At 59.0% G+C, this 56,819-nt stretch carries 54 protein-coding genes (1 of these 54 running past the window's edge); 33 read left to right on the top strand and 21 right to left on the bottom strand.

The window, feature by feature from the left end; translation table 11 throughout:
• From ABRP87_RS04685 to ABRP87_RS04655, 7 genes are all read right to left on the bottom strand, one after another.
• On the bottom strand, positions 1-782 hold the 5' portion of the coding sequence (locus tag ABRP87_RS04685; RefSeq protein WP_349862940.1) for an ABC transporter permease. The gene continues 40 nt to the left of window position 1, outside the view; only the first 782 of its 822 coding nucleotides appear in the window; it begins with the start codon at positions 780-782; its stop codon lies beyond the left edge, outside the window.
• Positions 779-1,744, bottom strand: a complete 966-nt coding sequence (locus ABRP87_RS04680) for an ABC transporter permease (protein WP_349867906.1) — start codon at positions 1,742-1,744, stop codon at positions 779-781. The genes ABRP87_RS04685 and ABRP87_RS04680 overlap by 4 nt, the downstream gene beginning before the upstream one ends.
• On the bottom strand, positions 1,741-3,261 hold the full coding sequence (locus ABRP87_RS04675) for an ABC transporter substrate-binding protein (protein WP_349867905.1): 1,521 nt from the start codon (positions 3,259-3,261) through the stop codon (positions 1,741-1,743). The genes ABRP87_RS04680 and ABRP87_RS04675 overlap by 4 nt, the downstream gene beginning before the upstream one ends.
• A 188-nt stretch (positions 3,262-3,449) precedes the next feature.
• Positions 3,450-4,469 (bottom strand): LLM class flavin-dependent oxidoreductase, encoded by a 1,020-nt coding sequence (locus ABRP87_RS04670; RefSeq protein WP_005278049.1) that lies wholly within the window; start codon positions 4,467-4,469, stop codon positions 3,450-3,452.
• A 191-nt stretch (positions 4,470-4,660) separates the two neighbouring features.
• The gene (gene brnQ, locus ABRP87_RS04665) at positions 4,661-6,088 is read right to left on the bottom strand and encodes a branched-chain amino acid transport system II carrier protein (protein WP_349867904.1); all 1,428 of its coding nucleotides are present in this window, start codon (positions 6,086-6,088) and stop codon (positions 4,661-4,663) included.
• A gap of 213 nt (positions 6,089-6,301) precedes the next feature.
• On the bottom strand, positions 6,302-7,432 hold the full coding sequence (locus ABRP87_RS04660) for a MalY/PatB family protein (protein ID WP_349867903.1): 1,131 nt from the start codon (positions 7,430-7,432) through the stop codon (positions 6,302-6,304).
• A gap of 42 nt (positions 7,433-7,474) precedes the next feature.
• Positions 7,475-9,361, bottom strand: a complete 1,887-nt coding sequence (locus ABRP87_RS04655; RefSeq protein WP_349867902.1) for an ABC transporter ATP-binding protein — start codon at positions 9,359-9,361, stop codon at positions 7,475-7,477.
• A 169-nt stretch (positions 9,362-9,530) separates the two neighbouring features.
• Between ABRP87_RS04655 and ABRP87_RS04650 the strand changes: the two genes are divergently transcribed.
• Together ABRP87_RS04650 and idi are read left to right on the top strand one after the other, a co-directional pair.
• Entirely contained in the window at positions 9,531-10,079 is a 549-nt protein-coding gene (locus ABRP87_RS04650; RefSeq protein ID WP_349867901.1) for a hypothetical protein, read from the top strand.
• The gene (gene idi / locus ABRP87_RS04645) at positions 10,076-10,618 is read left to right on the top strand and encodes an isopentenyl-diphosphate Delta-isomerase (protein ID WP_349862931.1); all 543 of its coding nucleotides are present in this window, start codon (positions 10,076-10,078) and stop codon (positions 10,616-10,618) included. The genes ABRP87_RS04650 and idi overlap by 4 nt, the downstream gene beginning before the upstream one ends.
• A gap of 12 nt (positions 10,619-10,630) precedes the next feature.
• Here idi and ABRP87_RS04640 read toward each other — a convergent pair whose 3' ends face one another.
• Entirely contained in the window at positions 10,631-11,893 is a 1,263-nt protein-coding gene (locus ABRP87_RS04640) for a carboxylesterase family protein (RefSeq protein ID WP_349867900.1), read from the bottom strand.
• Between the two features lie 38 nt (positions 11,894-11,931).
• On the opposite strand from ABRP87_RS04640, the gene ABRP87_RS04635 reads away from it, so the two are divergent.
• The 4 genes from ABRP87_RS04635 (at position 11,932) to ABRP87_RS04620 (ending at position 15,293) form a co-directional block, all read left to right on the top strand.
• On the top strand, positions 11,932-12,135 hold the full coding sequence (locus ABRP87_RS04635) for a hypothetical protein (RefSeq protein ID WP_284796402.1): 204 nt from the start codon (positions 11,932-11,934) through the stop codon (positions 12,133-12,135).
• Complete coding sequence (locus ABRP87_RS04630; protein WP_005284233.1) at positions 12,128-12,403, top strand: hypothetical protein; 276 nt, start codon at positions 12,128-12,130, stop codon at positions 12,401-12,403. Before ABRP87_RS04635 ends, ABRP87_RS04630 begins: the two co-directional genes overlap by 8 nt.
• 151 nt (positions 12,404-12,554) lie before the next feature.
• Positions 12,555-14,387, top strand: coding sequence for an AMP-dependent synthetase/ligase (locus ABRP87_RS04625; protein ID WP_349867899.1), 1,833 nt, complete (start codon positions 12,555-12,557; stop codon positions 14,385-14,387).
• A gap of 225 nt (positions 14,388-14,612) precedes the next feature.
• Positions 14,613-15,293 carry a hypothetical protein gene (locus ABRP87_RS04620; protein WP_349867898.1) on the top strand — a complete coding sequence of 227 codons (681 nt, stop codon included), beginning with the start codon at positions 14,613-14,615 and terminating at the stop codon, positions 15,291-15,293.
• 139 nt (positions 15,294-15,432) lie between these two features.
• Here the strand turns inward: ABRP87_RS04620 and ABRP87_RS04615 are convergent, their stop codons facing one another.
• The 3 genes from ABRP87_RS04615 to ABRP87_RS04605 form a co-directional block, all read right to left on the bottom strand.
• Positions 15,433-16,395: a hypothetical protein gene (locus ABRP87_RS04615; RefSeq protein ID WP_349862927.1), complete on the bottom strand. Its 963-nt coding sequence runs from the start codon at positions 16,393-16,395 to the stop codon at positions 15,433-15,435.
• Between the two features lie 386 nt (positions 16,396-16,781).
• A complete protein-coding gene (locus ABRP87_RS04610; protein ID WP_284869556.1) occupies positions 16,782-17,840 on the bottom strand; it encodes a CNNM domain-containing protein in 1,059 nt (352 codons plus the stop codon).
• Positions 17,840-19,228 carry a hemolysin family protein gene (locus ABRP87_RS04605; RefSeq protein ID WP_349867897.1) on the bottom strand — a complete coding sequence of 463 codons (1,389 nt, stop codon included), beginning with the start codon at positions 19,226-19,228 and terminating at the stop codon, positions 17,840-17,842. The genes ABRP87_RS04610 and ABRP87_RS04605 overlap by 1 nt, the downstream gene beginning before the upstream one ends.
• A gap of 149 nt (positions 19,229-19,377) precedes the next feature.
• Here ABRP87_RS04605 and hemW point away from each other — a divergent pair, with 149 nt between their 5' ends.
• The 11 genes from hemW to ABRP87_RS04550 all read left to right on the top strand — a co-directional run bounded on the left by hemW (position 19,378) and on the right by ABRP87_RS04550 (position 30,799).
• Positions 19,378-20,517, top strand: a complete 1,140-nt coding sequence (gene hemW / locus ABRP87_RS04600; RefSeq protein ID WP_349867896.1) for a radical SAM family heme chaperone HemW — start codon at positions 19,378-19,380, stop codon at positions 20,515-20,517.
• A 164-nt stretch (positions 20,518-20,681) separates the two neighbouring features.
• Positions 20,682-21,722, top strand: coding sequence for a heat-inducible transcriptional repressor HrcA (hrcA, locus tag ABRP87_RS04595; RefSeq protein ID WP_023023433.1), 1,041 nt, complete (start codon positions 20,682-20,684; stop codon positions 21,720-21,722).
• Positions 21,723-21,802: 80 nt separating this feature from the next.
• Entirely contained in the window at positions 21,803-22,963 is a 1,161-nt protein-coding gene (gene dnaJ / locus ABRP87_RS04590) for a molecular chaperone DnaJ (protein ID WP_349867895.1), read from the top strand.
• Complete coding sequence (locus ABRP87_RS04585; RefSeq protein ID WP_349867894.1) at positions 22,963-23,706, top strand: 16S rRNA (uracil(1498)-N(3))-methyltransferase; 744 nt, start codon at positions 22,963-22,965, stop codon at positions 23,704-23,706. Before dnaJ ends, ABRP87_RS04585 begins: the two co-directional genes overlap by 1 nt.
• Positions 23,707-23,716: 10 nt before the next feature.
• A complete protein-coding gene (locus ABRP87_RS04580; RefSeq protein ID WP_005284200.1) occupies positions 23,717-24,694 on the top strand; it encodes a PhoH family protein in 978 nt (325 codons plus the stop codon).
• Entirely contained in the window at positions 24,695-25,315 is a 621-nt protein-coding gene (gene ybeY, locus ABRP87_RS04575; protein WP_349867893.1) for an rRNA maturation RNase YbeY, read from the top strand.
• A 51-nt stretch (positions 25,316-25,366) separates the two neighbouring features.
• Positions 25,367-26,215: a pyridoxal kinase PdxY gene (gene pdxY / locus ABRP87_RS04570; RefSeq protein ID WP_349867892.1), complete on the top strand. Its 849-nt coding sequence runs from the start codon at positions 25,367-25,369 to the stop codon at positions 26,213-26,215.
• A 127-nt stretch (positions 26,216-26,342) separates the two neighbouring features.
• A complete protein-coding gene (locus ABRP87_RS04565) occupies positions 26,343-27,362 on the top strand; it encodes a formamidase (protein WP_349867891.1) in 1,020 nt (339 codons plus the stop codon).
• A gap of 913 nt (positions 27,363-28,275) precedes the next feature.
• A complete protein-coding gene (gene era / locus ABRP87_RS04560) occupies positions 28,276-29,313 on the top strand; it encodes a GTPase Era (protein WP_349867890.1) in 1,038 nt (345 codons plus the stop codon).
• A 6-nt stretch (positions 29,314-29,319) separates the two neighbouring features.
• The gene (recO, locus tag ABRP87_RS04555) at positions 29,320-30,036 is read left to right on the top strand and encodes a DNA repair protein RecO (protein ID WP_349867889.1); all 717 of its coding nucleotides are present in this window, start codon (positions 29,320-29,322) and stop codon (positions 30,034-30,036) included.
• Positions 30,037-30,046: 10 nt separating this feature from the next.
• On the top strand, positions 30,047-30,799 hold the full coding sequence (locus ABRP87_RS04550) for an isoprenyl transferase (protein WP_284869545.1): 753 nt from the start codon (positions 30,047-30,049) through the stop codon (positions 30,797-30,799).
• Between the two features lie 44 nt (positions 30,800-30,843).
• On the opposite strand, the gene ABRP87_RS04545 is transcribed toward ABRP87_RS04550, so the two are convergent.
• Together ABRP87_RS04545 and ABRP87_RS04540 are read right to left on the bottom strand one after the other, a co-directional pair.
• Entirely contained in the window at positions 30,844-31,263 is a 420-nt protein-coding gene (locus tag ABRP87_RS04545; protein ID WP_370657781.1) for a Fur family transcriptional regulator, read from the bottom strand.
• 68 nt (positions 31,264-31,331) lie between these two features.
• Positions 31,332-31,622 carry an ArsR/SmtB family transcription factor gene (locus tag ABRP87_RS04540; RefSeq protein WP_005278104.1) on the bottom strand — a complete coding sequence of 97 codons (291 nt, stop codon included), beginning with the start codon at positions 31,620-31,622 and terminating at the stop codon, positions 31,332-31,334.
• 188 nt (positions 31,623-31,810) lie between these two features.
• On the opposite strand from ABRP87_RS04540, the gene ABRP87_RS04535 reads away from it, so the two are divergent.
• The 3 genes from ABRP87_RS04535 to ABRP87_RS04525 are packed head-to-tail and all read left to right on the top strand — an operon-like array spanning position 31,811 to position 34,231.
• On the top strand, positions 31,811-33,190 hold the full coding sequence (locus tag ABRP87_RS04535) for a glycine--tRNA ligase (protein ID WP_284853558.1): 1,380 nt from the start codon (positions 31,811-31,813) through the stop codon (positions 33,188-33,190).
• A 4-nt stretch (positions 33,191-33,194) separates the two neighbouring features.
• Positions 33,195-33,704, top strand: a complete 510-nt coding sequence (locus tag ABRP87_RS04530; RefSeq protein ID WP_349867888.1) for a hypothetical protein — start codon at positions 33,195-33,197, stop codon at positions 33,702-33,704.
• Between the two features lie 11 nt (positions 33,705-33,715).
• Entirely contained in the window at positions 33,716-34,231 is a 516-nt protein-coding gene (locus ABRP87_RS04525; protein ID WP_349867887.1) for a hypothetical protein, read from the top strand.
• A gap of 18 nt (positions 34,232-34,249) precedes the next feature.
• Here the strand turns inward: ABRP87_RS04525 and ABRP87_RS04520 are convergent, their stop codons facing one another.
• Positions 34,250-36,268 carry a TPM domain-containing protein gene (locus ABRP87_RS04520; protein ID WP_349867886.1) on the bottom strand — a complete coding sequence of 673 codons (2,019 nt, stop codon included), beginning with the start codon at positions 36,266-36,268 and terminating at the stop codon, positions 34,250-34,252.
• A gap of 71 nt (positions 36,269-36,339) precedes the next feature.
• On the opposite strand from ABRP87_RS04520, the gene ABRP87_RS04515 reads away from it, so the two are divergent.
• The 4 genes from ABRP87_RS04515 (at position 36,340) to ABRP87_RS04500 (ending at position 40,805) form a co-directional block, all read left to right on the top strand.
• Complete coding sequence (locus ABRP87_RS04515) at positions 36,340-36,915, top strand: YdcF family protein (RefSeq protein ID WP_349867885.1); 576 nt, start codon at positions 36,340-36,342, stop codon at positions 36,913-36,915.
• A 144-nt stretch (positions 36,916-37,059) separates the two neighbouring features.
• Positions 37,060-37,695 carry an ABC transporter ATP-binding protein gene (locus ABRP87_RS04510; protein ID WP_023023396.1) on the top strand — a complete coding sequence of 212 codons (636 nt, stop codon included), beginning with the start codon at positions 37,060-37,062 and terminating at the stop codon, positions 37,693-37,695.
• A 3-nt stretch (positions 37,696-37,698) separates the two neighbouring features.
• A complete protein-coding gene (locus ABRP87_RS04505; RefSeq protein WP_349867884.1) occupies positions 37,699-39,462 on the top strand; it encodes an ABC transporter permease in 1,764 nt (587 codons plus the stop codon).
• 50 nt (positions 39,463-39,512) lie between these two features.
• The gene (locus ABRP87_RS04500) at positions 39,513-40,805 is read left to right on the top strand and encodes a deoxyguanosinetriphosphate triphosphohydrolase (RefSeq protein ID WP_349867883.1); all 1,293 of its coding nucleotides are present in this window, start codon (positions 39,513-39,515) and stop codon (positions 40,803-40,805) included.
• A gap of 172 nt (positions 40,806-40,977) precedes the next feature.
• Here the strand turns inward: ABRP87_RS04500 and ABRP87_RS04495 are convergent, their stop codons facing one another.
• Complete coding sequence (locus ABRP87_RS04495) at positions 40,978-41,211, bottom strand: hypothetical protein (protein WP_023023390.1); 234 nt, start codon at positions 41,209-41,211, stop codon at positions 40,978-40,980.
• 2 nt (positions 41,212-41,213) lie between these two features.
• Entirely contained in the window at positions 41,214-41,636 is a 423-nt protein-coding gene (locus ABRP87_RS04490; RefSeq protein ID WP_034659067.1) for a guanyl-specific ribonuclease, read from the bottom strand.
• Between the two features lie 225 nt (positions 41,637-41,861).
• On the opposite strand from ABRP87_RS04490, the gene dnaG reads away from it, so the two are divergent.
• On the top strand, positions 41,862-43,781 hold the full coding sequence (gene dnaG, locus ABRP87_RS04485; protein ID WP_349867882.1) for a DNA primase: 1,920 nt from the start codon (positions 41,862-41,864) through the stop codon (positions 43,779-43,781).
• A 67-nt stretch (positions 43,782-43,848) separates the two neighbouring features.
• Here the strand turns inward: dnaG and ABRP87_RS04480 are convergent, their stop codons facing one another.
• Entirely contained in the window at positions 43,849-44,130 is a 282-nt protein-coding gene (locus tag ABRP87_RS04480) for a hypothetical protein (RefSeq protein WP_023023385.1), read from the bottom strand.
• Between the two features lie 138 nt (positions 44,131-44,268).
• Between ABRP87_RS04480 and ABRP87_RS04475 the strand changes: the two genes are divergently transcribed.
• Together ABRP87_RS04475 and ABRP87_RS04470 are read left to right on the top strand one after the other, a co-directional pair.
• Positions 44,269-44,394 carry a hypothetical protein gene (locus ABRP87_RS04475; RefSeq protein WP_255342553.1) on the top strand — a complete coding sequence of 42 codons (126 nt, stop codon included), beginning with the start codon at positions 44,269-44,271 and terminating at the stop codon, positions 44,392-44,394.
• A gap of 144 nt (positions 44,395-44,538) precedes the next feature.
• Complete coding sequence (locus ABRP87_RS04470; RefSeq protein ID WP_502879280.1) at positions 44,539-45,825, top strand: acid phosphatase; 1,287 nt, start codon at positions 44,539-44,541, stop codon at positions 45,823-45,825.
• 47 nt (positions 45,826-45,872) lie between these two features.
• Here ABRP87_RS04470 and ABRP87_RS04465 read toward each other — a convergent pair whose 3' ends face one another.
• On the bottom strand, positions 45,873-47,090 hold the full coding sequence (locus ABRP87_RS04465) for an acetyl-CoA C-acetyltransferase (protein ID WP_349867880.1): 1,218 nt from the start codon (positions 47,088-47,090) through the stop codon (positions 45,873-45,875).
• Between the two features lie 9 nt (positions 47,091-47,099).
• Positions 47,100-47,873, bottom strand: coding sequence for an IclR family transcriptional regulator domain-containing protein (locus tag ABRP87_RS04460; protein WP_349867879.1), 774 nt, complete (start codon positions 47,871-47,873; stop codon positions 47,100-47,102).
• A gap of 115 nt (positions 47,874-47,988) precedes the next feature.
• Between ABRP87_RS04460 and ABRP87_RS04455 the strand changes: the two genes are divergently transcribed.
• Together ABRP87_RS04455 and ABRP87_RS04450 are read left to right on the top strand one after the other, a co-directional pair.
• Positions 47,989-48,732 (top strand): CoA transferase subunit A, encoded by a 744-nt coding sequence (locus ABRP87_RS04455; RefSeq protein WP_005278125.1) that lies wholly within the window; start codon positions 47,989-47,991, stop codon positions 48,730-48,732.
• Positions 48,732-49,373, top strand: a complete 642-nt coding sequence (locus ABRP87_RS04450) for a 3-oxoacid CoA-transferase subunit B (RefSeq protein ID WP_005278126.1) — start codon at positions 48,732-48,734, stop codon at positions 49,371-49,373. The genes ABRP87_RS04455 and ABRP87_RS04450 overlap by 1 nt, the downstream gene beginning before the upstream one ends.
• A gap of 73 nt (positions 49,374-49,446) precedes the next feature.
• On the opposite strand, the gene ABRP87_RS04445 is transcribed toward ABRP87_RS04450, so the two are convergent.
• Positions 49,447-50,793, bottom strand: coding sequence for an MFS transporter (locus ABRP87_RS04445; RefSeq protein ID WP_349867878.1), 1,347 nt, complete (start codon positions 50,791-50,793; stop codon positions 49,447-49,449).
• 425 nt (positions 50,794-51,218) lie between these two features.
• Here ABRP87_RS04445 and ABRP87_RS04440 point away from each other — a divergent pair, with 425 nt between their 5' ends.
• From ABRP87_RS04440 to ABRP87_RS04425, 4 genes are all read left to right on the top strand, one after another.
• Entirely contained in the window at positions 51,219-52,775 is a 1,557-nt protein-coding gene (locus ABRP87_RS04440) for a hydroxymethylglutaryl-CoA lyase-like TIM-barrel protein (protein ID WP_005278129.1), read from the top strand.
• A 2-nt stretch (positions 52,776-52,777) separates the two neighbouring features.
• Positions 52,778-53,329 carry an acetyl-CoA carboxylase biotin carboxyl carrier protein gene (accB, locus tag ABRP87_RS04435; protein ID WP_349857563.1) on the top strand — a complete coding sequence of 184 codons (552 nt, stop codon included), beginning with the start codon at positions 52,778-52,780 and terminating at the stop codon, positions 53,327-53,329.
• A 17-nt stretch (positions 53,330-53,346) separates the two neighbouring features.
• Positions 53,347-54,723: an acetyl-CoA carboxylase biotin carboxylase subunit gene (accC, locus tag ABRP87_RS04430; protein WP_005284133.1), complete on the top strand. Its 1,377-nt coding sequence runs from the start codon at positions 53,347-53,349 to the stop codon at positions 54,721-54,723.
• A 144-nt stretch (positions 54,724-54,867) separates the two neighbouring features.
• A complete protein-coding gene (locus tag ABRP87_RS04425) occupies positions 54,868-55,791 on the top strand; it encodes a DMT family transporter (RefSeq protein WP_284869527.1) in 924 nt (307 codons plus the stop codon).
• A 77-nt stretch (positions 55,792-55,868) separates the two neighbouring features.
• Here ABRP87_RS04425 and ABRP87_RS04420 read toward each other — a convergent pair whose 3' ends face one another.
• Positions 55,869-56,729, bottom strand: a complete 861-nt coding sequence (locus tag ABRP87_RS04420; protein ID WP_349867877.1) for a PDR/VanB family oxidoreductase — start codon at positions 56,727-56,729, stop codon at positions 55,869-55,871.
• Positions 56,730-56,819 lie beyond the last annotated feature (90 nt).

Below are 56,819 nucleotides of genomic sequence, written 5' to 3'. Positions count from 1 at the left end.
CGGAGGGCATCGCCAAGCAGGTTAAAGCCCAAGACCGTGGCGGCGATGGCGAGTCCTGGCCACAGGGCCTGGAGGGGATCGGTGCTCAGCAGCGATTGGGCATCCTGCAGCATGCGGCCCCACGAGGCGGCCGGGGGTGGGGTGCCCAAACCGAGGTAAGACAGGCCCGCCTCCGCGAGGATGGCGAGGGCAAAATACACCGAGGCCTGGACGATGATAAGGCCCGCGATATTCGGCAGCACGTGGCGCACCGCAACCTTCCAGCCCGGCACGCCGGAGATGTGGGCGGAGGCGATATAGTCCTGCGTGACCACCTGCAGCGTGCCAGAGCGTGCCACGCGGGCAAAGGAGGGGATGCCGGAAATACCGATGGCAATCATGGCAGTCAGCGTCGATGGGCCCCAGACCGCGCCGGCGATGATGGCGAGCAAGAGCGCCGGGAAGGCGAGCACCACGTCGGCGCCGCGCATGACCAGCGCTTCTACCCAGGTATCGCGGCGCATGCCCGCCAGAATCCCCAGCGGGATGCCGATAAGACCTGCGATGCCGACGGCGATAAGACCCACGAAGACGGTGATTTTCGCGCCCGCCATGATGCGCGAGGCGGTATCGCGCCCGAAGCGGTCCGTGCCCAGGATGTGATCCGCGGTGGGGCCGGATAGCCGGCTACCCGGCTGGGCGAGGGTGGGATCGTACGGCGTCCACACCAGCGATACGAGGGCGATTACGACGACCGCGCCGACGAGCACGGCGCCTAGCCAACCAGAAAAACGCATTTTCATCGCGCGTCACCTGCCTTGATTCGGGGGTCGATGAGGCGGTAGGCGACATCGGTAAGCATGTTTACTGCCAGCGCGAAGGTGACCAGCAGCATGACGAGGGTCTGCACCGTGGTCAGATCGCGCACGGAGACCGCATCGAGCAGCATGGAACCCACGCCGGGGATGACGAAGACGGATTCAATGACCACGGCGCCTACCACCAACGAGGTCAATTGCAGGCCAGAGACCGTAAGCACCGGCAGGGCGGCATTGCGCAGCCCGTGGCGGTGCAGGGCCTCCCGCGGGGAATCGCCCAGGGCGCGGGCGGTGCGGATATAGTCCTGGTCCATAACGTCGAGCACCGAGGAGCGCATATAGCGCGTGAGCATGGCACCCTGGACTAGGGCCAAGGCGATGACCGGCAGAATCAGGTGGCGCAGGAAATCGCCCACGCCGCGATTCGGCGGAACCCAACCATTGGCCGGCAGCCAGCCCAGGTGGACCGCAAAGATGGCCACCAAGATGATGCCGACCAAGAAGCTTGGCACGGCGATGCCCAACTGCGTTCCCGCGGAGACCAGGCCGGCAACCCGCGAATTGCGGTTATGCGCCAGCCACATGCCGATGGGAATCGCGCAGGCCAGTGCCAAGGCCATGGCCAGGCCGATGAGGATGAGCGTGACCTGCAGGCGGTCCACAACCAGCGGGGTGATGTCCTGCTGTGAGGACAGCGACTTGCCAAAATCGCCGGTGGCAAGGCCCTTTACCCACTCGCCGTATTGCGCGATGAGCGGCCGGTCGAGGCCGAGTTCCGCGCTGAGCTCGGCGATGGCGTCCTCAGTGGCATTAACGCCCAACGCGACGCGCGCCGGGTTGCCGGGCACGGCGCGCATGAGCGCGAAGATGATGAGGGAGGCGATAAAAAGCGTGAGAACGAAGCGTAGCAGCGGCCGGATTATGGCCTGTGCCCGAGAGGTACTCATTGGTCCTCCTTGTCGTCGGTGAGATCGCGCAACACGATGGCGTCGGTGACCTGATCGGTGTGCAAGCCGCTAATGCCGTGGCGCGTTAGAACGACATTCGGCATATTCATCACGGTCAGTGCGCCGGCATCGGCCATGATTTGGTCTACAACCTGCGTCATGCGGCGGGGATAGTCTTCAAGTGCCGCGGTATCGGCCTTTTCGAGCAGCTCGCGCGTGCGGGCGGAATCGTAATTCAGGTAGTAATCCGGGTTACCAAAAAGCGCCGGAATATCGCGGGCCTCCACGTGGGAGATAATCGACATCTGGTAGTCCTTGGCGCCGTGGACCTGGCCCAGCCACACTGCGGGGAACTCGGCGGTTTCGAGGGTGACGTCGAATCCGACATCGGAAAGCTGCGAGTACAGCAGCTCGGAGATGGCCTGGGCATAGTAGAGCGTAGGCACGGTGATGGTGAGCGGGGTGCCTTCGGCGCCGGCATCGGCAAGCAGCGAGCGGGCCTTATCCGGGTTGAAGTCGTAATAGTTCTTGCCTTCGAACCAAGGATCAGTGGGCGGCATGGGCGCGCCGCCGGTATCGGTGGCCATGCCGGACCACACGATGTCATTGGCCGCCTTGCGGTCGACGGCGTAGGCCACGGCCTGCCGCACGCGTGGATCGTCGAAGGGGGCGCGGTCATTATTCATCGATAGCAGGACCTCACCATTGGTGGTGCCTACGTTGGTATCGATGGAATCATCCAGGGAATCGAGGATTTCAGGGTTGCCCACGCCCCAGACGACGTCCACGCCGCCCGAGCGCAGCGCGGTGACTGAGGAAATGGCATCGGGGAAGTAGCGCACCGTGACATCGTGCGCAGATGGTGTGCCCCAGTAATCCTCGCGCTTGTGCAAGGAGACGAATTCCGAGGGCGAGAATCCCGCCACCTCGTAGGGGCCGGTGCCAATAGGCTGGGCCGCGAGATCGTCCATGCCCTTAGGTGACATCATCGCGCCGATGGTGGTGCCCATGGACCACAGCCAGCGATTGGAGGGCTTTTCTAGGCGCACCTTGAGGGTGTGGTCATCTACCGCGGTGGCGCTTTCGACTGGGTCCATGGCGGAGGAAATGCCGTTGGCCCAGTCATTTTTGACGTAATTAATGGAAAAGGCGGCGGTCTGCGCGGTAAAGGCATCGCCGTTGGAAAAAGTCACGTCATCGCGCAGGTGGAAGGTGTAGGTCTTCGCATCCTCGCTGATGTCCCAGTCCTTGGCTAAGCCTGGGGTGATGGATCCGTCTTCATCGATGCGCACCAAGGTCTCATAGACGTTATCCATCAGTACCGAGGGCGCGGCGGCCCCACTCGTGGTGGTGAAGTCGAGCGAGGTGGCCCCCGAACTAGATGCCACCGTTAGGGCGGCGTTGTCGCCGGAGGTATCTACCACCGCCGTATGGCCCGCTGAACAAGCTGTTATCGTGCCCAGGGCTGTCACCATCGCGAGACAGCCCAGCGCTGAGCGCGCGCGCAAAATTTTCATAAATGAAGAATAACGTGTGTGTTACTCAACACATAAACGCTCTAAAACCATTCGGGGGGAGGCATATATTGCCATTAATTAGGGCAATCTCAGCGGCTGTTGTGTGGCGAGCCTCGGTGGCACCGAGCGGCCAGCGTTGAGGCCGAGGGCGGCCCAACGCGGCGCTTTGTAGCGCAGTGAGGCGGGGTTTAGCGCGGGGTACCCGCTACGTTGGCTGGATCGAGCTGCCAGCCTTCGGCAAGCACGTGCATGTTCTTAATGACGTTCTCGTGCGAGCTGGACTGCAGGGAAATCATGAGCTCATCGGCCTTGGCGTGCTCTTGGAACTTCTCCAAATATTCGGTGACTTCCTTGGTGGTGCCGACCGCGGAGTAGCGCAGCATGTCCAGGATTTGCTGGCCTTGGTAAGACTCGATGATTTGCTCTACCTGCTGGTCGGTCAGGTACTTGCCGCGGCCGGCGAAGGATTTCACGCGGTTGAAGCACACGCGCTCGTATTCGGCCTCTGCCTCTTGCATAGTATCGGCGGCGGTGACGTTGACACCGGCGATGACGTAGGGCTTGCTAAAGCGCTCGGAAGGCTGGAAGTTCTCCCGGTAGTAGGTGGTTGCTTCCTCGAGGTGCTGCGGGGCGAAGTGGGAGGCAAAGGCGTAGGGCAGGCCGAGCTTTGCCGCGAGCGAAGCGCCGAACATGGACGAGCCCAGAATATAGATAGGAACGTTCGTATTGGCACCGGGAACCGCGCTGACCCCAGGAATATAGGCCTTGCCCTCTAGGTAGGCATTGAGCTCCTTGACGTCTTCTGGAAAACGCTCGGCGGATTGACCGTCGCGGCGCAGCGCACGGCCCAAGGTATTCATGTCCGTGCCGGGGGCGCGGCCGACGCCCAGGTCGATGCGCTCCGGGTACATTTCCTCCAAGGTGCCGAACTGCTCGGCGATGACGTACGGCGAGTGGTTGGGCAGCATCACGCCGCCAGAGCCCAACCGGATGCGCTCCGTCTTCGCGCCGATGTGCGCGATGAGGACGGCGGGCGCGGAGGACATAATGGACTTCATATTGTGGTGTTCGGTGTACCACATGCGGGAATACCCCAGCTTTTCGGCTTCTTGGGCCAATTCCACTGACCGGTTAATGGATTGGGCAGGGGTTTCACCGTCATAGATGGTGCAAAAGTCCAATACGGAAAGTGGCGCGTGATCAGTCATGGGAAAATAATCCTTTTTCTCGCGGGGATAGTACCTATAGTGCAACGGTACGCGGGGCGGCGCTATTCCGTACTTTTTCCGCGACCATGCCCATCCCGGCGACCCAAACAGAGTTGAACCGCAGACAGAAACCCCGCCGTGGAACCCGGGGAATGCGGGCCTACGGCGGGGCAGAGAAGGAGAGAGGGAGCTTAGCTCTTTGGCGATGCCGCTGCATCGAGCGGGGAATCGACGACGGCGTCGCCGTCGGCATCGGCAGCCGCGGTCACGGAGTTGGAGTGCTTCTCGCCGGCCTTGGTGGAGATATCCACAATCAGGCCAATGACGGCCGCGATGACGGTCGGCGCAATCCAGCCCAGATCCACCGCTTGGCCAGGCGTCAAAGACAAGATGGGATCCAAGGCGGCAGTGCCCCAACCCTGCGCGGAAATGACAGTCAGGGCGGACCAGATGACCGATACCCACAGGGCAAGGCGGTAGGTCCAGTAGAACACGACGGACTTCTTTACCGCCGGTTGGATAAGCGTGAGCAGGATAAGGGAGATAGCCGGTGGGTACAGGAAGGTGATAAACGGCACCGCAATGGACAACACGGTGTCGAGGCCCTGGAAGGCGAAGAGGATAGACATCGCGGTGAAGATGCAGGCCCACAGGTGGTAGGTCGTCTTCGGTACCAGCATCTCGAAGAACGCGGAGGTCGCGGTGATAAGGCCCACCGCGGTGGTCAGGCAGGCGAGGACGACGATGGCGGAGAAGAGGGCCTGGCCGAAGGTGCCCATGGTGAGATTGGCGGCCTCGGCAAGCAGCGGCGCACCTGAATCATAAGACTGGCCATTGGGCAAAGTCTGGCCCACCCAAGCGAGGCCCAAATAGATGGCAGCAAGCAGGGCGCCGGCGACAAGTGCTGCGGTGATGGTGCCCTTCACCAGGGATTTTTGGGTTTTAAAGCCCTTAGAGCGCAGGGAACCCACGATGACGATGGAAAAGGCCAAGCCAGCGATGGCGTCCATGGTGTTATAGCCCTCGAAAAGGCCGGTGACCATGGGGGAAGAGACGTAATCTTCGGTGGGCATCTGGGGATCGCGCGGGTGATTCAGCGCCGCCAAAGTAATGAGGACGACCAGCAGCGCAACCAGGGCCGGGGTGAGGAATTTGCCCAGGGTATCGATGATGGAATTGGGTTTCCACGCCAGGCCCAGTGCGATAAGGAAGAAGACGGTATTGAATGCACCACTGGCCATGGTGCCTTCCCAGCCCAACAGGGGAGTAATCGCCGTTTCCATGGATACCGCGCCGGTACGCGGGAGCGCGTAGAAAGCACCGATAGAAAGATAGGACAGGGCGGAAAAGACGACGCCGAAGATCGCGCCGCCATTTGCGCCTAAGTCACGGACGGAACGGCCGGAAATCGCGACCGCGATAATGGCCAGGACGGGCAAGAGCACGCCGGCGGCGAGGAAGCCCAGCACGGCGGGCCAGAAGTTGGTGCCGGCGGAAACGCCCACCATCGGTGGGAAAATGAGGTTGCCGGCGCCGAAGAACATCGAAAAGAGCATGAGCGAGGCAATGACAACGGTGGCCTTGCTCTTGGGGGTGCCTGAGGCAGTGGTGGTAGCCATCCTGGCTCCTTAACATTGCGTACTAAAACCATCAGCCGCGCCGAGAGCCGAGGTGGCGAGGGCGCGACCAGGAATGTGAATTCTGTAGCCCTATAGGGGCTATTCATGTAATGAGATATTACTGCCCACCTGTTGAGAAATCAAAGCATGGTGAAAATACAATAAATGCCCCATCGCGTGTGCGATGGGGCGAGGAGAAAGGGTGGCTGCGAACTAGTCGAGCTCGGCGAAGGCCTTTTCCATGCGGTCGAGTGCCTCGCTCAAGATTTCGCGGGAAGTGGCAAAGTTCAACCGCGCATGACCTGGGCCGCCGGTGCCGAAGGTATCGCCCTCGTTGAGGGCCACGCGGGCGTTTTCGCGCAGCCACTTGGCAGGTTGCGGATTGCCGGCGATGGCGGTGTCGGAAAAGTCCAGCCACAACAGGTAGGTGGCTTGGGGCTGCGTAGTCTTCAGTCCAGGGATGCGCTGCGGCAATTCTTCAACCAACCAGTCTCGAGTCTCGCGCAGGTACTCAATTTCCTCATCCAAGAAGCCCCCGCCGTGGCGGTAGGCGGCCTCGGCGGCAAGCACGCCCAAGGTGCCGGTGCCGTCTTTGGCCACGCCGGTAAGCCCGTTCCACTTCTGGGCATCGGCGGCATTGGAAAAGATAATCTGCGCGCACTTAAGTCCCGCGGTATTAAAGGCCTTGGAGGTGGCGGTGACCGTAATGGTGCGCTGCGCTGCTTCCTCGCTTAGCGATGCCACCGGAATATGCTTTCCTTCATAAACCAGCGGGGCATGGATCTCATCGGCCAAGATGCGGGCATCGTATTTCTCCGCCAACTCCACCAACCCGCGGAGGTAGTCCTCCGACAAGACGTGGCCGTGCGGATTATAGGGGTTGGCCAAGAGAATCGAACCGGCGCCGTCTTTGAAGGCTTGCTCGATTTCATCTAGCTCGAGGCTGGTTTCGATCTTCTCGCGCCCCGCCGTGCGGGGGAGTTCGAGCAGCGGTGGGTAGGAGGGTACGGGCACGATGACGGGGGAATCATCGCGGGTAAAGTACTGCACGCCGAGCAAGAGGCCGCGGACGACATCGCCTATCCAGAAGATGTGATCGGCATTGGGGCGCCAGTCGTAGCGCTCCGCATAGAAATCGGCGACTGCCTCGCGCAGCCCCGAGGCCTTGGGGGAGGGGGTATAGCCGAAGGTTTCATTATCCACCATCTCCTGCAGCGCCTTTTTAACGGCGGGGGCGGTGGGGAAATCGGACTCCGCGATCCACAGCGGGAGGATGTCCTCATCAAAGACGGTCCACTTGCGGGTACCGCGGGCTTGCAACTCTTCTAGGCTAGGAAACTGCATGCACACAAGCTTAACGCTTTAAGCGCAGCAGTCCCAGTGGATTTATTCACTTTCTTCGCCGTGCTCGCTGTGGGAATTAGTACCGGTGACAAAGCCGTACTTTTTCAGCCGGCGGCGGTCCGCCGCGGAGCTAGATTGGGTGAGTTTGAGCAGCTCGGCATAAATGCCGCCGGATTGCGCGAGTTCGGCAGGCGAGCCCATTTCATCGATCCGCCCTGCCTCGAGGGTGATGATGGTATCGACATCCGCGATGGTGGATAGGCGGTGCGCAATAATCAGCGTGGTCCGGTCCTTCATCAGCTCATCCAGGCCGGCTTGGACGGCGCGTTCGGCCTTGGTATCAAGCGCGGAGGTAGCCTCATCGAGCACTAAGATAGGGGCATCTTTCAGCATGGCGCGCGCAACGGATACGCGCTGTTTCTGCCCGCCGGAAAGCTTCAGCCCGCGCTCACCGATTACCGTGTCATAACCATCCGGGAAGGCCTCAATGAAGTCATGGGCATTGGCGCGCTTGGCCACATCCACGATTTCTTCCTCCGTGGCCCCAGGCTTGCCATAGGCAATATTGTCGCGGATGGTGCCCGAAAAGAGGTAAGACTCCTGGAAGACCACGCCAACAGAGGCGCGCAAGCGAGACGCAGTGAGGTCATCGACGCGGTGCCCCAGCACATCGAGGTGGCCAGCCGAGGGGTGATAAAGGCCCAGCAGCAGGTTGACCAGGGTGGATTTACCGCCGCCCGATTCGCCCACGAGCGCGACCTTCTGGCCCTCGTGGGCGGTAAAGGAGATGTTGTTGACGACGGGCTTTCCTTCTTCATAAGCAAAGGAGACATCATCAAAGGCAAAGACCGGCGCGCCGGGCGTGGGCTCCAATGGAGTAATAGGGGTGAGGTTCAGATCGGGGGTGCCGGAGTCCGTGATGGCGGCGACCAGCTCGCGCGAGGCGGTGGGCTCTAGGTCTTCTTCCATGACCCTGAAGTAGTCGCGCGAGCCGGCGATAGCGCGCTGGGCCGTATCGATCATCCAGCTCATCATGAATACGGGCTGCTTAGCCATGGTGACCATCTGCAAGAGCATGACCATATCGCCGATGGAGAAGTGGCCTTCAAGGGTGCGCCAGAAGATGACCGCATAGATGCCTAAAAAGATCACGGCCATGGCGATGCCGCGGAAGGTATCCATCATGTGCCACCAGCGGGACTGCGGCCGCGTGGTATCGACCACGGTGCCATAGCGCTGGGCAAAGTGGTTCAGCTCGCGGGATTCGGCGACGAAGGATTTGGTGACCTTGACCTGGCCTATGACCTCGGCGAAGCGGCCATTTGCTTGGTCGATGTTTTCGTTTTTAATGGCCTCAAATTTTTGCCAGCGCTTCGAGGTCAGCGCGGTCAGCCACATATAAATGGGGAAAAGCAGCGCCAATAAGATGGTCAGCGGCCAGTAGTACCAGGCGGTAATGGCCAATACCGCGATGGTCTGGATGATCATCGTGAAGAAGTTATTGGCAAAGGACTGAATAAACTGCGTGATATTCGCAATGGAGCGATCCAGCCGGGCGATGATGGTGCCGGTGACCTGATTATCGTAATAGCCCTGCGGCAGCGCCAAGAGCTTGGCAAAGTAGCGGTTGGATAAAATCTGGCGCAAGCGCGAGACCATGACATCGCCGATGTAGCTGCCGACATTGCGGAATAGGGCATTGGCGGCATCAGCCAGGAAGAGGGCGAGGGCGAGCAAAAGGACGGAACGAAGGGCATCGCCAAGCGGCTCGCTTGTTTGGAGGGCCTCAACGATGATGTCGGTGGCTTCCCTGGTGAGGAAGGGTGAAATCAACGCAAGGACGGCGGTGACTGTCGCTGCGAGCAACACGCCGAGATAATAGGGCCACAGAGCAGATGCGCTGCGGGTAATGCGTACGAGGGATTTCATGGAGGGATGCTCAATTCAAAGACGCGTAGGGAAGTAGAGTACCTAAAAGAGACAGTCCAGTATGCCACACGCCACGGCGCGCAGCCCAGATGCATACCTTGGGCGGGCTTTCGGCTAAGGTATCTGTGCAGAAATAAAGTAATCTTCGCGTGCAAAGGATCCATCCACGGTGAAAATTTCTCACACTTTAGGCGCAGGCGTGGTCACCCTTCTCGCCGTGACCCTGGCCGGATGCAGCATTCTCCAGCCGGAAGAGACCGGTTTGGGGGACAATATCACCGTCTCCAGCTCAGAAGAAGCGCCTTATCAAGCGGAAGACACCGACGATAAGGAAGTCACTTCCAACCTGGCGAGCCCGGTCAAAGATGCCGGCCTCGGTGTCAGCTGGGAGCTGCAAGGAGTGTATACGGACAATAATTCCGGCGGCTCCGTGGTAACCATTTTGCTCAAGAACGAAAACGAAATGGCCCTGCCCACCGATGCCTTCGATGACCCCGTCCTTGAGCGCGCCGACGGGAATGGCGGCTGGTCTAAGGTAAAAGCCCTGCCGTATGACGAGAACTCCGCGCCTGGCGTGGAACCCCCGGGCCTCGATCACCCGTTAGGCGCGGGCGCCTCGGTCAACCTGCAATACCGCTACGATGTCGCGCCGGGCAACCTCTGGAATGCCCGCCTGCATATTGGAAATGTCACGTGGGTGGGGGATCTGAACCTATGACGGAACGGGTAGTCTTGGCGGGTACTGATGGAAAAGCCATTGGTATTGCCCTCAAATCCGAGGTGCATACCACCGACACCGCCTTGCACTTTGCCTTTTCCGCGTGGGTTACCTGCCAAGGAAAGGTACTCATCACCCGCCGGGCGCTGAGCAAACAAACCTGGCCTGGCGTGTGGACCAATTCCTTCTGCGGGCATCCTGGCCCGGGAGAAGCGACTGCCGATGCCGTCATTCGCCGCGCCGAATTCGAGCTAGGCATTCCCGCGGATGGGCTATCCAACCTGCGCGAGGTTCTGCCCACCTTTTCCTACCGCGCGGTGGATTCTTCCGGCCTGGTGGAAAATGAAATCTGCCCCGTCTACTGCGTAGAGCTCGACTCCCAGGCGCAGTGGCAGCCGAACCCGGACGAGGTCGACTCCTGGGAATGGGTCGATCCCGCCCGGCTTATCGCCGCGGCCGATGCCGTGCCGGCGGTATTTAGCCCGTGGATGTGCGAGGAACTGGCAGAAGCTGAATTGCGCACGGCGCTTCAGCCGTAGGCGCAGCAGCAGTTAGTCCTCCTCATAAAACGCCGCCGCCACGTAATCCAGGGTGGCATAGGCGATGCGCCGATCCCCGGTATCCAAATCAAATTCGAGCACGCGGTGGTCGCTGCCATAGTTGGGGAAGCCCGGCTCGCCGGTCGTAGCGAAATGACAGAGCCACTCATTCAGCTCGCAGTCAGTGCTGAAGAGCAGGTAGAGCTCATCGCAGTGCAGCGCCGGCTTGAGCTTCCTCGTAAATTCCATCATCCAGGTTGGTCCCGGTGCGCCGGAAGCAACCTGTGCCGTCCAGCGGCGAACGAGGGAATCGCCGATCATCCGGCCCATGAGGCGGTCCGGGTCCACGTACTGCGCGAGCTGGCGCCATTGCGTGTATCGCCCGTGCGGGAAGCCGAAGCGCTGGGAAAGGTAGTTACAAATGAACTTGCCCAGGGCCATATTATCGATGCGCTTGCCGGCCGGAAGATCGTAAAACTCATCTCGGGTGGAGCTCACCACGATGGGGATATCCGCCAGTTCAGATGCCTGCATCGGCGCCGGGCCGAGGGCCAAGTCATAGCGGTGCTTCTTGCGGAACTTTTGGTAGCCCTTATCTAATGCCTTGGGCGACAGTGATTCCAGGGCGCTGCGCTCAATGGGTACCGAGAGGTACCTGTGCAACCCCGCCACGCGGTGCTCAAAGGTATCGCGGGGGTAGGCAGGCGAGAGGGCCAGGACGCGCCGGAAAGCACCGCGGTAGTGGTCGCGCCGGGCAAGCCACAGGCTAATCGCCGCGCCGGCGGACTGGCCTACCAGGGTGATATTCGTTTTATCCCCGCCAAAGGATTCGATATTGTCCTGCAGCCACTCCAACGCCAGCACACAATCATCGATGCCGCGGTAGCGGTCCGCCTCATCGTCGGCAAAGCGGGCGAACCCGGCCAGGCCCACGCGGTAGCCCACCCGGACTTGGATGATGCCCTTGCGGGCCGTTACCGTGCCTGGCACCCGCTCATCCTCATGCGAGCCGCCTTCAAAACTTCCCCCGTGGATATAGACCACCACGGGGCAATCCGCCGCGTTTTCCGGGGTAGTAATGCTGAGCGCTACCTCATCCGGCTGTGGTGTGCGCGCATCCTGGTCGAGGGCCTCATCCAGCGGCCGCGCTGGGGCGAAGCGGCTAGGTATTTCGCAAAAGCGCAGCGAATGAAAGTAGGAGAGGCCATCGCGGCTAAAGCCGGTGATACGTCCAGATGGGGTGGCAATGGTGACGGGTATCTGTGCGCTCGACATACCTGCCAGATTACCGTGGGGCAGTAATATAAGGATCCATGGAGTGGTTGACTGACGTGAGCAGCGCATTTTCGCAGTTCTTGGTGCAGGCGCCTGTGTGGGTACAGATGATTATCGTGGTCATCATCGTGGTTCCCATCATGATTGGGCTGGCCTGGTGCCTGATGTGGGCCGTGGACCGCAGCGCCGCCCTAATTTCCCAGTTTCGCAATCGCGGCACTACAGTAAAAGACCATGGCTGAACAACATTCGGAGGGCGCGGGCGATAACGCAGCGAGCGGCGACGTGCCCGGCGCCAGCTCGGATAGGATCCAGCCAGTAGATCCCCGCGAAGGCCTATGGGATCCAGAGCGCAAAAAAGATGAGCGCGCTGCAAACCCGCCGGTTGCCGGCACCTCTCAGCCCGTTCGCCGCAAGCGCGCCCTGCCCAAATCCCGGGTCTCGCTCACACTGTGGTCCATGATTGCGTTAGTTCTCATCGTTGCGCTCATCGGCAGCCTGTGGCCCTAGGACAAACTGGTGGATTGCTCCAATAAATGGACCACTCTGGTGCTATTAGCCCTGAATAATTACCGCTTCGATCGTGGGTGAAACGCGTTGATAAGCCATCCGGTTGGTACAGTAGGCACAGATTATTATTAGCTGTGCGAAAGGACATCGCGTGACCCTGCAACAAGTGCACACTCCGGCGGAATTTACCATTGAGCCGGGGGAAACCTGCCTCACCGCCCTGATGGATACCGCGAAGAAGCGTCCGCACGGCGTCATGTTTACCCGGCCCGCTAATTATGAGTGGGTCAATGTCACCGGTAAAGAGTTTATCGATGAGGTCTTTGAAGTAGCTCAAGGCTTAATCGCGCTAGGCGTGGAGCAGGGCGATCGCATCGCCCTCATTTCTGCTACCCGTTACGAATGGTCCCTGCTGGACTACGCCATTTGGGCAGCCGGCGCGGCATCGGTTCCGGTCTATCCATCCTCGTCCGCCTCCCAGGTGCGCTGGATTATCGAGGATTCCGGTGCGGTGCTGGCTATTACCGAAACCCGCGAGCACTCCGAATTGGTTGAAAACCTAGTTCTACAAGACGATGGGGAACCGAATTTGAAGGGCTCGCCATCGCAGCTGCGGCGCGTATTGGAGATTAATTCCTCCGCCATCGATACCTTGAAATTCGAAGGCCGCAGCGTTGGCACCGATGAGGTGTCTGCCCGCATCGCCGCCACCAATACCGATGATCTGGCCTCCTTGGTTTATACCTCCGGCACCACCGGCCGCCCGAAGGGCTGCATCCTGACGCACCGGAACTGGCTCTCGGAAGCTAGGGCGCTGACCACCAATCCCATCGGCGTATTCGCCGTGCCGGGCAGCCATACGCTGACGTTTTTGCCCTTGGCCCACGTCTTCTCCCGCGCCGTTTCGATTGCTGTGGCTATTCGCGGTGCTTCGCAGAACCACTGGTCCGATTTTTCCACCATCTCCATCGAGTTCGCCCGCTCTCGCCCTAACGTGATTTTGGGCGTGCCGCGCGTATTTGAAAAGGTCCGTAACTCTGCGGCCTCGAAGGCTGCGGATTCTGGCATCAAGAGCTTCCTTTTTGAGCAGTCCGAAAAGATTGCCATCGAATACTCCAAGGCACTCGATACGCCGGAAGGTCCAGACCGCCTGCTGAAAATCAAGCACAAGCTCTTTGACAAGCTGGTCTATTCCACCATCCGCCAGGGCGTGGGCGGCAATGTTCGGTACTGCATTACCGGCGGTTCCGCGATGGGCCACGATTTATTGCATTGGTTCCGCGGCATCGGAGTTCCCGTTTATGAAGGCTACGGCCTGACCGAGACCGCTGCGGCCGCGGCCGTGGACTACCTCGACCAATCCATTGGTACCGTCGGCCCACCGTTGGGCGGGGTGACCCTGCGCATTAACGATGACGGCGAAGTCTGCATCAAGGGCGGTATGGTCTTCCAAGGGTATTGGAATAACCCCGAGGCCACGGAGGAAGCCTTCGAGGATGGCTGGTACAACACTGGTGACTTGGGGGAAATCGACGATGATGGCAAGCTCACCATCACTGGCCGCAAGAAGGACTTGATTGTCACCGCAGGTGGCAAGAATGTATCGCCTGGCCCGATGGAGGATATCCTGCGCGGGCACCCCCTGATTTCGCAGGCCATGGTCGTAGGCGATGGCAAGCCGTTTGTGGGAGCGCTTATCACCTTGGACCCGGACACCCTCAAGCGGTGGAAATTGGACCACAATATCCCAGAAAACCGCTCCATGAGCGATATGGCTACCGACGCCACCCTGCGCGCCGAGGTGCAAGACGCCGTCAACAAGGTGAACTCCACGGTCTCCCACGCGGAAGGCATCAAGAAGTTCTACATCCTAGAAAGCGACCTTACTGAGGATGAAAATGAGCTCACCCCAACGATGAAGGTCAAGCGCAACGTGGTGGCTCAACGCTACGCCAGCGCCATCGAGCACATTTACAAGCGCTAGAAAGGTGTGAAACGGGTACACCCGGGGATTTTATTCCTCGGGTGTTTTTCTTCTTGCAGGTCAAAAAGGACGCAAGCGCGAACCTGCCATAAACCTGTGAAACGCTTCGGAGTGTCGCGCTCTCGCGGTGGACGATCTGGCATAGAGTCATGAGTCGTCGCCGAAAACCTCAACCTCTACTAGAGGTTAGAAAAAGAAAACCGCGGAAGGAGTGGCTCGAAGCCTATGCAGAAGATCGCCGCCGAGCTGCGTCACCGCGAGCTCACCCAGGAGATTTATAATATCGGCGACGAAGTCGCGGAATACCTCGAGCACCTCATTGAAGCAATCGAGGATTGGGATGAGGAACTGTCCATGGATTGCTTGGCAGAACTCGGCGATATCGTCGACGATGCCCGCGTGGACTCGGGGCGCTGCGTGGGTGAGCTAATTGGGCTTCGCCAAGCGCTAGTGTCTGGCGTGCGTTCGGGAACTATTTCTGCCGCTCCTTCTGGCGCGAATGATGCGGAGGAGCCGGAGCAGCTTACCCCGCGCCTATTGGACGAGCGCTATCCCATTGCCAAGCCCATCGTCGTGCATGAATTGGCAGAAGCACTGCGCAAACGCACACAGGCGGTAGCAGATTACCTCCGCGAGGTTGTGGAATACGTGCTGGCGCAAACCGATGCCGTCGCCCGCAACCTCGACATGGTCTCCCTACCGCACCTGTATAAGTGCACCGGGGAATCCGCACTCATCGCCGTGCAGGCGTGGAAGCACACCGTGCTCGATACGCACCCGGCGTACGTGCGCTCCATGCGCGGGCATAACCCGCCGCAATTCCTGGAAGAACGCGCCCGCATTGCCGCGGTCGTAGAAAAGGTCCGCGCCAAGCGCGAGGCAGCCCGCCGGGCCACAACTGCATAGCTCCTTTAGACTTCCTTGCTTAAGGCAAGGGGATTTTAGCGGCCACCGAGATTCCCTCTCTCGGTGGCCGTCGCATTTTTAGATGGCCATCCCGCATGGACTAGAACCTTGCATGGCTTCATCTTTAGCTTTGAATGGCTCAGTTGTGGGACTGCTGGGAGCGTATAGCGTTTTGGCGCGCGGAGATAGTGGCAGTCACCTCAGAGATGAAGCGTTCCGGGTGCTGAACTAACTGCTGCGGGGAGCACTGTATGACGGTAAAGCCAGCATCGCGCAGGCGCTTGTCGCGGGACTGACCGGCCTTGTCTCTCATCGTTGGCATCGCGGTGGCTGCAGCGTCGTCAAGCGGCCCAGCGGCGGTGGTGGTAGCTCCAACGGTGTAGCTACCCCCTGGAGTCTCGATGTCGATGACGTAGGTCTTATTGATGCACAGCTCCGCGGTGATGCCAGGAAGGGCAGCGTACTGAACCTCGAAAAACATCGGCCAGGGAAAGTCCGCCTGGATGAGCAGGGCGCGGGCAAAGGAGGTATAAGGGGAAGGGGAGGCGGCGCAGCTGTGGTGGATAACTTCTCGCACGACGGCGCTATTGCGTACCCTGCCCATTCGGGCGAATTCCTGCCTAAGAGCTTTCTTCGTAATTCCTGTGCGCAGGGCAGAATCGGCGGCAATGAGGCCCTCGCGAAAACCGTGGAATCGGGCGATATCGATCACGGCTCGGGCCGGAGAAACGGTGCGGGCGCCGTGTACCAGCAATGGATCGGGTAATTTCGTTTTGCGGTAAATGCGTTCTGGATGGCGCCGGTCCTTATTCGGCAGAGAGTTATGGGGAAGGGCCATTTCCACTTTTTCTTCGGCGGAGGCAAGCACCCATAGCCCGTGGAGGCGGGCGGCGGATTTGGAAATGAGTACCGCGGTATAGGCGCTGCGGGCGGCGGCAATGGCGCGCAGGTGCAGCTGAGAGGACAGGCTCAAACCGTGGTAATGGTCGCGGTGCACCGCGATGCGGGGTGCGAGTTTGAGGTAGGTGCCGTTATTGAGGTCGTGCCAGAAGGTGGGATGGTTGTTCCGGATGGACGGAATATTAGTTAGTGCTTGGTTCATGCCCTCGAGCACATACGAGGAGCACGATGCCCACTACCGAAACGCGCGCAGGCTGTGGAGTTCTCGTTGAATCTTCACTAAGTGTGAATCGTGGGGCTTTAGTTGCGCCACGAGCTTAAGTTATCCACACCTGCGATAACAATGGGTAGCGTAGCTGCGTCCCCTTAGTGCGAATTCGGCACCAAGGGGACAAAGCAGCATCGAGCTCCTTGATGGCGCCTCCGCTTCCAGCGAGATGGGGAGGAGGTGGTCGCACAATGCGCTCACCCGGTGTTTCCAATGGCCCAGAGAAAACACCGCGCTTGTGTACGCTTGTTTATCTTTTGAATTTTGTTTATAAAACTACTAGGCGCCGAACCAACGGGTTGGTTGGTTCGGCGAGACAGTCATACCGCTGGGGGAGGGGCGACCTTGTCCAGCTGCTCGGTAATCTGCGGCCACAGCTGGCCCATGATGTCATCCCAGGTAAGGATCCACACGGCCTTGTCCTTATCCGCCTTGCCCACGACGACGAGCTGCTCATTGCGGGAGCGCATGTGATCGAGCGTCTTTTGCACGGTGGTGGCGGAAGAGACGGAAATCGGGTCGCGGGAGAATTCGAGGACTGGGGTATCGGGATCTGCCATGAGGGTATCGCGCACGTGCACCACGCGGGGCACGCGGGAATCTTTGGGGAAGACGAGCACGCGCATGATGTTTTTGCGCAGGACGAGCTCTTGGAGCTGTTCCACCGTGGCATCGGAAGGAAGCGGCACTACCTCGGAGCCGTGGGCGCGCGCCATGGCGCCCACCGTGGAGTTCTCGAGCTCGATGACATCGGAAATCTGGTTGGCGGAATTATCGTCAAGCGCGCCGGTCTCGCGGGAATGCTCGACCAAGGTGCGCAGCGTCTCGGCGTCGTAGCCGGCGGCGCCGGCGCGGTCGACCGGTTCCTCACCCGTCATGGCCACCAATTTATTGGCCATCGTGTTAATCCACTTCAGCAGCGGGCGGAAGACCCACACGAACCCGCGGGCGGGGATAGCAATGACCTGCAGGGCGGATTCTGGGTGGGCGATGGCCCAGGACTTGGGCGCCATTTCACCCAGCACCAGGTGCAGGAAGGTGACGATGAACAGGGCGAGGATGAAGCTGGCGACATCGGCAACGCCCAGTGGCAGGCCAAGGGCCTCCAGCGGGGTCATCAGGAGGTGATGGACCCAGGGCTTGGTCACGGCGCCGAGCACGAAGGTGGCAGCAGTAATGCCCAATTGCGCGCCCGCCAGCATAATGGTCAGCTCATTGAGCGAGCGCAGGCCGGCGCGGGCGGTGCGCGAAGACTCCGCGCTTTCTTCGAGCCGGTTGCGGCGCGAGCCCATGAGGGAAAACTCGATGACCACGAAGAAACCGGATGCCGCAATAATGAGCAGCGTGACGATGAGGTTGAACCACCACGTATCGGTCATTATGCCTCCTCCTCTTCATCGTCGCTGTCGTGGACATAATCCTCAATTAGCTCGATGGCCAGGGAGGATGGCACGTGGCGGTCCACATCATCTACGCGCATGCGGATGGAGCGGGTGGGTGCTTCATCCTGATCCACCCAGTCATCCGGCTCTGCCTCCAGGGCGATGGTGTGGACTTCGCCTACCTCCGGCAGGGCGCCGGCGTGCGCGATGAGCAGGCCGGCGATGGTTTCGAAATCGCCCTCTGGAAGATCGTGGCCAATGGCGCGCTCGATTTCATCCAGTGGCGTATCGCCATCGACCAGCCAGTGGGATTCGTCCTGCTCGGTGATTTCTTCGGTTTCCTCGATATCGTGCTCATCGGTGACATCGCCAAGAATCTCCTCGGCCAGGTCCTCCATGGTGACGATGCCGACGAATCCGCCGTACTCATCGATGACGCAGGCCAGCTTTTGTTCTTCGCCGCGCAGCTCATCAACGACATCGGGAAGTGGCATAAGCTCCGGAACCACCAGGGGCTCGCGCATGATGGCGGTGGCGCTGGTGGCGGCAGGGAGATCGGATCCCAGGACATCGAAAAGATGCACCACGCCGATGGGGTTGTGCTCATCATCGATGACGGGGTAGCGCGTGTGGTTTTCAGACATCAATTCGCGCACCTCACCCAGGGTGGTGCCGGGGTCAATGACGTCCACGCGGGAGCGGGGGATCATGGCGTGCTCGACGTCGTGCTCGGGAAAGTCGAGCAAACGGTCCAAAACCATGTACGTGTCCTCATCCAAGACGCCGGTTTCGTGCGAGGAATCCACGATGGATTCGAGGTCATCGGCAGTAGCGGAAGAGTCGACGTCTTCTACCGGCTCGATGCGAAAGAGCTTCAAAATCGCATTGGAGGAATACTCGAAAAAGCGGATGAGCCAGCCGAAAATGCGCAAGTACCACTGCGTGGATGCGGCCAGGCGCAGTGCCGTTTTCATGGGCGCGGCGATGGTGTAGTTCTTAGGAAAAAGCTCCGCAAAGAGCATCGTGGCGATGGTGGAAATAAATAGCGCCGCGATGGTGCCGATAGCCACGGACACGCCGGTGGGAATTCCCACTCCGCCAAGCAGCACGCCAAGGCCCTGGCCCACTAGGGGCTCTGCCACATAACCAATGAGCAGGCCGGTAATGGTAATGCCGAGCTGCGCACCGGAAAGCATGAAGGAGGTGCGCTTGGTGATGTCGAGCGCGCGCTGGGCGGATTTATCACCTTCAGCGGCCATGGACCGCAATTGGGTGCGGTCCACAGACATGAATGAAAACTCTTGCGCCACGAAGTAAGCGTTCGCGACGATGATGATGCCGATGACAACAAAGCCTGCCAGGATCATCACAATAGCCGATAACATGAGTTACTCCCCACCGCCTATAAGGTGGCGGGGACATCGACTGGGAGGCTCCACTGAAGGTACCTTTCTATACGCGGGAAGTTGGCAATATACTACATGTTTAACACCCATTTCGGCCATTTTGTTCCCCGCCTATTAGGGTTTGATTCATGACTGAACCATTCGGGCTGTATATCCACGTTCCCTTTTGCGCCACCCGTTGCGGCTATTGCGATTTCAATACCTATACCCCCGGCGAGTTGGGCAGCCCGCGCGATCTCACCGGCCCTTACCTCGATGCCTTGGACAAGGAGCTGGAGATGGCGGCGGGCCGCGTGGGGCGCACCGCGGATACGGTCTTCATCGGTGGCGGCACGCCCTCGCTCCTGGGCGGGCAGGGCCTGAGCCGCATCCTGGATACGGTGCGTTCTACCTTTGGGCTTAGCCCAGGCGCCGAGGTCACCACCGAGTCCAACCCGGAGTCCACCTCGCCGGAGTACTTTGCCGCGCTTGCCGATGCCGGCTTTAACCGCATCAGCCTCGGCATGCAGTCCGCCTCGCACAGCGTGCTCCAGGTGCTCGAGCGGGCCCATACCCCCGGACGCGCCTTCGCCGCCGCGCGTGAGGCCCGTGCGGCCGGCTTCCAGCACGTCAACCTCGACATGATTTACGGTACGCCCACCGAAACCGACGATAACGTCCGCGAGACCTTGGACCGCGTGCTCGAGACCGGTGTCGACCACGTCAGCGCGTACTCGCTCATCGTGGAAGATGGCACGCGTATGGCCCGCAAGGTGAATAAGGGGCTGCTGCCCGCCCCGGATGAAGACGTGCTGGCCAGGCGCTATGAAATGATTTCTTCCACCCTCGAAGACGCCGGCTTTGAGTGGTACGAGGTCTCCAATTGGTCGCTATCCGGCGGCGAATGCGAGCACAACCGCATCTACTGGGTGGACGGCAACTGGTGGGGTGCAGGTCCTGGTGCGCACTCCCACTTAGGTAACGAGCGCTTTTATAACGTCAAGCACCCCAACCGCTATATCCAAACATTAGGAAACGGCGAGCTGCCCATCAAAGACAGCGAAACCTTGACGGGGGCCGACCGCCACATGGAAAAGGTGATGCTGGGCCTGCGCCTGCGCGAGGGCATCCCAGAATCCTGGCTCGATGCCCACGCTGCCCCGGCATTGGAGGACTTCATCGACCGCGGCCTGCTCGAGCGCGCCGGCCAGCGCGTGCGAGTGACCAAGCCTGGGCGCCTGCTTGCCGATGGCATCGTTTCCGACCTCCTAATCGCCGAAGAGTCCTAGCCGCCGTCAGAAATCCCTTATATTTGCCCCTGAACCAGCAAAACCCCTTATTCGGGCTTATTCTTGTTAGACTTTCAAGATTGGCGCTGGATTTATGCTGTATTTATAGAAAGACGCCGGCACATCGACGGAAACTAACCCGCAGAGAATAGGAGCGCTGAGAAGTGTCTACCTCAACTGATGCCCGCCGCAAGGAAGTCCTGCGGGCCATCGTTGCGGATTACATTGCCTCCCAGGAACCCGTGGGCTCCAAAACGCTGGTAGAGCGCTACCGGCTGGGCGTTTCTTCCGCGACCATCCGCAATGACATGGCTGTGCTGGAATCGCAGGGGCTGATTTCGCAGCAGCATGCCAGTTCCGGGCGCGTTCCCACGCAGCAGGGGTACCGGCAGTTCGTTGATTCTCTGCACGAGGTCAAGCCGCTTTCTACCCCAGAGCGCAAAGCGATGCTGAACTTCTTGGAAGGCGGGGTAGACCTCGAAGATGTGCTGCGCCGCTCCGTGCAGCTTTTGGCCCAGGTCACTGAGCAGGCGGCCGTGGTGCAGCTGCCTAATTTGAAGGTCTCGCGCGTCAAGCACTGCGAGGTCGTCACACTATCTCCGGTGCGGGTTTTGCTGGTGCTGATTACGGATAACGGCCGCGTGGATCAGCGCAACGTGGAACTAGATGAGGTCATTGACCAGGATCAGACGTATCGCCTGCGGGACATCGTCAATAATGCGCTGGTGGGCAAGACGCTTACTGATGCCTCCGTGGAGCTCGCCCACCTCGTCGATGACGCCCCGCTGGATATCCGCCACCACGTGCTTAAGGTGGCGACCACGCTCATTGAAACCTTGGTGGAACAGCCATCCGATCGCTTGATTATGGCGGGGACTTCCAACCTCACCCGCGTCGCCCGCGAATTTCCGGAGGGGCTGCCCAAAATTATCGAGGCTTTAGAAGAACAGGTCGTCGTGTTGAAATTGCTGGCACGCGTACCGGACTTAGGCAATGTTTCCGTGGTGATCGGGGACGAAAACGAGGAGGATCAACTGCGCGATGCCTCCGTCGTTGCCGCCGGGTATGGTTTTGGAACCGGGGGACAGGCGGCGACGCTTGGCGGCCTTGGTGTGGTGGGGCCGACGTTTATGGACTATTCGGGAACAATCTCTAAGGTCTCTGCTGTTGCACAATACGTGAGTGAAATTTTGGCCGGCGAGTAGTGCGAGTAGACTAGCCGGTCGCTACATAAATTTTTGCAAGGTAATACCAACAAAACGATCGAGAAGGAATATCTCTAACAGTGGCTCGTGACTATTACGGCATCCTCGGTGTTGATAAGGACGCAACGGACCAAGAAATTAAGAAGGCGTACCGCAAGCTGGCCCGCAAGTATCACCCGGATGTGAACCCGGATGATGAGGCAGCGGCGGAGAAATTTCGCGAGGCCTCGGTTGCCCAGGAAGTTTTGCTGGATCCACAAAAGCGCCAGATCGTCGACATGGGCGGCGATCCCATGGAGCAAGGCGGCGGTGGCGCTGGCGCCGGTGCCGGCGGATTTAGCGGCTTCGGCGGCGGTGGCTTAGGCGATATCTTCGCCGAGTTCTTCGGCGGTGGCGCCGGCGGCGGATCCCGCGGGCCTAAGTCGCGCGTGCAGCCCGGCAACGATGCCCTCCTGCGCACCCGGATTACCCTCGAAGAGGCCTATACCGGCCTGAAGAAGAAGGTCACCGTCGATACCGCGGTGCTGTGTGATTCCTGCGGCGGTACCGGCTCAAACTCCAAGTCCAAGCCCGTCACCTGCGATAATTGCAACGGCATGGGCGAAATCCAGGAGATGCAGCGCAGCTTCTTGGGCAATGTGATGACCACCCGCCCGTGCCCGAAGTGCCAGGGCTTTGGCGAAATCATTGAGGATCCCTGCAACCAGTGCGCCGGCGATGGCCGCGTGAAAAAGCGCCGCGATCTCCCGGTGTCCATCCCGGCTGGTATCAACGATGGCATGCGCATCCGCATGGCTTCCCAGGGCGAGGTCGGCCACGGCGGTGGCCCTGCAGGTGACCTCTACGTGGAGGTGCACACCCAGGAACACGAGGTCTTCCAGCGCAATGCGGATGACCTGAACGTCACCGTGCACGTGCCGATGATCGATGCAGCGCTGGGCACCAACTTCACTATCGATCAGCTCAATGGCGAGGAGCTCACCATCGATATCGAGCCGGGCACCCAGCCGGGTGAGTCGATCAAGGTGGAAGGCGCGGGCATGCCACGCCTGCGCACCGACGGTTACGGCAGCCTCTTTGCCCACGTGGATGTGGTTGTTCCCAAGGATCTGGACCGCAAGAGTCGCGAGGCGCTGGAAAAGATCCGCAATACCCGCGATGAGGGCGCCCGCGTGCGCACCGCCAGCGACGGGCAGGAAGACTCGTTCTTTACCCGCCTGCGCGATAAGTTCCGCCGCTAATGTCGCTGCCCGTCTTCATCCACCCAGATCTCTCTGCCGCCCAGGCCGGAGACAGCATCACGCTGTCTGGACCCGAGGCGCGCCACGCCGTGACGGTCAAGCGGATGCAGCAGGGGGAGAAGCTGGCGCTTATCGATGGCACCGGAATCCGCCTCACCCTCACCGTCACCGAGACCTCGGGCAAGGACCACTTAATCGGCACCGTCGAGTCCGTTACCCAGCTACCGGAACCGAATCCGCGGGTAACCGTGGTGCAGGCGATTCCCAAATCCGAGCGCGCCGAGCTAGCCGTTGACCTGGCTACACAGGCCGGGGCGGATGAAATCATCGCCTGGCAGGCGGATCGCTGCGTGGCCAAGTGGGACGGGAAGAAGGCGCCGAAGGCCATAACCAAATGGCAGGCCGCGGCCGAAGCGGCCGCAAAGCAATCTCGGCGAGACCGCATCCCGCAGATCCGCGGCCCGCTGACTACCCGCCAATTGGTTGCGGAGCTAGCAGAGCGCGCAGAATCCGCGCGCGTGTTAGTCCTGCACGAGGAAGCCACCGAATCCATCCGCGAGGTGGACTTGCGCGGCGAGGTCTTCCTCCTGGTCGGCCCCGAAGGCGGAATCGGGGAAAATGAGCTGACAACCCTGCGCGAGGCTGGGGCCGTTCCTATCAAATTGGGCCCGGAGGTTTTGCGCACCGCCAGCGCGGCGATGGTGGCCTTGGCGGCTATCGGCATGCGGACTGAGCGCTGGTAGCCTATTAGACGTGCCTATCATCACCAAGAAATGTGAGATCGATTCCGCGTATGTCAGCAGCGTTTTGGGCAGCGCGGACGATAACCTCCGCGTGCTCAATGACCGCCTCGATGCGGACCTTTTTGCCCGCGGCAATATTGTCACCGTCACCGGCCCCGATTACGAGGTAGCCCGCGCGGCGAAGATCCTCGATGAGCTCGAGGCCATCGCTAGGCGCGGCCATGCCGTATCTACCGATACGGTCAAGCACACCATGGACATGGTCGCCGTAGAGGCGCCGCAGTCGGTGGCAGCGGCGATGGCGGCGGACATCGTCAAGCGCCGCGGCAAGTCCATCCGCCCTAAGACCGTGGGGCAATCCGAATATGTGCAGGCCATCGACAATAATACGGTGGTCTTTGGCATTGGCCCGGCCGGTTCCGGCAAGACCTACCTGGCGGTGGCGAAGGCCGTGCAGGCGCTGCAAAATAAGCAAGTCTCGCGCATTATTCTTACCCGTCCGGCGGTCGAGGCGGGCGAAAACCTGGGCTTTTTGCCAGGCACGCTCAATGACAAGATCGACCCGTACCTGCGCCCGCTGTATGACGCGCTGCGGGACATGCTCGATCCGGAGATGATTCCCAAGCTGATGGATGCCGGCATCATCGAGGTCGCCCCGCTGGCGTATATGCGCGGGCGCACGCTCAATGATGCCTTCGTCATCCTCGATGAGGCGCAAAACACCACCCCGGCGCAGATGAAGATGTTTTTGACCCGCCTGGGCTTTGGCTCCACCATCGTGGTCACCGGCGATATTTCCCAGGTGGATCTGCCGCGCGGGCAGGTATCCGGCCTGCGCATCGTGCGGCGAATTCTCAATAACGTGGACGATATCCACTTTGCGGATCTCAGCGCCCAGGACGTGGTGCGCCACCAGCTGGTCGGCCGCATCGTGGATGCCTATGATTCCTTTGACAATAAACAGGCTGCGGAAAACGAGGGGAAATAAGTGAGTATCGAGTTTCTCAACGAGTCGGGTTTTGATGGCGTCAACGAGGAGATGCTTATCGATGTCGCCTCTTTTACCTTCGGTGCCATGGACATCAACCCCGATGCGGAATGCACCATTACCTGCGTGGATCTGAAGTCCATTGAGGATCTGCACATCCGCTGGATGGACTTGGAAGGCCCTACCGATGTGATGAGCTTTCCCATGGATGAGCTTACCCCCGGCGCCACTTCTGGTGGCGGGCGCCCCGATGCCGCCGATCCGGGCCCTGCCATGCTTGGCGATATTGTCTTATGCCCCGAGTTCGCTCTGCGACAGGCCGATGCCGCCGGACATTCGCTCGGGCACGAGCTCGCGCTGTTGACGGTGCACGGCTGCCTGCACTTGCTGGGCTACGATCACGCCACCGCGGCGGAAGAAAAGGAAATGTTTGCCCGGCAGAATGAACTGCTGGCGGATTGGTACGATGACCTCGCCGCGCGCGGGAAGAGCTACCAGCCAAAGCCCTCGGGCCCGAAGGCCTTTCCGGATGCTGCCGAGCGAGCACGCCTCGATGAACAGGTACCCGGCGGCGGCATCCCCGCGATTGGGGAACCACGCGACGAGGAAACCCCAGAATAATTTCGCCCATTCCTTTGTCTCTGTGCATAAGCAGTAGCACAATGGATAGCTATGACTATCCTTTCCATCCAGTCTCATGTCACCTACGGCCATGTGGGAAATTCCGCGGCCGTCTTTCCTCTCCAGCGCGCCGGCCACGAGGTGTGGCCCGTGCACACGGTGAATTTTTCCAACCACACTGGATACGGTGACTGGGGCGGACCGATGATTCCGGCCAGCGATGTCACGTCGATCATCGATGGCATCGAAAAGCGCGGTGCTTTTGAAGGTATCGACGCCATCCTTTCTGGCTACCAGGGCGGCTCCGACATTGCTGATGCCATCGTGGACACCGTTCGCCGAATCAAGGCCGTCAACCCCAAGGCGCTGTACGCTTGCGACCCCGTGATGGGTAATGCGAAGTCGGGCTGCTTCGTTTCAGATGACATTCCGCCGCTGCTGCGTGACCGCGTGGTGCCCGTGGCCGATATCATCACCCCGAACCAATTTGAGCTGGGCTACCTTACCGGTACCGAGGTCAATACCTTGGACCAGACATTGGCTGCGGTGAAGAAGGCGCAGGAAATGGGGCCGAAGACGGTATTGGTTACCTCCGTAAAACGCCCGGAAACCCCTGCGGATCAGATTGAGATGCTCGCCGTTGATGGTGAATGCGCTTTCTTGCTCTCGACCCCTCTGTTACCGGTTAAGCGCAACGGCTCTGGTGACGTGACCGCGGCGCTGTTTACTGGCCACTACGTTGAAACCCATGACGTGAAAGAGGCGCTGCGCCGCACCGCATCTTCCGTCTACGAGCTTCTGCGTACGACGTATGAAGCGGAATCCACTGAGCTGCAGCTTATTCAAGCTCAGGACGCCTTCGCCCACCCGAGTATGCAATTTCAGGCGGAGGAGCTCTAAAGCTGCACTGGTGGAGTGGTGTGGTCTGCAATCCGAGACAAGTAATCCGCTGTTTTGGTGCATAACTTGGTGAATACCTATAAATTGATAGGTGTAACGTAATCAACGACGTGATTGGAGTCCCGTCTTGTCCAGCACCGGAAGTATCAGCGCATCCCCCGACGGCCTGTTGATGGCCCTTATTCAATACCCAGTTCCCGTAGTCAATTCCCCAGAAGATGTTCAGGCAAACGTCGATGAAATCTGCCGCATGGTTGCCTCGACCAAGGCTGGCTACCCAGACCTAGATCTCATCGTCTTTCCGGAATACTCCTCTTCGGGACTGAACACCAAGATTTGGTCCTACGATGAATTCCTCATCGGGCTCGATGACCCCAAGGTGGACCAGTACAAGCAGGCTTGTAAGGATAACGACGTCTGGGGCGTCTTCTCCATCATGGAACCCAACCATGAAGAGGGAAAGCCGCCGTTCAACACGGCGATTATCATCAACTCCGACGGTGAGATTGCGCTGCACTACCGCAAGCTGCAGCCATGGACCCCCATCGAGCCGTGGTACCCAGGTGACCTGGGCATGCCGGTATGCGATGGCCCCAAGGGTTCCAAGCTTGCAGTCAATATCTGCCACGATGGCATGTTCCCAGAGCTTGCTCGCGAAGCAGCGTATAAGAGCGCCAATGTCTACATCCGCATCTCGGGCTATTCCACCCAAACCCAAGACCAGTGGATCATGACCAACAAGACCAACGCCTTCCAGAACCTCATGTACACGGCATCGGTGAACTTGGCGGGCTATGACCAAGTCTTCTACTACTTCGGTGAAGGCAATGTCTGCAACTACGACGGCCACATGATTTCTGAGGGCCACCGCAACCCGGGCGAAATCGTCACTGCAGAGGTATTCCCAGCGCTGGCTGATAAGGCGCGCATCAACTGGGGCCTCGAAAACAACATCTTCAACCTGGGTAATCGCGGCTATGTTGGCTACCCAGGCGGAAAGACCGAAAACTACCTCACCTGGGTAGAAGACCTTGCCAAGGGTGAGTACAAACTACCGTGGTCTGACGATGTCCGCATTAAGGACGGCTGGAAGTACTACCCGGACGGACCGCAGCTTGGCCCACTGCCGGATGAATTCAAGAAATAGACACCCGGCTAAATCTCTTAGCTATTGAAGGCCCCGCACCCTCGTCTATTTTGAGGGAGCGGGGCCTTCGGGCTGGTGTTGAACTGATCGAGAACGCAAAAGGTCAACGTCCTCGGGTATATCTGAGCGCGATTTGCTACATTTCAGGCGCGAATATGCTCAGTTATTGCAGTGGACCTATAGCATCTGCGAAAAGAACGGCGTGGTACAGATTCGGGGCTCCGCTCTAGAGGCCTTCCCCTTGTGTTTCCAAGGGCGTTCCCGCGAGAGGACCTTCGTCATAGAATTCTGGTGAGGCTCCACCCTGTGGCGGTCCCGAATATGGAGCGCCGCCGTTGCAAAGTTCTGGCCACTCGTCTGGATAAAGCAAGTGTCCATTAAGGCCACCGCATACTCTTTCCGCGCGCACGGAACGCTGGAGTGCAGGGGTATTGCACAGTTCGGTTTGGTGCGAAGAGCCATCAGAAAATCTCCCGACTGCGCCAAGGCCCATTTCGCAGTACAGCAGCTCTGGCTCAGCGGCTGCCGCTTGTGGTTGTGCGCCTGACTCCTCAGTTGCTACTTGGGCTTCTGGCTCTGCTGGGGTTTCGGAGGTGGGCTCTTGCGTGGTGGACTGGGCAACGCTGCTCGAAGCGGAGACACTAGGTGAGCTGGATGATGAACTAGTAGAAGTACTTGTAGATTCCTCTTCGGAAGGCGAAGGGCCAGCATCAGGGGATGAACAGGCACTAATGGAAATGGTGAGAAGAGCGCCCAGGAGCAGTAGGGGAGACTTGGTTGGCATGGCGGAGTGCCTTTCACGAAGCGGTGAGAAATACACCGAGGAGGAGAGAACTGTCTTAGCTTAGCCTGCAGATTTGTTGTGGCGTGAAACAATCGGAGATTTTGGTGCGGTGGGCTATCATTGCAGGTAATGAGTTCTGATATTGATGCACAGTTTGATGCGGCATTCGAGGGCCTGCCAGATGACCCCGATGATGCCACTCCGGAAGCCGCCGGGGAGAAGGCCGCTCCGTTAGATTATTCGCAGTACACGGATACACCGGAAGGATTCCGCTCTGGATTCGTATCCTTTGTGGGCCGCCCGAATACGGGTAAATCCACGCTGACTAACGCGCTGGTGGGGCAGAAGATTGCCATTACCGCGGACCAACCGGAAACGACCCGCCACACCATCCGCGGTTTGGTTCACCGCGAGGATGCACAGGTGGTCGTAGTGGATACACCGGGTCTGCACCGCCCCCGCACCTTGTTGGGCGAGCGGCTGAATGAAGTGGTCAAAGAAACGTATGCCGATGTGGATGTCATCGGCTTGACCATTCCGGCAGATGAAAAGATTGGTCCGGGTGACCGGTGGATCTTGGACAATGTGCGCTCGATTGCGCCGAAGACCCCCATCATCGGCATCGTGACCAAGCTGGATAAAGCCTCCAAGGACCAGGTGGGTGCGCAGCTTTTGGCCTTGCACGAGCTCTTGTCGCAAGAGGATCCGGAGGCTGTGGTGATTCCGGTGTCTAGTAAAAAGGGCGTGCAGTTGGATGACTTGGTGCAGGTCATCGTGGAGCACTTGCCGGAGGGCCCGAAGTTCTATCCGGATGATCACATCACGGATGAGCGGCAAGAAAAGCGCATTGAAGAACTTATCCGTGAGGCCGCACTATCTGGCCTGAAGGCGGAGCTGCCGCACTCGGTTGCGGTGCAGATCGATGAAATGCTGCCCTCGCGCACGCGTGAGGGAGTGCTGGATATTCACGCCATCATGTACTTGGAGCGTCAAGGTCAAAAGCGCATCATCGAAGGTAAAGATGGCCTGCGTTTCCGCCGCATCGTGGGCAATGCCCGCAAGGAAATCATGGAGCTATTGGGCCAGAATGTGTATCTGGACCTGCGCATCAAGGTGTTGAAGAATTGGCAATCAGATGCCAAGTCGCTGGGCAGGCTCGGGTTCTAAAAGGCTATGCGCGAAAATTATCGCGACCGCGCCGTGGTCATTCGCTCCTATGATTTTGGGGAAGCCGACCGCGTAATCGTACTTCTCACCCAAAACCATGGGTTGGTGCGTGCGGTGGCCAAGGGAGTGCGCCGAGCAAAATCCCGCTTTGGATCGCGGCTGCAGCTCTTCGTCAACCTTGACGTCCAACTGTATGTGGGAAAGAACCTGGCCACGATTTCCCAGGCAGATACGGTAAATTATTTTGGCGCGCGCCTCATTGAAGACTATGAGCGCTATACGGCCGCCTGCGCGGTCTTGGAATCGGCGGAGCGGCTCATCTACGCGGATGGCGACGGCGACCCGTATCTCTTCAACGCAGTCGTAGCTGCGCTCGAGCAATTGCAAACCGATGAGCCGACGCAAACGCTTGATGCGTTCTTATTGCAGGCCATGGCGCATGCCGGGTGGGCTCCGAGCCTCTTTGATTGCGCCCAGTGCCAGCGCCCCGGCCCACACCATGCCTTTCATCCGGCGGTCGGCGGCGCCGCTTGCCACGAATGCCGGCCGCCAGGTGCTGCGGAGGTGGATCCGGAAACCCTGCATCACTTGTGGCTTTTGGCACATGGTTACCCGACGGATCCGACGAATGCGCAGCGGCAGGAGGGGCATCGGCTAGCGCGGGCGCACCTGCAGTGGCACATGGAGCGAAATGTGTCCGCATTACAAGTGATGGAACAGTAAACTGTAGTCCGTGATTACCCCAGATCCTTCTCGCCGCCTGACCCCGCCGAATATCCCGGAAGAGCTGCTGCCGCGCCATATTGCGTTGGTGATGGACGGCAATGGCCGCTGGGCCCAGGAAAAGGGCATGAAACGCACGGAGGGCCACCGCAGGGGAGAGGCGGTGCTTCTCGATGTCGTCGATGCCTGCCTTGCCGCCGGTGTCCCGTACCTTTCGGCCTATGCGTTTTCTACTGAAAATTGGCGGCGCAGCCCAGAAGAGGTGCGCTTTTTGATGGGCTTTAACCGCGACGTGCTGCGCCGGCAGCGAGAGTGGCTCAATGAGCGCGGCGTGCGCGTGGTGTGGGTAGGAAGGCGCCCGCGCCTGTGGCGCTCAGTGATTAAAGAGCTTGAGGCCGCCGAAGAATTGACCAAGAATAATACGAAAATGACGTTGGCCATGTGCGTGAATTACGGCGGCCGGGCGGAAATGGTCGATGGCGTGCGCCAGATTGCGGAAAAGGTCGCTGCTGGTGAGATCCGCCCGCGCGATATTAAAGAAAGCACCATCGCAGAGCATCTCTATGATCCCGGCATGCCGGACGTGGACCTATTCTTGCGGCCTTCCGGGGAGAAGCGCACCTCGAACTTCCTGCTGTGGCAGTCCGCCTACGCCGAGATGATTTATCAGGACAAGCTATTTCCTGATTTCACCCCAGAGGATCTCTTCGCCGCCATTGAGGAATATGCCCGCCGAGATCGCCGCTTCGGTGCTGTGAAGTAGGGAAGTAGCAGCTAAGGAAGGTGCGCGAGACTACCGTTCGCTGGCTACTGTGCGGCCGCGCACTGCGAGCACACGCCGAATATCTCTGCGTCGTGGCCGGTAAGCTCGAAGTTGTACTCGGTGGCTACGGCCGAAGCCCACTTTTCAATGGGGCCACCATCGATTTCTTCGGTGCGGCCGCATTTGGTGCATACCAAGTGGTGGTGGTGCGCATCGGTTTCGCAATGGCGGTACAGGGTCTCGCCATTGGGCATGTGTAGCGCATCTACGGCATCAATATCGGACAGAGACTGTAGGGTGCGGTAGACGGTAGTGAGACCGACTTTTTCTTGTCGCTCTTGGAGCTGGTGATAAATTTCCTTGGCGGAGGCGAATTTGTCGATGTCCCGCAGGACCTCGACCACCGCGGTGCGCTGTTTAGTGTTGCGCGAGCCGAGCTTGGGGATACTCTCATGAATGGACATGACATTCATATTATCAACTCTTTTTCAACAAGCGCTATAATAAATCGTCTTTATATGCAGACCTGTTATTAAGAGGCGATTTTCGCGGCGTCTTCCAAAAGGGTTAAAACCTCCGGTGCGACCAGAGAGTAGGTCACCTCACGCCCATTGCGTTCAGAGCTGACAATCCCTGCTTGCTTAAGTACTCGCAGGTGCTGGCTAATCAGTGGCTGAGACTTGCCGGTGGCTTTTACCAGCTCGTGTACGTAATGGTCGCGCTCCGCTAGGCGGGTAATAATGGAAATGCGCAGCGGGGAATCGAGGGCCGCGATAACGCTTGCGGCCGCAGAGTTATTAAATGCTAATTGAACGGTCGTCATAGGGAGTGGGCACCTTCAATACGGTATCTATTATCTGTCGACCACTACTATATTACCTCAAGTTGGTCATTACCTGTACATTAACCGATTTAAATTTGCACCCCCTGATCGCACTACGGATGGGCGATAAGGGTTAAACTGAATGAGATTGTCACGACTGTCCCCTACCAGAGGAGTCCTTTACAACCATGGCATCCCTTATCGATACCGTTGTTAATCTGTGTAAACGCCGCGGCTTGGTCTACCAGGCGGGTGAGATTTACGGCGGTTCCCGCTCCGCTTGGGACTATGGTCCTCTTGGTGTGGAGTTGAAGGAAAACATCAAGCGCCAGTGGTGGCGCCACATGGTCCAATCCCGCCCCGACGTCGTGGGTGTGGATACCTCCGTCATCCAACCGCGCCAGGTGTGGGTCTCCTCCGGCCACGTGGAAGTCTTTACTGATCCCCTGGTGGAATCCCGCCACACCGGTAAGCGCTACCGCGCCGACCACTTGCTCGAGGCCTACGAGGAAAAGCACGGCCACGAGCCAGAAAACGGCCTAGCGGATATCAACGATCCGGAAACCGGCCAGCCAGGTGACTGGACCGAGCCGAAGGCCTTTTCTGGCCTGCTGAAGACCTTCCTGGGGCCAGTCGATGACGAGCAAGGTCTGCACTACCTGCGCCCGGAGACCGCACAGGGCATTTTCATCAACTTCAAGAACGTGATGACCTCCTCGCGCATGAAGCCGCCATTTGGCATCGCCAATATTGGTAAGTCCTTCCGCAACGAGATCACCCCGGGTAACTTCATCTTCCGCACCCGCGAGTTCGAGCAGATGGAGATGGAGTTCTTCGTCAAGCCGGGCGAGGACGAAGAGTGGCACCAGTACTGGATCGATGACCGCTACAAGTGGTACACCGACCTGGGCATCAAGGAAGAAAACCTGCGCCTGTACGAGCACCCAAAGGAAAAGCTCTCGCACTACTCCAAGCGCACCGTGGATGTGGAGTACGCCTTCGGCTTCAAGGGCTCCAAGTGGGGCGAGCTGGAAGGTGTGGCCAACCGCACCGACTATGACCTCTCCGTCCACGACAAGGGCTCTGGCGAGGACCTGTCCTACTATGACCAGGCCAATGATGAGCGCTGGATTCCGTACGTCATCGAGCCGGCCGCCGGCCTGGGCCGCTCCATGATGGCCTTCCTGGTAGATGCCTACGACGAGGAAGAGGCACCGAACGCTAAGGGCGGCACCGACAAGCGCGTGGTTCTGCGCTTGGACCGCCGCTTGGCGCCCATCAAGGTCGCCGTCCTCCCATTGTCTAAGAAGGAGGAGCTCTCCACCCCGGCCCGCGAGCTCGCGGATAAGCTGCGCGCCTACTGGAACGTGGACTTTGACGTCTCCGGTGCCATCGGTCGCCGCTACCGCCGCCAGGACGAGGTCGGTACGCCATTCTGCGTCACCTTCGACTTCGATTCGCTCGAGGATAACGCCGTAACCGTGCGCGAGCGCGACACCATGGAGCAAGAGCGTGTAAAGATTGAGGATCTTGAGTCCTACCTCTCCGCGCGCTTGATTGGATGCTAAGCAGATGCACTACACCAGCTGGGATCGCTCCGACCGCGAAAAGCCCGTCCTCCTCGTTGAGGAGGGGCCGGAGCGCCTAGGCGTCTTTGCGGAGCATTCCGCCGAGGTAGACGGCAATTTTTGGCGCGTCGAGGTCAGCGATCTGGGCGCTTCGGCCACGCTTGACGATGGCTCCGTCTACCGCCTCGCCGGCCGCCTCGGCCGCGACAAGCGCCTTGAAGCCTCGCTCAATGGCCGCACCTTTCATTACGTCAATGAAAATAGCGGCGATTGGATCATCGATGATGTCGATGACAACAAGGTGGCACAGTTTTCCGCCAAGAATTCTGGCGTGCGCAAGGCCATCTTGGAATTCGAAGACGATGCGGAGGGTCTAAACACCGCGGAGATCGCCGGTCTGAGCTGGTTTACCCGCGCGATTTTGGAAAAGAACACCAAAAACTCCGCGTGGGTATGGATCATCACGCTGGTATTGGCCTCCATCGTCGCCCTGCTGGCGGCGTTCATTTTCTAATGGCGGGAACGATGCCGTGGCAGTGGAATGGTGCTACTCTGCGCGACGTACGCGGCACCGACATCGCCTGGGTGCGAGACGGGGTACTGACCATTGCCGGCGCGCTCTCTGAGGATCCCACACAGCCGGATGTGCTTTTTGACGTAGAGACCTCGCTAGACGGTGCAACCGCCTCCCCGCGTTTTTTCCTGCGGGCTCGGCCGCGTGCCAGCCGCAGCGCGGGTTCCGGAGCTGCGAAACATTATGAAGTTTCGCAGGCGGGATTGACCGTCACGCGCCTGCGCGCGACCTGCGGAGACACCCACTACCTTTTGGAGCGCTCCGCCATCTTTGGCAAGCAGCGCCGCATCGTGGCCCTTGCCGAAGATGGTAGCACGGAGGGCTGCGAGGTTGCGCGCCTTAACCCGCGGGGCAATGGCCTAGAAGTAGCGGCCGCTGATAACAATGGCCTTCCGGACGTGGATGCGGTAGTGCTGAGCTATAGCTGCCTGCTTGTTGATGCCGCACCGCGCATCGTGCGCGGCTAAGCGCCAACAAAGCAGGCCTTAGAAGGAGCCGCCGCGGAAACCGCCTCCGCCACCGCCGCCGGAGAATCCTCCTCCGCCGCCACCGAAGCTGCCGCCGCCTCCGCTGAAACCACCGCCGAAGCCGCGGCCACCGCCGCCCAAGATTTGGCCTAAGACCATACCGGTGATGATATTGCCGGCCGCAGAACTCGTTTGCTGGCGTTGTTGCTGGCGGCGGTATTCATCGGAATCATCCTTGGCCCGTTGCAGGGCGGTCTGTGCTGCGGCCACGGCCTCGCGGGAGGATTGCAGTGCGCCGCGGATATCGCTGCGCTGGGTGTGCAGGGCTTGGGCGTGGAGACGCTTGGCATCGGCAAGCGCGGTGCGGGCGTCGGAACCGACGATGCGCCCGCGCGAGGAAATGAGATCCTCGGCGGCCTGAATATTGGATTCCGCCACCGACATTTGCTGGTGGAAAAGCTCGAGCTGGCGCGCGTGGGTGGAGGTCTTTTCCCGCACGCGGTCGAGGCCCTCATCAAGCTCGGTATCGATGCTCATAAGGGCGGTGTGCTGGCCCAAGGGATCCGTATCGCCCTGTTGCTTGGCATCAGTGACCGCGGCAGAAGCGCGCTCAAGCAGCCCCTCGAGGGCCTCCCAATCCGCCTGGGTTCCCTGAGATTTGCCTTGGCGCTCCAGTTCTCGGGCTTCCTCGATTTCACCCTCAACCTCGGTGATGAGCGTGCCCAAATTGCGGCGCGCGGAGGAAATATTCTCCTCGGCGTGCTCCACACTAGTAAGGAGCCTATCGGTGACCTCCGTGGCGTGCTCAATATCGCGGATCAGCCCCACGAGCGACCCCTGTTGGCCGGCGGGTTGGCCCTGCACCTCGCGGGCTTGGTCCAGGAGCTTTTCCGCCTCATCGAGGGAGGCGCTAGCCAATTCTGGGTTATCCGCAATGGAGGATAAGACCTCTGCGGAGTAGTCCTCTTGGAGCTTTTTCAGGGTACCTTCGGCGCCCGGCAGGCGAGTGCGCAGCCCGACGGTGCGCTGGGTGAGCTCGTCCAACTTAGAGTCGCTTTGCAGCAGCAGGTCTCGCATCCGGGCAAACTCTTCTGCCTGGCTATCCAGTGCGTCATCGGCTTGGCCGCAGGTGGAGACTATTTCTACCAGCATTTGCCGGCGCTCGGCCTGGGATTCTGGTACCGCATCATCGAGGCGCTGGCGAATCTTGAAGGCCTTTTGCAGGGTAGAGGTGGAATGATTCATCGCCTTGGTAAACGGGCGGGTGCGCTCCGGCCCGAATTCAGACAGGGCGATATTGAGCTCTTCCTTGCCGCGGCGGATGGATTCATCCGTGGAAACCAACTCTTCCTGGGCCAATTTATCCAAGGTATCTAGCGGCAGCCGGTTTAATTGATCGGTATCTTCTGGCGCAATCTCGCGGGCAGACTCTAAAGTCTTTGCCTTACTCTTTTTTGTATTGCGGCGCGAGTAATACCAGACGCCACCTCCTGCAGCGACGATGGCGGCGGCGCCACCGCCCAACCAGGCCATGCCAGAAGAATCGGAGGAGCTGGAGTTACCAAGGGCAGCATCGGCAAGCGCGATCGCAGAAGCGCCGTATTCCTCATTGGAGAGCTTGCTATAGGCGGCATCGTACATCTGATCCAGGCGGCCCTCGGGCCATTGATCGCCGGTCTGCACGCCCACCTGGCGCTCGTTCACGCCAACGACATAGGCCGCGGAATTCGGGCCCTTCTCGTTGACGATGTTGCGTGCATAGCTTTCTGGATCAGTGCCAAGATCGTTTGCGAAGACAACGAAGATGATGAGCGACTGGTCTTTTTGTAGCTGGGTGATCTTCTCATTGATCTCCCTAATTTCCTCGGTGCTTAAGACCCCTGCCTTATCGTTTACCCTATCCGTCACCGCTGCCGTATCCGGGGCTTGGGCGATGGTAGTGGTCTCCGCGGCTAGGGCCTGGCCTGCGCCAATGGAGGTGCAGCCGAGCAAAAATGCCGCGATGGTAGCGCGGCCGATTCGTGCACTAAGATTCATGCCCACAACTCTACCTGCCCGAACGCCCAATCCGGAGAACCTCCTCTGCAGGCAGTAGGGTGGGAAGTATTGTGAAATACGTCGTTGTTTTAGGCACCGCGCAATACGATGGCCGCCCCTCCCGCATCCTAGCCGGGCGTCTGCGCCATGCCGGGGAGCTGGCCACCTCCCGCGGCCTGCCCGTTATAACCGTCGGCGGCCAGCTGCCCGGGGATCGATTTACCGAGGCCGGGGTCGCGCGCGATTACCTGCGCGAGAACTTCCCTGGGCTGCAGGTATCCGCCGTGGAGGAAGGCCTCGATACGCGTGAGTCCTTAGCTGCGGTTATCGATGCCCACGGCCTTGCCGATGCCATCATCGTCACCGATCCCTTGCACAGGTTGCGCACGTGGGTCATCGCCAAGCAAGAAGGGCTCAATGCCTCGGTCTCGGGCACGCCCTATTTTCCCGCCCGGCGCTTTTCCAAGCCCTGGTGGCGCTACCTCGCGCACGAATCCGGCGGGCTGTTTTATATTGGGCTCGCCAGCATCGTTTCTCCCCGGTGCGCGCGTGCCTGGAAAAGGCGCCTGTACCGCATTGAACTGATGCTGCGGCCGAATCAGAAGCTGCGGCACGAAACGATGCAAAATAAAGAAAGGACTCCTTAAATATAAAAGTGATTTTCATATGCTATTTTATAGGCTGATGATAGTTTTTAAATAGGGGATCTTGTTTATTGATGTGGTTATCGGGTCATCATGAAAAGCTATCCTCGCACATTTTGAAATGCTTCGGAGATTCACGTGGAGAACATGCTGCAACTAGAAGACCTAGTGGTACAGTTAAGCAGGAAAAGTAGACCGTTATTTTCCATCAATTCCGTGCATGAGCCAGGTACCCTCACCTGGATTCGTGGAGCCTCTGGGTCTGGTAAAACTACACTGCTCCGTGTGGTTTGTGGCCTCCAAAAACCCACATCGGGAACAGTTAACATCTTCGGAAACAATTTGTGGAGCTCTTCTGAAAAGGACAGAGATAGGCTTCGAGCGAAGTCAATGGGAATTGTCTTTCAAGATTCCGGCATAGTCCCCTGTCTGACGATCGACGAAAACCTATCCTTCGCTCGAGAGCTAAGTGGGACTTCTACAACGCAGGAAGACAATCGTTCGCTGTTGGCTCAATTTAGCATGAGTGAATATGCTGACTCACTTCCACACGAGCTTTCGGGCGGGCAACGTCAACGTGCAGCCATAGCCACGGCGATTTCCAAAGGGCCTCGACTAATTCTCGCAGATGAGCCAACAAGCGCGTTAGATGAGAAAAATGCGTACTCAGTATTGCGCTATTTGCATAACTATGTAAAAGAAAACCGGACAATCGCATTGGTCGTGTCCCATGACGACCGATTAGAGAAATTTACTGATCAGGTCTTGGAAATCGGGGGTTAACTAATGAACTTTCGCGCGGTCGAATCTAGGATACGCAAAGACACTTTCGCGGAAAGTATTCCATTGCTCACAACGGCGCTTGTACTTATGTTCTTCGTGAGCCTGTTGATCTCGACTATAGCTGCGGAAGAGGTAGCTGAATCTATGTCAATGGGGCTGATGTATTCAGCTATTATCTCCACTGTTCCCTTTGCCCTAGCTCTCAAATACTGCATAAGGCATGTGGTGGAAGGGAGGCGCCACCACTATGAAGCTCTTCGTCTATTTGGACTGTCGCTAAAGCGAATTCGGCGAGAATTATTTCTCGAATTACTTACGGCGTATGCGTGCTTTGCTATTATCAGCGCTTTTCTTGTTCCCGTGTTGATGAAACCAATCTTTCTCTTTTTGTATTCGGGCTTTGGCGTTGAGCTTCCCAAAGGACTTCCTTCACCGTTGCTAATTGCGCCAATTTCGTGGTGCATACTCACAGTCCTGAGCTTTGTTCCCTTTCAACAGGAAACGAAGGTTTTGGAGAATTTGAGTCGGGGCCCGACGAGTAGGGATTCAATACCACGAAGCCCACGAGCTGCACAGCTTCTTCGCTATCCGCTGGGTATAGTGGCTTTTGCCGTGCTACTTGGAGGACTTGGATTAATTCCTCAGGCGACACCTGCAAGTAGGTGGCCATTGATCTTTGTATATTGCGTTCCGTTTTTGGTGAGTGCGGCTTCTGTATTTATTTACGCTGTTGTCCTCTATCTTATCGAATTTTTTGCCCTTAAGCTCAGGAGATGGAGTCCTCTGCTTTTGGGAGTCCGGTACACACGGTCCTTTATTGCTACTACCGTATTGCGGGTTTCTTGTATCTTTGTCATGTTTCCAATCATTCTTTTTATTGCGAATGATTCTGCACTTTTCTCCGCTAGAGAAGCATTAGCAGACAACGCTAAGGATGTGTACGTCGCGACGCCGGAGGAAGGCGACACTTCTAGCTCGGTTAACGCTGAGAATGCTTGCCGGACCCACTCGGAAGACTGCTTAGGTGTTCTTAGCTGGGTGCCTGCTGTCGAGGGCCCAAACGGACTTCAGCCTTCCACCCCAGAAGAAGGCGCGGTCTTTGCTTTAGTGGAAGATCGGGAAGGAACGGTCGGCTCGTTGGTGAGAAACCCAACGGTAACCGAGCGGGAACCTAGATCGCCGTTTGATCAGACTTGGATGCGGCCATGGGATCAAACCTTTAATTCTCGGGAGGATCCTGCGTGGGAAAGGGCCGAAGAAGAAGGTGCAGCCTACTCTGTAGCTGTATTCTCGAAGGAAGTAGAGCTGCGGGATTTCGGGGCATTGCACGTTATAGGCGCTAATCAATGGGCCGAGAACTTACCTTCGACATTGTTTTACGGTCCGAATGGTACAGGTACTAGCGAGTTTATCCCTCTGTTCGCTTATGTAATTGTTGGGGGAGCGGTTCTCATTTTCGGACTCGCCTTGGCACAGCAAGGTCGGCTCATCCGCTTCGTTACCATCGCTTGGCAGCAAGGAGTTTCAGCCGCAGAAGCACACCGCAATAGGATACTTGCTAACTGTCTGCCGTCTGCCTTTGCAGTAGTTTTATCGCTAGGATCAGCCGGACTTTTGAGTCTGTACATGAACTACAATATTGCGCAAAAGCTTGTGCTACATTTCCCCGCTGTTCCTATTGGGCTCATCTTTTTCTTAGTTGTGGTCGTCGGCTTGGCTTCGATCGGCGGTAATTTCGTGAAAGGTCCGCAAGGTACAAAGAGCTAAGCAGCCACGTTGTTGCCCCAAAAGGCCAGTTCACAGAATAAACTTAGAGCGTGTCTTATTCTTATGCTGCAGCTGATTTTGCCCGGCTGGCCGAAGAACCGCCCAAGGGATCCACGATTAGCGATATCGAAGAACACCGCGGGGTATTCTCCCGCGACCGTGCCCGCGTCTTGCACTCGGCTGCGCTGCGGCGATTGGCGGATAAAACCCAGGTCGTAGGCCCACGCGATGGCGATACCCCGCGCACGCGGCTTACCCACTCGCTCGAGGTTGGCCAGATTGCCCGTGGCATCGGCGCCGGCCTCGGCCTCGATCCGGATCTCTGTGACATGGCCGGGCTCACCCACGATATTGGCCACCCGCCCTATGGTCACAACGGCGAAAATGCGCTCAATGAGGTTGCACAGGGCGGTTTTGAAGGAAATGCGCAAACGCTGCGCATCCTCACCCGACTTGAGCCCAAAGTCCTCGTCGAGTACGCCGATGGCACCGCCCACAGCTTTGGCCTCAATCTCACCCGCGCTGCGCTCGATGGCGCGTGCAAATATCCTTGGACCAAGACCAATCCGGATGGCACCATCAACCGCAAATACGGCGCCTATGATGAGGATGCGGACCTTTTAGCGTGGTTGCGCGAGGGCCACACCGATAACCGAAAGTGCATCGAGGCCCAGGTCATGGACTGGTCCGATGACATTGCTTATTCCGTGCACGACGTGGAAGACGGCATCATCTCCCAGCGCATTTCCTTGAACGTGTTGTGGGATTTGGTGGAGCTAGCCCACCTTGCAGAAAAGGGCGCCGAGGCCTTTGGCGGAACCGCCGATGAACTCTTGGAAGCCGCCGATAGCCTGCGCAACCTCGATGTCATCAACGCCCTTGGTAATTTCGACTACACCCTGCGCGATTATGCCAAGCTGAAAAAGATGACCTCTGAGCTGGTGGGACGCTATGTGGGCGCCACCATCGGTGCCACCTCGGAGGCGAATGCCGAACTCATCAGCGACAGTACGCTCGGCCGCATGCACGGTGAACTCCGCGTTCCGCCCTTGGCACAAGCAGAGGTCAAGCTCTTAAAGACGATTGCTGTGCTTTACGTGATGGATGAGCCAGCGCACCTAGCCCGCCAAGACCGCCAGCGCGAGCGCATCTACCGCGTCTACGACTACCTCGTTGCCGGTGCGCCCGGTTCGCTCGATGCCACCTTCCGCCTGTGGTGGGAGCAGGCCGATACCGACGCCGCTCGCGACCGCGCCATCATTGATCAGATTGCCTCCATGACCGAATCCCGCCTCGAGCGGCTGGCCCGCCGGAGCGCTGACCTTTCGGGGTTCTTGGACTAATAGCTTTGCAGGCTTGGTTGCCCTTTTGAGGGGCTTGGCCGCGGTCTTTCTCTAAAAGTGCAACCTCCGCTGCTATTTTTGAGGCGGAAAAGTGATACTTGAGGGCGCGCAATGCTCAGTTATTGCAGTGGACCTATAGCATCGCGGAATGTCAGTATCTGCGGACTAGCTATTAGCGCGCGAGCCTAACGCCTTCATCGTGGACAACGGCGGCGATGGCCGCGAAGTCATCCAATTCCATTTCCATGTTGGCAGCCACGATGGTGGATACTTCATTCTCGCGCAGGAATTTAGCTAGATCTTCTAGGCTGCGCGGGCCACAATCCACACATCCATGGGTGCGTCCTAAGGCATTGAAGAAATCCGTACGGGTACGGATGGGTTCCGTAATTAAAATGCGGTGCACTATTAATCCTCTGCGTCCGGGATAGAACAGAATGTTTGGTAATGGTCATCGGTGTAGTACCACACATCGGGGTCGGTTTCGGTGCCACCGCCGGTGACGATGCGCCTCGATCCGCGATGATTACTGCCAGGGGTTTCTACCGTGTACTCGCGGTAATAGTCCTGCGCCTGCTGGGGGAGGACGCCTTCATAATTGCCAAAATGGGAATTGTCTTTGTCGGGGTAGTCATAAGGGCCGCCGGCCAGAATATCGTCTGCAGTTTCTTCGGCCTCGCTGGGAAGGGAAGAAATTGCGCAGGTCTCATCCGTCGACGTTGCATCCTCATCACCGCCAAGGTCGAAGCCGAAATAACTAGCGCCTGCGACGATGGCGAGTCCACCAAGGGCCACTGGAAGCGATTTCTTAGACGCTTTGGACTTGGACATGCTCCCTATTGTTGCAGGAAATATCTCGAAAACATAAACGTCCACTGCGTCAAGAGCAATATCCAAAATTGCCCCGTCCCGGGGGTGGGAATACCTGGCGAAAGGCTGCCCCACATGTGGGTAAAACACGGTGATTCTGTGTACTTGTTGATCGGGACAACCTAATGCGACCATCCTGGCTTTGGCGGTTGAGCATTCGATAAATGGGCGGGGTAGTCTGTAGCCATGGCAAAGGGCAGAATTCCGGACAGTGATATCCAAGCTATCCGTGAACGCGCGCCTTTAGAAGAAATCGTGGGCGAATATGTGCAGCTCAAACCCGCTGGGCACGATTCTTTGAAGGGCTTGAGCCCCTTCAAGGATGAAAAGACGCCGTCCTTCCACGTCCGTCCGCAGCGCGGTTATTATCATTGCTTTTCCACAGGTAAGGGTGGCGATGTATTCAGCTTCCTAATGGAAATGGAACAGGTCTCTTTTCCGGAGGCCGTGGAAGCCGTAGCGCAGAAGATCGGCTACCACATTAATTACCAGGGCGGCTCGACCGGTGCGCGCAATGAGAAGCCGGGTACTCGGCAGCGGCTCATCGCTGCGAATAAAGCGGTGCACGAGTTCTACCGGAAGCAGCTGGAAACCCCAGAGGCGGCGACGGCGCGCAATTTTTTGCTGGACCGCGGGTTTAGCCGCGAGGTTATTTATGATTTCGAGTGCGGATACGCCCCGGAAGGTTGGGACACAGCCACAAAGCACCTATTGCGCATGGGCTTTTCCTTTGAAGAACTAGAGGCGGCCGGCATTTCCAAGATGGGCAAGCGCGGACCCATTGACCGTTTTCACCGCCGGTTGCTGTGGCCCATTAAGGATCTTTCCGGCAACGTCATTGGCTTTGGTGCGCGCAAGCTCTTTGATGATGACAAGCTGGGCAAATACATGAATACGCCCGAGACCATGCTTTATCACAAGTCCAAGGTGCTCTTTGGGCTGGATTTGGCCAAGCGCAATATTGCAGAAGGACACCAGGCCGTGGTGGTGGAAGGCTATACGGATGTGATGGCCATGTACGCGGCAGGCATTAAAACTGCCGTGGCCTCGTGCGGTACGGCCTTTGGTGGGGAGCACTTGCAGGTGCTGCGTCGGCTCATGCTGGATGATTCTTATTTCCACGGCGAGCTCATCTACACCTTCGATGGTGATGAAGCGGGACAGAAGGCCGCGATGCGTGCCTTTGACGGGGAGCAGAAATTTACCGGACAATCCTTCGTCTCTGTGGCGCCAGACGGCATGGACCCGTGCGATCTGCGCCTTGAAAAGGGCGATGCCGCGGTGCGCGATCTGGTGGCAGACCGCATCCCCATGTTTGAATTCGTCATTCAGTCAGTTATTACTGATTTCCGGATTGATACTGCCGAAGGCCGCTTGCAGGCTTTGCGGCGGGCGGTGCCCATCGTCGCGCAAATCCGGGACCAGCCCCTGCAGCGCGAGTACGCCCGCCGGCTTGCCGGCTGGGTGGGCTGGAACGATCCGGAAGAGGTGCTCCGCCAAGTGCGCGCGGAGGCGAAGAAACCGAAGAAGGCGGATAAGCCGACGATACGCCGCTTTGATAATGCACAGCCGCAGCCGGCGCAGCAGGATGTGCCCATGATCCATCCGCCCAGCCCGAAGGAGACCCATCTGTGGCCGCAGCGGGAGGCGCTAAAGTTGGCCTTGCAGATGCCGGAGGTCGTTGGCTCGTACTTTGATGGCATTACTGCCGATGCCTATACCAACGACGCCTACCGCATTGTCCGGCAGGCGATTTCCGCCGTGGGCGGGGCAGACAAGGGCGCCACTATGTCCGGGGTGGATTGGATTGCCGCCGTTGCCGGGGAAATGCAGGATCTTACGGGAAGGAATTTCGTCTCCGAGCTGGCAGTCGAGGCTATCCTGCCCACGGACGTGGGCGCGGAAAAATATGCGGATTCCGTGCTCTCGCGGCTGCAGGAAACCGTCGTGGGCGATCAGATTGCACAGCTGAAAGCCCAGTTGGGCCGGATGCGGCCTACCGATGATGAGGCCGGCTATAACTCCCTGTTCGCGGACCTCATTGCCTTGGAGCAGGCCCGCCGCGAGCTAAATGACCGCGCCTTTCGCGGAACGCCAGGTATATAAAATCCCCGGGCAGGCACTCGAGCGCTAGTTCAGGTGCTGCACGGGGAAGGGCTAACGGGGAAAGGTTTTAATCCTCATCGGGCTCATAAATCCGGTCTGCCTGTGGAGCCTGGTTCCCGCGAGCCTTGCCTTTGCCACGGCGCTTTTCGGAAAGGTCGTGGATTTCGCGCATGCGTGGCTCGGGATCCAGGCGGTTGGCTACCATCTTGCGCGCGGAGCGCACCGCGGATTTGGTGGCGGGGGAGTTGACGGTCTTTTGGTAGGCGCTTTTCATTTGGTGGTAGCGCTTGCGGCCCGCTTTGGTGCCAAATACGTACCCTGCGGCGGCGCCGAAGACGAATTGGATCATTATTGACTAATTCCCCTTTATCCTATGCGAGCAAAAGTTCCTCTCTAGCTTACCGCGTATGTACGGTTTCGCGCCGAAACTGCCCGCTGGAAGTGCCTTCCTGTTTTCATCGGCGCCCATTCGCGCTAGGTTGAGTTAATGATTCTTCATCAGCAGCGAGATTCGGCCATGGCCGCCGCGGTGGCATTTGCCGCACTCGCCACGGCGGGCTTATCCGCGCCTGGTGCCGAACCGTCCGAGGAAACACGGTTCTGGGTGGAGTAGGCAGGGAGGCATCGATTAGCTTGAGCGGTCATATAACTATTTGTTTAAAAAAGCGCTGAGAAAGGTTAGCGCGCAGTTCATATTTCCTTAACGTTAGCTGGTTAGTGTGCAGAGGAAATCACTTCTAGCTGAAAGTTGCGTTATATGACCCGTATTTTCAATCGTGGTGTTTCGCGTCGAGTACTTGCTCTCGGAGCGGCCGCCAGCTTCACTGTTGCTTCCTTTGCACCCGCTGCGCAGGCGGGTGAGCTTTCGTCCAAGGTGCCGCAGGTACAGGGATCTAGCAGTGGATCCAGTATCGGCCCCTCTCCAGTGCAGCACCCAGGCGCGCCGGTTCCTCAGCCCTTTGGTGTGGACTACCTGGCAGGCTTTGAATCCGATATTTCGTCCTACCAATTTGGCAACTATTGGCAGGTTGTCCGCGGGTTTGACCAAATTAAGCACCAGCCTGAGGTCCTTGAAGAAAACATGGATAAGGTAGTGGCCATTAACAATGCGGCTGCTGATGACCCTGAGCTGATCGCCCGTGCGCAATCCGATGCCAAGGCAAGCTCCGGTGGGATGCTCGAGGCCATTTCTGACTCCATGGGCGAGAGCCTAGGCGGCGCATTCCGCGAGGCCTTGGCAGAGCATCGACTGCCAAAGACTCAGTACCTGCTGGGCAATGGCTACGCCGCCCGTGCTGGTGGGCTGGCTAGCTCCACCTTCGCAGAAAAGTACTATTTCCGTTATGACCGCCCATTCGTGCAGGCACCTGATGCTATTAACCGCTACGAAGACGAGTCGAAGGATCTCTATTCCACCTCGCCAGCTTTCCCTTCTGGGCACACTAACCAGGCAACGTGGATCACCACTTTGATGGCTTCTATGCTTCCGGAGGTAGGCCCACAGTTGATGCTGCGCGGCGCCGAAGCAGGGAACCACCGCGTCGTACTGGGTGTGCACTACCCATTGGACGTCATTGGCGGACGCATGACCGGTCAAGCTGCGGCGGCGGATCGCTTGAACGATGACCGCATGCGCGATGCATTGCAGCAGGCTGCGCAGGAAATTCGTGAAGAGATTCAGTGGCGTACGGGCAAATCTGTAGAAGAACTCGTCGCACAGGATAAGGCCGATGGCAAAGAATACCGGTCCACCGCAGATGCTGTAGACGAATACACGGATTTCTTGGATTACGATTTCACTCCAAGCAATCCGACGGACGCGCCGATGGTTGTGCCGCAGGGCGCCCCGGTACTGCTCGCCGCTTCCCACCCGGACCTGACTCCGGAACAGCGCGCCGAGGTGCTACGCCAGACCGCACGCCCTGCCGGCAATCCATTGGATTGGCAAGGCAAGGACGGCTCCTGGCAGCGGCTTAACGTTGCCCGTGCCATGGCGGCGCAAGTAAACGTTAATGCAGATGGCAGCGTGAGCGTCCAAGGCTAGCTTGGTCGCCCGCCCCCTCGATACCGCCTAGGCCCTCATTGCGAGGACTAGGCGGTTTCGATTATGGCGGCAAGGCCCTGGCCGCCGCCGATGCACATCGTAACCAGCGCGCGCTTGCCGCCGGTGCGGCGCAGGTGGTGCGCGGCGGTAACCACGATGCGGGCACCGGTCGCTCCCACTGGGTGGCCCAGCGAGATGCCGGAGCCATTGGGGTTAAAGCGAGAATCTTCGGGGGAAATGCCCCACTGATCTAGTACCGCGAGGGCTTGGGCGGCAAAGGCCTCATTGAGCTCGATGAGGTCGAGGTCATCGAAGGTGAGATCGAGGCGGTCCATGACCTTGCGGGTTGCCTCAACTGGTGCGATGCCCATGCGCTCTGGTTCTACGCCGGCAAGCGCCCAGCCCTTCAAGACCACCATCGGTTCGAGACCGAGCTCGTCAGCCTTTTCACGGGTGGTCACGAGCACGGCGGCGGCGCCGTCGTTCTGGCCGGAGGCGTTACCTGCGGTCACTGTGGCCTCGTCATCCTGCTTGCCCATCACTGGGCGGAGTTTGGACAGTTTTTCCACGCTGGAATCAGCGCGCACGTGTTCATCCTTGTCCACGATGATGGGATCCCCCTTGCGCTGGGGGACGGAGACAGGGACGATTTCGGCATCGAAAAGCGCCTGCTCTTGCGCGCGGGCAGCGTTGTGGTGGGAACGCACCGCAAGCTCATCTTGGTCTTCGCGCGACAGGGAACGCTCGCGGCGGAGGTTCTCGGCGGTTTCGATCATGCCGCTGGGGATGGGGTGGTTTTTACCACCGGCGGTTTCGCGGGCCTCCTGGAGGCGATCGCGAAAGACCATGTTTCCGCCCTTCGCACCCCAGCGAATGTCGCCGTCCACGGTGTACTCGGTGCGCGACATGGATTCGGCGCCGCCTGCGATGACCACCTCGGCCGCGCCGGTGGCGACGTGGGCGGCGGCGGTGACGATGGCTTGCAGTCCGGAGCCGCAGCGGCGATCGAGCTGCATGCCGGTCACGGAGACGGGCAGGCCGGCATCGAGTGCGGCGACGCGGCCCAAGGCAGGCGCAGCGCCGTTGGGGGAGGCTTGACCGAGGATGATGTCATCGATGATGTTCGGGTCGATGCCGGATTCTTCCACGATGGTGGATACCACCAGGCTGGCCAGATCCTGGACGGGGACGGATTTCAGCGCGCCGCCGTAGCGACCGACTGGGGTGCGCTTGGGGTAGCACAGGACGACGTCTTGAGTATGCATGGATTCTCCTTAGGAAATTTCGGTGGTAGTGAGATCGTGGGAAATTGCCGCGCACGTAGTGAGGAGCTCTGGGAGGATCTGCGCGGTGAGATCTTGGGTGGAATACACGGAGGTCTGGGTGGAAATATTGATGGCCGCTACAGCGCGCCCGGTGCGATCTCGGATCGGAACGGCGATGGAGCGCAGGCCGATTTCTAGCTCTTGATCCACGATGATCCAGCCGCGCCGCCGCACCTCGCCGAGGCGGGCTCGCAGCGCGTCCTGGGATACCAAGGTGTGCGGGGTGACCTGCTCGAGCGGAGCGGTGGTGGCGAAATACTCATCCAGCTCCGCCGGCGTTAAATCAGCGAGTAGCACCTGGCCCATGGATGTGGCGTGCGCCGGGAAGCGCGTGCCGATGGTGATATTGGTGGACATGATGCGGTGCGCTGCGGCGCGGGCGATATAGACCACGGTGTCGCGGTCGAGCACGCTCACGGAGCAGGACTCATCGAGTTTGGTGGATAACTCCCTCAAATGGGGCTGGGAAATATCCGGCAATCCCAAGCTTGATAGGTACGAATAGCCCAGTTCCAAAACGCGCGGGGTGAGCCAAAAATCTGAGCCATCGGTGCGGGCGTAACCTTCTGCGACAAGCGTGTGTAGAAAGCGGCGTGCGGTAGCGCGCGCTAAGCCTGTGACCTCGGCAACCTGGGCCAGTGTCTGCCGCGGGCGTTCGCCATTAAACGAGTGAATGACGTTGAGTCCGCGGGCAAGGGATTGCACTACGGGGGTGTCTGCCACGGTGTGTCCTCCAAGCTATTTTCAGGGTTAAGTGGCCCAGGTCTCTTTAGTGTACCCGATAACGTTCGCATTCTGAACCCTTGTGCTGTCTGTGAACCACACGTAGTCTAAGACCATGTTGAATAAAGTCATAGCCTCAGTAGAGGAGGCCGTCGCGGATATCCCGGACGGTTCCTCCATCGCGGTGGGCGGATTCGGCCTTGTGGGTATCCCGGCGCAACTCATTGCTGCGCTGCGCTCCCAGGGCGCGAGCGAGCTCACCATCATTTCCAATAACCTTGGTACGGACGATTTTGGTCTGGGCCTGCTGCTCAAGGATCACCGCATCGCCCGCTCCATCGGTTCCTACCTGGGAACCAATAAGGAATACGCGCGCCAGTATCTTGAGGGCGAGCTTACCGTCGAATTTACCCCGCAGGGCACCCTGGCGGAGCGCATGCGCGCCGGTGGTGCGGGCATTCCGGCCTTCTACACCAAGGCTGGCGTGGGCACGCCGCTTGCCGATGGCGATATCCCCACCCGCTACAATCCCGACGGCACCATCGCGGAGACCTCCGCACCGAAGGAAACCCGCGAGTTCAACGGCGAGCTCTACGTCATGGAAGAAGCCCTTACCCCGGACTTCGCCTTCGTCCATGCCGCCCGCGCGGACCGCTTTGGCAACCTTGCCTTTAATAAGACCGCCCAGAACTTCAACCCCGATGCGGCCAAATCCGCCGATATCACCATCGTGCAAGCAGAACAGTTGGTAGAAGCCGTTCCTCCCGCAGAGGTCGATGTGCCCGGAATCTACGTGGACCGCGTAGTGGAAGTGGGCAAACAAGAAACCGGAATCGAATTCAGGACGGTGAGCAAGTAATGACCTGGTCACGCGAAGAAATGGCGGCACGCGCCGCACAAGAACTGGACAATGGTGACTACGTCAACCTGGGCATCGGCATGCCGACGCTCATCCCGGGCTACCTGCCAGAGGGCCGCGAGGTGGTCCTGCACTCTGAGAACGGAATCTTGGGCGTTGGTGCCTATCCCGAAGAGGACAAGGTGGATCCGGAGCTCATCAACGCCGGTAAAGAAACCATTACCGAAGCCCCAGGTGCATCCTTCTTCTCCTCGTCCGAGTCCTTTGCCATGATTCGCTCCCGCGCCATCGACGTCGCGGTGCTCGGCGCCATGGAGGTATCCCAGTTCGGCGACCTGGCCAATTGGATGATTCCCGGCAAGATGGTCAAGGGCATGGGCGGTGCGATGGACTTGGTGCACGGTGCCAAGCGCATCGTAGTGATGATGCAGCACGTATCCAAGCACGGCGATTCCAAGATTCTGGCGGAGTGCCAGCTGCCGCTGACCGGCGCTCGCTGTGTGGATCTGATTATCACCGACCGCGCTGTATTCACCGTGGACGAGCTGGAGGGCCTGACGCTTATCGAGGTCGCCGAGGGGGAAACCGAGGAGTCCATCCGCGAGGTTACGGACGCACCCTTTAAGGTAGCGCTCGATTAATTAGTTGTGGACGTGAAAATCGCCGCTTCCCGGGAGAGACTGGGAAGCGGCGATTTAGTGTTTCGCTGGTGGATTAGACATCGCGCAGGTCCACGCCCTTGGTTTCAGGCAGAATGTACATGCTGACAAGCGTGAGGATGCACAGTGCGACGACGTAGAAGCCAGAAGCCCAGGTAAGGCCGTGGGCCACGAACCACTGGTAGATATACGGTGCGGTACCGCCGAAGACGGCGACAGACAGCGAGTAGGCCAGGCCGATGCTGCGGGTGCGCTGGGCGGTGGGGAAGACCTCGGACATGATGGAGGACAACAGCGCGCCGCCGGCGGCAACGATGACCACGCCGATGGTCGAGGCCACCAGCAGGGTCCAGGGGCGGTCATCGATGAAGTTCATCAGTGGTATCTGCAGGATGGCTAGGCCGATGGCGCAGATATAAATGACGGGTTTGCGGCCGATCTTATCGGACAGGCTGCCCCACAGCGGGAGGGCGATGAGACCCGCAGTCTGTGCGGCCACGGTGACCCAATAAGCACCCTGAGTGGACATCCCCTCGTGGCTAATGGCGTAGGTGGAAACATAGGAGGTCCACGTGTAGTGCGAGGCCGTAACGCCGGAGACCATACCCACGATGAGCAAGATATTCTGCCACGCCGGGCGGACAACAGAGGCCGGTTTTTCCGAGTTCACGGACTTCTTGGTGCGCTTCGGAGCCTCAACGGTGGGCTCGGCGCTATCGATTTCCTGGAAGTGATCCGATTCCTTCATGTGGCGGCGCAGATACAACGCAACCAACGCTGCCGCGGCACCCAGGAGGAACGGAATGCGCCAGCCCCAAGCGCCAATCTGCTCGTCCGTCAGGACCAGTGAAATGCCGCCACCCAAGACGTAGGCGATGACCGAGCCGCCGAAGATGGAGACGTAAACCATGGAACCCCAGCGGCCGCGGTGGGCGTTCGGGGCGATTTCGGGGATGTAGCTATTGGCGGCTGCGGATTCACCGCCGTGTGCAAAGCCCTGCAACACGCGGATAAGGAGCAGGCCGACAGAAGCCCAGATGCCAATGGTTTCGTAGGTGGGCAGCAAGCCGATGAGGACAGAGGCGCTGGCCATCATGATGATGGTGGTCATCAAGACGGTCTTGCGGCCGCGCTGATCAGCGATGCGGCCAAAGATGATGCCACCCAGTGGGCGGACCAAGAAGCCGACGGCAAAGACGCCGAAGGTGGCAAGCAGCGCGGAGGCGGTATCGCCCTTGTCGAACATCGCTGCGGCGATGAATGGGGCGAAGACCGCGTAGGAGCTCCACTCGTACCATTCAAGGATCTGGCCGGTCAGGCTGGCTGCGAGGGATTTGCGGTCCGTTTTGGTCGCGCCCGATGACGAAGTGGGTGTGGGGCTCGGCGGGGCGGTAGAAGTCAATGTTCCTCCTAGGGATGGGTCCGAATTATTGAGGAAGATATTACGCACATCACACTTCGATTAGTTCGCGATGTAGACCACGAAAATCTCGGCACCGGCTAGGTAGATTTGGTTACTGACTAGAAACTGCATGTCTTCCACCACTTTTTAGGGGAGGAGACTGCAAAAACTTCATGTTCGCTAAGTGAACGGTAGTGCGCACTGTGACCCCGGATGGGGGTATTTGGGTAAAATCTTTGCCGTAACGAGCTTGGAATTCGCAGGAAAAGGTCATTTCTGACCGGAATTCCAGCACTGAAAATTTGGGTGTGGTGTAGCGTGTGAGCCACGACACGGAAGGTTTTCGAAGAGTCTTGAACCACCAAAGTGAACCATCACTGTGAACCAACCGAGTCTTTCCGGAGCCACACCCTAAGGAGGGATTTATGACTGCTCTTAGTCCCGAGGAACTAAGTACAGAAGGCCTCGCCGAAATCATGGCCGCGGGCGGACGCCCAGCCGATAGCGAGCGCAAGATCAACATCATCGATACCACCCTGCGTGATGCGCACCAGAGCATCTGGGCCACCCGCATGACCACGAGCCACATTCTTTCGCTGTTGGATGACATCACCAACGCTGGTTTCGAGCACGTGGACTTGGTAGCGCCCATCCAGTTCGACGTCTCCGTGCGCTACCTCAAGGAAGACCCGTGGGAGCGCGTCCGCCTCGTGCACGAGAACGCCGCGCCGGGCACTAAGTTCCGCGCCCTGATTCGCTCCAAGAACCTGGCTTCCTTCGACTTCTTGCCGGATGATGCCATCTTGAACTGGACCGAGCGCCTCTACGCCAATGGCTTCCGTGTGATCGGCTCCTTCGATGGGTTGAATGACATCGACAACATCGACCAGGGCCTCAAGCTGGCCAAGGAACTCGGAGCCGAAACCTTCGGCGCATTGTCCTACTGCTTGAGCCCGGTGCACACCGATGACCTGTACAAGCGGAAGGCCACGGAGCTGCTCGAGCGCACCGATGTGGACCGCATCATGCTGAAGGACGCCGGCGGCCTGCTTACTCCGGACCGTTTGAAGACCCTCATCCCGGCGATCCGCAGCTCCATCGGTGACGTACCGCTCGAGGTACACACCCACTCGCTGACCGGACTGTCCCCGCTGACCTACCTCTACGCAGCGGAATTGGGCGTGGATTCTATCCACACCTCCATCGCTCCGCTGGCCAATGGCCCGGGACAGCCAGCCACCCAGGCCGTGGTGCGCGACCTTCGCGCGCTGGGGTACACGGTGGACGTTGACGATGAGCGCATCGATTCCGCCAGCGAGCGCATTCAGGAAATCGCCGATACGGAAGATAAGCCAGTAGGTGTTCCGCGCGCATTCGATGGCCTGCACTACATGCACCAGCTACCCGGCGGCATGCTTACCAACTTCGAATCCCAGCTGGAAACCGCTGGGTTGGGGGACCGCTTCGAAGAGTTGCTGTACGAGGTTGCACGCGTGCGCGAAGAGCTCGCATACCCCATCATGATTACGCCGTTTGCCCAGTTCGTGGGTACCCAGGCCGTCATGAACGTGATGACGGGTGACCGTTACTCCGTGGTCCCGAACGAGATTAAGAAGTACGCCTTGGGCTACTACGGCGAGCCGCTCGCCCCGCTGGACCCAGACGTGCTGGAGAAGATCATGGCCAACGGATCCTCCGAAATCACGGAGGAAATCCCAGAACTTAAGCCGGTCCTGCCGGATCTGAAGAAGGCTCACCCGGACGAGGACATCGACACTCTGTTGCTGCGCGTGATGTTCGCCGGCAGCCAGGTCGATGAAATGAAGCGCTTTGTGGCCGAAGGCCGCGGCGGCGAGGGTGAAGGCGTCAAGGGTGGCGTCCTTACCTCCCTGGTACAGCAAATCTACGACTCTTCCGATACCACCGACTTCCACCTCAAGACTTCCGACTTGGAAATCAACCTCACCAAAGGAGAAAAGTAACCATGACTGATTCCACTAACTTGCACGACCTGAAGTCCCTGCTGAAGTGGGCCAACCTTTCTGATGACATCCAAGAGCTGCAGATTAAGTACGGCGACGTCGAGCTCGCGATGTCCCGCACCCCAGGTGGCCTGAACCGCCCGGCACCGGCTCCGGAAGCCGCTCCGGCCGCAGCTCCAGCAGCAGCACCAGCACAGGAGGCCGCACCGGCTTCCGCTCCGGCCGCTGAACCTGAGTCCAAGCCTGCTCCGGCGCAGGAGGAAGCACCGAAGGAAGAGCCAAAGGCCTCCGGTTCCGGTGAGCCGTCCGCAGAGGGCGAGACCGTGAAGGCCCCTATGGTCGGTACCTTCTACGCCGCTCCGAAGCCGGGTGCAGATCCCTTCGTCAAGGTTGGCGACGAGGTTGAGGTTGGCCAGGTGCTGTGCATCGTCGAGGTCATGAAGCTGATGAACAACATCGAGTCCAAGGTTGCCGGCACCGTGAAGGAAATCCTTGTAGATAACGAGGATGCCGTGGAGCACGGCCAGCCCATCATGGTCATCCAGCCGAAGTAATCGACCTGGAGGAAAATATGTCAGATCTATTAGGTAGCGTGCTCATTGCTAACCGCGGTGAGATTGCGCTTCGCATCATTCGCGCCTGCAAGGAATTGGGCATTAAGTCCATCCTTACTTATTCCGAAGGCGATAAGGACTCCTTGCCGGTAAAGCTTGCCGATCAAGCAGTCTGCATCGGCCCGGCGAATGTTTCCAAGAGCTACAACAGCCCCGAGCTGGTTATTTCTGCCGCCATGGCGTACAAGGCGGATGCCATTCACCCAGGCTACGGCTTCTTGTCCGAGAAGCCGGACTTTGTCCGCATGGTGGAAGAAGAAGAGATCGGCTTTGTTGGCCCTTCGGCTGAGCACATCGGCTTGATGGGTGACAAGATCGCGGCTAAGCGCATCGCTAAGTCCGCCGGTGTTCCCACCGTTCCGGGCTCCGACGGTGTGGTCACCGAGTTCGATGAGGCCCTGGAGGTTGCCCATAACACCGGTTTCCCGCTGCTGATTAAGGCGGCCGCCGGCGGTGGTGGACGCGGTATGCGCGTGGTGGAATCCGAGGACACGCTGGAAAAGGACCTCAACGAGATCATGAACGAGGCAGAGTCCGCGTTCAATGACCCGTCGGTCTACATCGAGCGCTTCTTGACGGATATCCGCCACATCGAGATCCAGGTGCTGGCCGATGGAGAAAACGCCGTCGCCCTGGGCGAGCGCGACTGCACCTCGCAGCGCCGCAACCAGAAGCTCATTGAGGAAGGCCCTTCGCCAGTGCTGACTGATGAGCTGCGCCAGGAGATGCAGGAAGCCGCGATTAACCTGTGTAAAGAGGTGAAGTACAAGAACGCCGGAACCATCGAGTTCGTCTTCGATAACACCGAAGATAAGTTCTACTTCATCGAGATGAACACCCGCATCCAGGTGGAGCACCCCGTAACGGAGATGATCACCGGTGTGGACCTCATCAAGGAGCAGTTGCGCATTGCCTCCGGGCAGAAGCTGTCCATTACCCAGGATGATGTGGAAATCCGTGGCCACGCCATCGAGTGCCGCATCAACGCCGAAGATCCGAACCAGAACTTCGCGCCGCGGCCGGGCAAAATCGAACACTACCGCGTGCCAGGTGGCTTCGGTGTGCGCATGGATACCCACATCGAAACGGGCTACACCATCCCGCCGTTCTATGACTCTATGGTGGGCAAGCTCATCGTATGGGCAGAAGACCGCGATGAGGCCATCACCCGTATGCTGCGCGCCATCGACGAGCTGCAGGTAGAAGGCGTTGTCACCACCGCGCCATTCCAAGCCATGCTGCTTGATAGCGAGAAGTTCCGCAGCGGCGAGTTCAACACTGGTTACGTTGCCAAGCTGCTGGAAGGTACCGACTCCATCCCTACGGATGACTAAACTCGGCTCCTTCTAGCGAGAGAGTGCAGGTTCCGCTTTGTGCCGGCCTGCACTCTTTTGCATTTTAAGTCTCTAAAATTACATCTCTATGTCACGCCTAGTCCCAGGCTTTGCTTAGACCCAAACGTGTGGGGAAGGAAAACAATGTTGGTTATCGCCGCCATGCTGGTCGGCGCCATCGTGCCGGCGCAAACGGCCATTAATACTCGTCTGCGCGAGTCCGTGGGCTCGCCCATTGCTGCCGGGTTCTTCTCCTTCATTATCGGCTTTGCCGTCTCCGCCATACTCGCGCTGATAGTTACCGGTGACGCGATACCGGACCTGGCGCTGGCGGCCGCCCAACCGTGGTGGGTGTGGCTCGGCGGTTTTATGGGCGTGGCCTTCATCGTGGGAAATATTCTGCTCTTCCCGCGCATCGGCAGCGTAGAAACCGTCATCCTGCCCATCCTGGGACAGGTGACGATGGGCCTTATTTATGATCTGACCGGCCTTTTCGAATCCCCCTTGGTTCCCGTCGGCCCGCTGCGCATCCTCGGCGCGCTTATCGTTGTGGGCGGCATCGCCTTGGTATTAGAAATCGGCCGGGGCGCTGCCACCACGCGCGCGCAAGCCACCGGGCTTTCGCTGTGGCTGTGGCGGGTCTTCGGCGTGCTCATCGGCATGGGCTCTGCCACCCAAACCGCCGTCAACGGCTATCTGGGAGGTGCGTTGCATAGCCCCATGCCCGCCAGTGTCATTTCCCTGGGTGTCGGCGTGATTCTATTGGCCCTGCTCACCCTGGGGTGGAAGGCTCCCCGCCGCGCCCTTTTGAGCGGCATCGCACCCGGGCCCTGGTGGATGTGGCTCGGCGGTGTGCTCGGCGCGCTCTTTGTGGTTGGCGGCGCGACGCTGTCGCCCATGATCGGCACCGGCACGACGGTTATCGGTTCGCTTGTGGGCTCTATCATTTGCGGTCAGGTCATTGAATCGCTGGGCTGGGGCAATGCCGAGCGCGGTTTGCCGCCGGTGCATCGCATCATCGGCTTGGTTTTGGTCATTATCGGCGTGATTATGGTGCGCGCCCTATAGGGCTGTGCCGCGCTTGCCGATGCCCCCTTTTTTGCCCACCCTTCGCTCCCACGCCCGGCTGGGACCGGAGCGAAGGGTTATTGCCGCCAGCGCTCTAAGGTGAGCTTGGGGCTTAGTGCGCGGGAGACGCACGGTGCGAAGGCACCATCGGCATACATTTGCGCGTCATAGACGGAATCGCGGTGATCTGGTTCGCCGTCGACCACGCGCATGATGCAGGTGCTGCACGTGCCTTCCAAGCAGCGCGATTTTACGGGCAGATCGAGATCCTCGAGGACCTCTAGGACGGTCTTATTCGCTGGGATTTCTACCGTCTCGCCGCAAAATTCTACTTCGAACGGGCCGTCGCCGGCCCCAGCGTTTTTCTCACCGGACAGTGCTTTTAGATCGGGGTGGAAGTTCTCCCAGTGGAAGGCATGCTCGGGCAGATACTCGAGCGCGATTTCTTTGGCGGAATCCATGAAGCCTTGCGGGCCGCAGACATAAAAGGCCGTCTCCTTCGGCGCTTGGCCCAGCAGATGCCGGTAGATGTCTGCTTGCTTGTCGCGCGGGCGGCCAAAGACCTCAATGAGCTTATCACCGCAGGTTTCGCGCAATTGCTCGAGCAGCACCGCGTGGTGTTCATCGCGCGCGAAAAAGAGCACGATATACGGCTTGTTCTCGCGCTCGAGGGATTGAGCCATAGAAAGCATGGGGGTAATGCCCACGCCGGCGCCAACAAGAACGTAGTAGCCGGCGTCTGCCACGAGCTCGAAGTTATTAAATGCCTGCGAGATTTCAAAGCTATCCCCGCGGCGCAGTTTGAGCATTGCAATCGAGCCGCCCGTGGAGTTTGCCTCCCGCTTTACCGCGACGCCATACGTTGGCCGTGCCTGTTGGCCAGCGGCAGGCGAAGAGGAACCGGTCAGCTCAAAAACCGAGTATTGCCGGGTAAGCATCTCGCCGTTAGCTCGGGTTAAACGACAAAACGTGTTGTTTTTCGGCGTGTCGAGTTAAACGACATTTTGTGTTGGTGGGGGTAGGGGTTT

The organism is Corynebacterium sp. KPL2830, from assembly GCF_040225635.1.
Classification (GTDB): domain Bacteria; phylum Actinomycetota; class Actinomycetes; order Mycobacteriales; family Mycobacteriaceae; genus Corynebacterium.
The sequence above is the reverse complement of the archived record's forward strand: the minus strand, read 5'-3'. Positions and strand labels throughout refer to the sequence as shown.

What these genes read in the sequence shown, in the direction of transcription:
- ABRP87_RS04630 (WP_005284233.1), top strand. Translation starts at nt 12,128, where the DNA reads ATGGCTGAACAACATTCGGAGGGCGCGGGCGATAACGCAGCGAGCGGC.
- ABRP87_RS04675 (WP_349867905.1), bottom strand. Translation starts at nt 3,261, where the DNA reads ATGAAAATTTTGCGCGCGCGCTCAGCGCTGGGCTGTCTCGCGATGGTG.
- ABRP87_RS04510 (WP_023023396.1), top strand. Translation starts at nt 37,060, where the DNA reads ATGCTGCAACTAGAAGACCTAGTGGTACAGTTAAGCAGGAAAAGTAGA.
- ABRP87_RS04425 (WP_284869527.1), top strand. Translation starts at nt 54,868, where the DNA reads ATGTTGGTTATCGCCGCCATGCTGGTCGGCGCCATCGTGCCGGCGCAA.
- era (WP_349867890.1), top strand. Translation starts at nt 28,276, where the DNA reads ATGAGTTCTGATATTGATGCACAGTTTGATGCGGCATTCGAGGGCCTG.
- ABRP87_RS04660 (WP_349867903.1), bottom strand. Translation starts at nt 7,432, where the DNA reads ATGCAGTTTCCTAGCCTAGAAGAGTTGCAAGCCCGCGGTACCCGCAAG.
- ABRP87_RS04680 (WP_349867906.1), bottom strand. Translation starts at nt 1,744, where the DNA reads ATGAGTACCTCTCGGGCACAGGCCATAATCCGGCCGCTGCTACGCTTC.
- ABRP87_RS04585 (WP_349867894.1), top strand. Translation starts at nt 22,963, where the DNA reads ATGTCGCTGCCCGTCTTCATCCACCCAGATCTCTCTGCCGCCCAGGCC.
- ABRP87_RS04640 (WP_349867900.1), bottom strand. Translation starts at nt 11,893, where the DNA reads ATGTCGAGCGCACAGATACCCGTCACCATTGCCACCCCATCTGGACGT.
- ABRP87_RS04465 (WP_349867880.1), bottom strand. Translation starts at nt 47,090, where the DNA reads ATGCATACTCAAGACGTCGTCCTGTGCTACCCCAAGCGCACCCCAGTC.
- ABRP87_RS04655 (WP_349867902.1), bottom strand. Translation starts at nt 9,361, where the DNA reads ATGAAATCCCTCGTACGCATTACCCGCAGCGCATCTGCTCTGTGGCCC.
- ABRP87_RS04490 (WP_034659067.1), bottom strand. Translation starts at nt 41,636, where the DNA reads ATGTCCAAGTCCAAAGCGTCTAAGAAATCGCTTCCAGTGGCCCTTGGT.
- ABRP87_RS04635 (WP_284796402.1), top strand. Translation starts at nt 11,932, where the DNA reads ATGGAGTGGTTGACTGACGTGAGCAGCGCATTTTCGCAGTTCTTGGTG.
- ABRP87_RS04535 (WP_284853558.1), top strand. Translation starts at nt 31,811, where the DNA reads ATGGCATCCCTTATCGATACCGTTGTTAATCTGTGTAAACGCCGCGGC.
- ABRP87_RS04545 (WP_370657781.1), bottom strand. Translation starts at nt 31,263, where the DNA reads ATGTCCATTCATGAGAGTATCCCCAAGCTCGGCTCGCGCAACACTAAA.
- ABRP87_RS04420 (WP_349867877.1), bottom strand. Translation starts at nt 56,729, where the DNA reads ATGCTTACCCGGCAATACTCGGTTTTTGAGCTGACCGGTTCCTCTTCG.
- ABRP87_RS04525 (WP_349867887.1), top strand. Translation starts at nt 33,716, where the DNA reads ATGCCGTGGCAGTGGAATGGTGCTACTCTGCGCGACGTACGCGGCACC.
- ABRP87_RS04440 (WP_005278129.1), top strand. Translation starts at nt 51,219, where the DNA reads ATGACTGCTCTTAGTCCCGAGGAACTAAGTACAGAAGGCCTCGCCGAA.
- ABRP87_RS04620 (WP_349867898.1), top strand. Translation starts at nt 14,613, where the DNA reads ATGCAGAAGATCGCCGCCGAGCTGCGTCACCGCGAGCTCACCCAGGAG.
- idi (WP_349862931.1), top strand. Translation starts at nt 10,076, where the DNA reads ATGACGGAACGGGTAGTCTTGGCGGGTACTGATGGAAAAGCCATTGGT.
- ABRP87_RS04670 (WP_005278049.1), bottom strand. Translation starts at nt 4,469, where the DNA reads ATGACTGATCACGCGCCACTTTCCGTATTGGACTTTTGCACCATCTAT.
- ABRP87_RS04520 (WP_349867886.1), bottom strand. Translation starts at nt 36,268, where the DNA reads ATGAATCTTAGTGCACGAATCGGCCGCGCTACCATCGCGGCATTTTTG.
- ABRP87_RS04530 (WP_349867888.1), top strand. Translation starts at nt 33,195, where the DNA reads ATGCACTACACCAGCTGGGATCGCTCCGACCGCGAAAAGCCCGTCCTC.
- ABRP87_RS04540 (WP_005278104.1), bottom strand. Translation starts at nt 31,622, where the DNA reads ATGACGACCGTTCAATTAGCATTTAATAACTCTGCGGCCGCAAGCGTT.
- ABRP87_RS04470 (WP_502879280.1), top strand. Translation starts at nt 44,539, where the DNA reads ATGACCCGTATTTTCAATCGTGGTGTTTCGCGTCGAGTACTTGCTCTC.
- dnaG (WP_349867882.1), top strand. Translation starts at nt 41,862, where the DNA reads ATGGCAAAGGGCAGAATTCCGGACAGTGATATCCAAGCTATCCGTGAA.
- ABRP87_RS04505 (WP_349867884.1), top strand. Translation starts at nt 37,699, where the DNA reads ATGAACTTTCGCGCGGTCGAATCTAGGATACGCAAAGACACTTTCGCG.
- recO (WP_349867889.1), top strand. Translation starts at nt 29,320, where the DNA reads ATGCGCGAAAATTATCGCGACCGCGCCGTGGTCATTCGCTCCTATGAT.
- accC (WP_005284133.1), top strand. Translation starts at nt 53,347, where the DNA reads ATGTCAGATCTATTAGGTAGCGTGCTCATTGCTAACCGCGGTGAGATT.
- ABRP87_RS04480 (WP_023023385.1), bottom strand. Translation starts at nt 44,130, where the DNA reads ATGATCCAATTCGTCTTCGGCGCCGCCGCAGGGTACGTATTTGGCACC.
- pdxY (WP_349867892.1), top strand. Translation starts at nt 25,367, where the DNA reads ATGACTATCCTTTCCATCCAGTCTCATGTCACCTACGGCCATGTGGGA.
- ABRP87_RS04605 (WP_349867897.1), bottom strand. Translation starts at nt 19,228, where the DNA reads ATGTTATCGGCTATTGTGATGATCCTGGCAGGCTTTGTTGTCATCGGC.
- ABRP87_RS04615 (WP_349862927.1), bottom strand. Translation starts at nt 16,395, where the DNA reads ATGAACCAAGCACTAACTAATATTCCGTCCATCCGGAACAACCATCCC.
- accB (WP_349857563.1), top strand. Translation starts at nt 52,778, where the DNA reads ATGACTGATTCCACTAACTTGCACGACCTGAAGTCCCTGCTGAAGTGG.
- ABRP87_RS04475 (WP_255342553.1), top strand. Translation starts at nt 44,269, where the DNA reads ATGATTCTTCATCAGCAGCGAGATTCGGCCATGGCCGCCGCGGTGGCA.
- hemW (WP_349867896.1), top strand. Translation starts at nt 19,378, where the DNA reads ATGACTGAACCATTCGGGCTGTATATCCACGTTCCCTTTTGCGCCACC.
- ABRP87_RS04455 (WP_005278125.1), top strand. Translation starts at nt 47,989, where the DNA reads ATGTTGAATAAAGTCATAGCCTCAGTAGAGGAGGCCGTCGCGGATATC.
- ABRP87_RS04610 (WP_284869556.1), bottom strand. Translation starts at nt 17,840, where the DNA reads ATGACCGATACGTGGTGGTTCAACCTCATCGTCACGCTGCTCATTATT.
- ABRP87_RS04450 (WP_005278126.1), top strand. Translation starts at nt 48,732, where the DNA reads ATGACCTGGTCACGCGAAGAAATGGCGGCACGCGCCGCACAAGAACTG.
- brnQ (WP_349867904.1), bottom strand. Translation starts at nt 6,088, where the DNA reads ATGGCTACCACCACTGCCTCAGGCACCCCCAAGAGCAAGGCCACCGTT.